The organism is Sphingomonas sp. Leaf231 (assembly GCF_001421995.1).
Classification (GTDB): Bacteria; Pseudomonadota; Alphaproteobacteria; order Sphingomonadales; family Sphingomonadaceae; genus Sphingomonas.
The window spans coordinates 446,352-503,607 of record NZ_LMLS01000002.1 but is presented as its reverse complement, the minus strand read 5'-3'; the positions used below and the strand labels follow the sequence as shown (position 1 = coordinate 503,607).

The 57,256-nt window shown below is 64.6% G+C and carries 50 protein-coding genes, 1 tRNA gene and 2 pseudogenes (2 of these 53 only partly in view); 18 read left to right on the top strand and 35 right to left on the bottom strand.

Going from position 1 to position 57,256, the window contains the following annotated elements; all coding sequences use genetic code 11:
- The 7 genes in view from ASE95_RS08610 to ASE95_RS08580 are tightly spaced (each overlapping or abutting the next) and all read right to left on the bottom strand, a layout consistent with a single transcriptional unit that may run on beyond the window.
- Positions 1-811, bottom strand: the 5' portion of a protein-coding gene (locus tag ASE95_RS08610) for a hypothetical protein (protein ID WP_056634516.1). The gene continues 110 nt to the left of window position 1, outside the view; only the first 811 of its 921 coding nucleotides appear in the window; its start codon is at positions 809-811; its stop codon lies beyond the left edge, outside the window.
- Complete coding sequence (gene queC, locus ASE95_RS08605; protein WP_056636023.1) at positions 808-1,524, bottom strand: 7-cyano-7-deazaguanine synthase QueC; 717 nt, start codon at positions 1,522-1,524, stop codon at positions 808-810. Before queC ends, ASE95_RS08610 begins: the two co-directional genes overlap by 4 nt.
- Entirely contained in the window at positions 1,524-1,889 is a 366-nt protein-coding gene (locus tag ASE95_RS08600; RefSeq protein ID WP_056634513.1) for a 6-carboxytetrahydropterin synthase, read from the bottom strand. Before ASE95_RS08600 ends, queC begins: the two co-directional genes overlap by 1 nt.
- A complete protein-coding gene (gene dbpB / locus ASE95_RS08595) occupies positions 1,886-2,956 on the bottom strand; it encodes a DGQHR domain-containing protein DpdB (protein WP_082450017.1) in 1,071 nt (356 codons plus the stop codon). Before dbpB (ASE95_RS08595) ends, ASE95_RS08600 begins: the two co-directional genes overlap by 4 nt.
- Positions 2,953-4,227 (bottom strand): tRNA-guanine transglycosylase DpdA, encoded by a 1,275-nt coding sequence (gene dpdA / locus ASE95_RS08590; RefSeq protein WP_056634507.1) that lies wholly within the window; start codon positions 4,225-4,227, stop codon positions 2,953-2,955. The genes dbpB (ASE95_RS08595) and dpdA overlap by 4 nt, the downstream gene beginning before the upstream one ends.
- Positions 4,224-5,330, bottom strand: a complete 1,107-nt coding sequence (dbpB, locus tag ASE95_RS08585) for a DGQHR domain-containing protein DpdB (RefSeq protein ID WP_056634504.1) — start codon at positions 5,328-5,330, stop codon at positions 4,224-4,226. Before dbpB (ASE95_RS08585) ends, dpdA begins: the two co-directional genes overlap by 4 nt.
- Entirely contained in the window at positions 5,327-6,274 is a 948-nt protein-coding gene (locus ASE95_RS08580; protein ID WP_156347939.1) for a hypothetical protein, read from the bottom strand. Before ASE95_RS08580 ends, dbpB (ASE95_RS08585) begins: the two co-directional genes overlap by 4 nt.
- A 300-nt stretch (positions 6,275-6,574) precedes the next feature.
- Between ASE95_RS08580 and istA the strand changes: the two are divergent.
- Both istA and istB read left to right on the top strand, forming a co-directional pair.
- Positions 6,575-8,086: pseudogene (gene istA, locus ASE95_RS08575) on the top strand (IS21 family transposase).
- A complete protein-coding gene (istB, locus tag ASE95_RS08570) occupies positions 8,073-8,801 on the top strand; it encodes an IS21-like element helper ATPase IstB (protein ID WP_056634497.1) in 729 nt (242 codons plus the stop codon). The pseudogene istA and the gene istB overlap by 14 nt, the downstream one beginning before the upstream one ends.
- Positions 8,802-9,281: 480 nt before the next feature.
- On the opposite strand, the gene ASE95_RS08565 is transcribed toward istB, so the two are convergent.
- From ASE95_RS08565 to ASE95_RS08550, 4 genes are all read right to left on the bottom strand, one after another.
- Positions 9,282-10,436 carry a PD-(D/E)XK nuclease family protein gene (locus tag ASE95_RS08565; protein ID WP_056634495.1) on the bottom strand — a complete coding sequence of 385 codons (1,155 nt, stop codon included), beginning with the start codon at positions 10,434-10,436 and terminating at the stop codon, positions 9,282-9,284.
- 10 nt (positions 10,437-10,446) lie between these two features.
- Complete coding sequence (locus tag ASE95_RS08560) at positions 10,447-12,876, bottom strand: UvrD-helicase domain-containing protein (protein WP_056634492.1); 2,430 nt, start codon at positions 12,874-12,876, stop codon at positions 10,447-10,449.
- Positions 12,877-13,331: 455 nt separating this feature from the next.
- Positions 13,332-14,003, bottom strand: coding sequence for a hypothetical protein (locus ASE95_RS08555; protein ID WP_056634489.1), 672 nt, complete (start codon positions 14,001-14,003; stop codon positions 13,332-13,334).
- 142 nt (positions 14,004-14,145) lie between these two features.
- On the bottom strand, positions 14,146-15,045 hold the full coding sequence (locus ASE95_RS08550; protein WP_056634486.1) for a DUF6615 family protein: 900 nt from the start codon (positions 15,043-15,045) through the stop codon (positions 14,146-14,148).
- A gap of 608 nt (positions 15,046-15,653) precedes the next feature.
- Here ASE95_RS08550 and ASE95_RS08545 point away from each other — a divergent pair.
- The 3 genes from ASE95_RS08545 to ASE95_RS08535 all read left to right on the top strand — a co-directional run bounded on the left by ASE95_RS08545 (position 15,654) and on the right by ASE95_RS08535 (position 17,336).
- Positions 15,654-15,992 carry a hypothetical protein gene (locus ASE95_RS08545; protein ID WP_056634483.1) on the top strand — a complete coding sequence of 113 codons (339 nt, stop codon included), beginning with the start codon at positions 15,654-15,656 and terminating at the stop codon, positions 15,990-15,992.
- Positions 15,993-16,078: 86 nt separating this feature from the next.
- Entirely contained in the window at positions 16,079-17,104 is a 1,026-nt protein-coding gene (locus tag ASE95_RS08540; RefSeq protein WP_056634480.1) for a tyrosine-type recombinase/integrase, read from the top strand.
- Positions 17,105-17,262: 158 nt separating this feature from the next.
- Positions 17,263-17,336, top strand: a tRNA-Gly gene (locus tag ASE95_RS08535).
- Positions 17,337-17,706: 370 nt separating this feature from the next.
- On the opposite strand, the pseudogene ASE95_RS08530 reads toward ASE95_RS08535, so the two are convergent.
- The 6 genes and pseudogenes from ASE95_RS08530 to ASE95_RS08515 form a co-directional block, all read right to left on the bottom strand.
- Positions 17,707-17,889 (bottom strand): annotated as a pseudogene (locus ASE95_RS08530) (IS3 family transposase); the annotation flags it as partial.
- A 178-nt stretch (positions 17,890-18,067) separates the two neighbouring features.
- Positions 18,068-18,232 carry a hypothetical protein gene (locus ASE95_RS17620; protein WP_156347938.1) on the bottom strand — a complete coding sequence of 55 codons (165 nt, stop codon included), beginning with the start codon at positions 18,230-18,232 and terminating at the stop codon, positions 18,068-18,070.
- Positions 18,232-18,354, bottom strand: a complete 123-nt coding sequence (locus ASE95_RS18435) for a hypothetical protein (RefSeq protein ID WP_268795818.1) — start codon at positions 18,352-18,354, stop codon at positions 18,232-18,234. The genes ASE95_RS17620 and ASE95_RS18435 overlap by 1 nt, the downstream gene beginning before the upstream one ends.
- 315 nt (positions 18,355-18,669) lie before the next feature.
- Positions 18,670-20,766 carry a malate synthase G gene (locus ASE95_RS08525; protein ID WP_056634478.1) on the bottom strand — a complete coding sequence of 699 codons (2,097 nt, stop codon included), beginning with the start codon at positions 20,764-20,766 and terminating at the stop codon, positions 18,670-18,672.
- A gap of 215 nt (positions 20,767-20,981) precedes the next feature.
- Complete coding sequence (locus ASE95_RS08520; RefSeq protein ID WP_056634475.1) at positions 20,982-23,579, bottom strand: PAS domain-containing protein; 2,598 nt, start codon at positions 23,577-23,579, stop codon at positions 20,982-20,984.
- Positions 23,580-23,734: 155 nt separating this feature from the next.
- Positions 23,735-25,660 (bottom strand): CocE/NonD family hydrolase, encoded by a 1,926-nt coding sequence (locus ASE95_RS08515; protein WP_056634472.1) that lies wholly within the window; start codon positions 25,658-25,660, stop codon positions 23,735-23,737.
- A gap of 237 nt (positions 25,661-25,897) precedes the next feature.
- On the opposite strand from ASE95_RS08515, the gene ASE95_RS08510 reads away from it, so the two are divergent.
- On the top strand, positions 25,898-26,419 hold the full coding sequence (locus ASE95_RS08510) for a glycine zipper 2TM domain-containing protein (RefSeq protein WP_056636020.1): 522 nt from the start codon (positions 25,898-25,900) through the stop codon (positions 26,417-26,419).
- A gap of 542 nt (positions 26,420-26,961) precedes the next feature.
- Positions 26,962-28,410 (top strand): oligosaccharide flippase family protein, encoded by a 1,449-nt coding sequence (locus tag ASE95_RS08505; protein ID WP_056634470.1) that lies wholly within the window; start codon positions 26,962-26,964, stop codon positions 28,408-28,410.
- Between the two features lie 9 nt (positions 28,411-28,419).
- Here ASE95_RS08505 and ASE95_RS08500 read toward each other — a convergent pair whose 3' ends face one another.
- The 3 genes from ASE95_RS08500 to ASE95_RS08490 all read right to left on the bottom strand — a co-directional run bounded on the left by ASE95_RS08500 (position 28,420) and on the right by ASE95_RS08490 (position 33,173).
- Complete coding sequence (locus tag ASE95_RS08500; protein WP_056634467.1) at positions 28,420-29,310, bottom strand: ATP-grasp fold amidoligase family protein; 891 nt, start codon at positions 29,308-29,310, stop codon at positions 28,420-28,422.
- 111 nt (positions 29,311-29,421) lie between these two features.
- Positions 29,422-30,414 (bottom strand): family 43 glycosylhydrolase, encoded by a 993-nt coding sequence (locus tag ASE95_RS08495; RefSeq protein ID WP_235528241.1) that lies wholly within the window; start codon positions 30,412-30,414, stop codon positions 29,422-29,424.
- Between the two features lie 23 nt (positions 30,415-30,437).
- Positions 30,438-33,173, bottom strand: coding sequence for a TonB-dependent receptor (locus ASE95_RS08490; protein ID WP_056634464.1), 2,736 nt, complete (start codon positions 33,171-33,173; stop codon positions 30,438-30,440).
- A gap of 157 nt (positions 33,174-33,330) precedes the next feature.
- Here ASE95_RS08490 and ASE95_RS08485 point away from each other — a divergent pair, with 157 nt between their 5' ends.
- On the top strand, positions 33,331-34,467 hold the full coding sequence (locus tag ASE95_RS08485; RefSeq protein ID WP_056634462.1) for a cellulase family glycosylhydrolase: 1,137 nt from the start codon (positions 33,331-33,333) through the stop codon (positions 34,465-34,467).
- Between the two features lie 22 nt (positions 34,468-34,489).
- Here the strand turns inward: ASE95_RS08485 and ASE95_RS08480 are convergent, their stop codons facing one another.
- The 11 genes from ASE95_RS08480 to panC all read right to left on the bottom strand — a co-directional run bounded on the left by ASE95_RS08480 (position 34,490) and on the right by panC (position 43,786).
- Complete coding sequence (locus ASE95_RS08480) at positions 34,490-34,957, bottom strand: DUF2243 domain-containing protein (protein ID WP_056634459.1); 468 nt, start codon at positions 34,955-34,957, stop codon at positions 34,490-34,492.
- Positions 34,958-34,967: 10 nt separating this feature from the next.
- On the bottom strand, positions 34,968-35,174 hold the full coding sequence (locus tag ASE95_RS08475; RefSeq protein ID WP_056634455.1) for a hypothetical protein: 207 nt from the start codon (positions 35,172-35,174) through the stop codon (positions 34,968-34,970).
- On the bottom strand, positions 35,171-35,776 hold the full coding sequence (locus ASE95_RS08470; protein ID WP_235528239.1) for a Crp/Fnr family transcriptional regulator: 606 nt from the start codon (positions 35,774-35,776) through the stop codon (positions 35,171-35,173). Before ASE95_RS08470 ends, ASE95_RS08475 begins: the two co-directional genes overlap by 4 nt.
- A gap of 217 nt (positions 35,777-35,993) precedes the next feature.
- A complete protein-coding gene (locus ASE95_RS08465) occupies positions 35,994-38,681 on the bottom strand; it encodes a PAS domain-containing hybrid sensor histidine kinase/response regulator (RefSeq protein WP_056634449.1) in 2,688 nt (895 codons plus the stop codon).
- 166 nt (positions 38,682-38,847) lie between these two features.
- Entirely contained in the window at positions 38,848-39,873 is a 1,026-nt protein-coding gene (gene queA, locus ASE95_RS08460) for a tRNA preQ1(34) S-adenosylmethionine ribosyltransferase-isomerase QueA (RefSeq protein ID WP_056634446.1), read from the bottom strand.
- On the bottom strand, positions 39,873-40,550 hold the full coding sequence (locus ASE95_RS08455) for a peptidylprolyl isomerase (RefSeq protein ID WP_056634444.1): 678 nt from the start codon (positions 40,548-40,550) through the stop codon (positions 39,873-39,875). The genes queA and ASE95_RS08455 overlap by 1 nt, the downstream gene beginning before the upstream one ends.
- Positions 40,551-40,781: 231 nt before the next feature.
- A complete protein-coding gene (gene coaD, locus ASE95_RS08450; RefSeq protein ID WP_082450074.1) occupies positions 40,782-41,282 on the bottom strand; it encodes a pantetheine-phosphate adenylyltransferase in 501 nt (166 codons plus the stop codon).
- Between the two features lie 14 nt (positions 41,283-41,296).
- Positions 41,297-42,205: a polyprenyl synthetase family protein gene (locus ASE95_RS08445; protein ID WP_056634438.1), complete on the bottom strand. Its 909-nt coding sequence runs from the start codon at positions 42,203-42,205 to the stop codon at positions 41,297-41,299.
- Entirely contained in the window at positions 42,202-42,441 is a 240-nt protein-coding gene (locus tag ASE95_RS08440) for an exodeoxyribonuclease VII small subunit (protein WP_056634435.1), read from the bottom strand. The genes ASE95_RS08445 and ASE95_RS08440 overlap by 4 nt, the downstream gene beginning before the upstream one ends.
- 102 nt (positions 42,442-42,543) lie before the next feature.
- Positions 42,544-42,834, bottom strand: coding sequence for a hypothetical protein (locus ASE95_RS08435; RefSeq protein WP_056634432.1), 291 nt, complete (start codon positions 42,832-42,834; stop codon positions 42,544-42,546).
- Between the two features lie 109 nt (positions 42,835-42,943).
- Complete coding sequence (gene panC, locus ASE95_RS08430; protein WP_056634429.1) at positions 42,944-43,786, bottom strand: pantoate--beta-alanine ligase; 843 nt, start codon at positions 43,784-43,786, stop codon at positions 42,944-42,946.
- A 74-nt stretch (positions 43,787-43,860) separates the two neighbouring features.
- Between panC and ASE95_RS08425 the strand changes: the two genes are divergently transcribed.
- Genes ASE95_RS08425 through pgmG form a run of 3 tightly spaced genes read left to right on the top strand, consistent with a single transcriptional unit; the run spans position 43,861 to position 46,305 of the window.
- Complete coding sequence (locus tag ASE95_RS08425; RefSeq protein ID WP_056634426.1) at positions 43,861-44,670, top strand: division plane positioning ATPase MipZ; 810 nt, start codon at positions 43,861-43,863, stop codon at positions 44,668-44,670.
- 1 nt (position 44,671) lies between these two features.
- The gene (locus ASE95_RS08420; protein WP_235528238.1) at positions 44,672-44,938 is read left to right on the top strand and encodes a J domain-containing protein; all 267 of its coding nucleotides are present in this window, start codon (positions 44,672-44,674) and stop codon (positions 44,936-44,938) included.
- Positions 44,935-46,305 carry a phosphoglucomutase/phosphomannomutase PgmG gene (gene pgmG / locus ASE95_RS08415; protein WP_056634423.1) on the top strand — a complete coding sequence of 457 codons (1,371 nt, stop codon included), beginning with the start codon at positions 44,935-44,937 and terminating at the stop codon, positions 46,303-46,305. The genes ASE95_RS08420 and pgmG overlap by 4 nt, the downstream gene beginning before the upstream one ends.
- Before the next feature lie 3 nt (positions 46,306-46,308).
- On the opposite strand, the gene ASE95_RS08410 is transcribed toward pgmG, so the two are convergent.
- Positions 46,309-47,049, bottom strand: coding sequence for a Crp/Fnr family transcriptional regulator (locus tag ASE95_RS08410; RefSeq protein WP_056634421.1), 741 nt, complete (start codon positions 47,047-47,049; stop codon positions 46,309-46,311).
- A gap of 137 nt (positions 47,050-47,186) precedes the next feature.
- Between ASE95_RS08410 and murA the strand changes: the two genes are divergently transcribed.
- Together murA and ASE95_RS08400 are read left to right on the top strand one after the other, a co-directional pair.
- Positions 47,187-48,470, top strand: coding sequence for a UDP-N-acetylglucosamine 1-carboxyvinyltransferase (gene murA / locus ASE95_RS08405; protein WP_056634418.1), 1,284 nt, complete (start codon positions 47,187-47,189; stop codon positions 48,468-48,470).
- A gap of 143 nt (positions 48,471-48,613) precedes the next feature.
- Positions 48,614-48,817 carry a hypothetical protein gene (locus ASE95_RS08400; protein ID WP_056634415.1) on the top strand — a complete coding sequence of 68 codons (204 nt, stop codon included), beginning with the start codon at positions 48,614-48,616 and terminating at the stop codon, positions 48,815-48,817.
- 387 nt (positions 48,818-49,204) lie between these two features.
- Here ASE95_RS08400 and ASE95_RS08395 read toward each other — a convergent pair whose 3' ends face one another.
- Both ASE95_RS08395 and ASE95_RS08390 read right to left on the bottom strand, forming a co-directional pair.
- Positions 49,205-50,431 carry a threonine synthase gene (locus tag ASE95_RS08395; RefSeq protein WP_056634412.1) on the bottom strand — a complete coding sequence of 409 codons (1,227 nt, stop codon included), beginning with the start codon at positions 50,429-50,431 and terminating at the stop codon, positions 49,205-49,207.
- Positions 50,432-50,499: 68 nt separating this feature from the next.
- Positions 50,500-51,795 (bottom strand): homoserine dehydrogenase, encoded by a 1,296-nt coding sequence (locus ASE95_RS08390; protein WP_056636011.1) that lies wholly within the window; start codon positions 51,793-51,795, stop codon positions 50,500-50,502.
- 686 nt (positions 51,796-52,481) lie between these two features.
- Here ASE95_RS08390 and ASE95_RS08385 point away from each other — a divergent pair.
- Positions 52,482-53,243, top strand: a complete 762-nt coding sequence (locus ASE95_RS08385; RefSeq protein ID WP_056634409.1) for a DUF6454 family protein — start codon at positions 52,482-52,484, stop codon at positions 53,241-53,243.
- A gap of 18 nt (positions 53,244-53,261) precedes the next feature.
- On the opposite strand, the gene ASE95_RS08380 is transcribed toward ASE95_RS08385, so the two are convergent.
- Positions 53,262-53,879: an FMN-binding negative transcriptional regulator gene (locus ASE95_RS08380; protein ID WP_056634407.1), complete on the bottom strand. Its 618-nt coding sequence runs from the start codon at positions 53,877-53,879 to the stop codon at positions 53,262-53,264.
- A 111-nt stretch (positions 53,880-53,990) separates the two neighbouring features.
- Here ASE95_RS08380 and ASE95_RS08375 point away from each other — a divergent pair, with 111 nt between their 5' ends.
- The 4 genes from ASE95_RS08375 to ASE95_RS08360 form a co-directional block, all read left to right on the top strand.
- Entirely contained in the window at positions 53,991-55,928 is a 1,938-nt protein-coding gene (locus tag ASE95_RS08375) for an OPT family oligopeptide transporter (protein WP_056634404.1), read from the top strand.
- The gene (locus tag ASE95_RS08370) at positions 55,925-56,392 is read left to right on the top strand and encodes an OsmC family protein (RefSeq protein ID WP_056636008.1); all 468 of its coding nucleotides are present in this window, start codon (positions 55,925-55,927) and stop codon (positions 56,390-56,392) included. The genes ASE95_RS08375 and ASE95_RS08370 overlap by 4 nt, the downstream gene beginning before the upstream one ends.
- Positions 56,393-56,521: 129 nt before the next feature.
- Positions 56,522-56,908, top strand: coding sequence for a hypothetical protein (locus ASE95_RS08365; protein WP_056634401.1), 387 nt, complete (start codon positions 56,522-56,524; stop codon positions 56,906-56,908).
- A gap of 46 nt (positions 56,909-56,954) precedes the next feature.
- Positions 56,955-57,256 carry the 5' end (the start) of a PepSY-associated TM helix domain-containing protein gene (locus ASE95_RS08360; protein WP_082450014.1) on the top strand. The gene runs 1,012 nt beyond the window's last position, so 302 of the gene's 1,314 nt are visible here — the first part of the coding sequence; its start codon is at positions 56,955-56,957; its stop codon lies beyond the right edge, outside the window.

Genomic DNA, 57,256 nt, shown 5'->3' with positions numbered 1-57,256 from the left:
CGGTGTAGTATTTTCCGCCGGGAACAAGATGGAGATGCATGGCATCGCCAGCGCCGCCGATGGGCACGCGGAAGTCGATCCAGCCAAACCGACCGCCGGCCCCCGCCGCTTCGATCACCTCCATGCCGACGCGCGAGGAGAAACGGGCGGCTAGAGCGCTCCAATAAGCGCGCCTTTCATCCTGGCCCGCACCATCGGGCGGGTAAACCGGGCGCTCCGCTTCCTGTGGCCATTGCTGCGCGATGTAGGTTTCGTAGAGTCGCGCCGTGGCTCCAGATTCACACTCACACGCCATCGGGATGACCGGCGTGTTGCGCGGGATATCGACAAAGGCGAGCATGCGGGGCGGATCTTCGGCCGCGGCCTCCAGATCTTGAAGCGAAAGCCTCTTACCATCGAAGGTCGAAGCCGTCCCATCAGCGTCGATGAACACGATCCGATCCGGATGATTGCTGAGATAGACCAGCGCGATCTCCTCAAGGCGGCGCCCGGCTGTGTCAACGCGCACCTCGGTGCGCTTCGTCGATGCCGTGTCCTTATCGGTTGTCTCGCGCTCGCCACTGATTTGTCCGCGCAATTTGAGGGCGCCGGTCAGGAACGAGAGCCCAAGATCGTAGCCAGCCTCGGCCTCGCCACCGAGGAGACGGCGCCGCGCCGTCTCGCTGACCTGGCCGACTTCGCGGCTCTGTACTTCATAAGAGGGACGGACGACCGCATCGAACAGGCGAGCTGTCAGCGCCTCATCGATGAACAAAGGCGCGTCGAGCAGCCATTGCAGCCGCTTCTGTGCCTTCTCATCACCTGTCGTCATGCCGAACAGCCTTCTGTAAAGACCCGCCAGCCATTGGCGCGCAGATCGCAAGCGGGACAAGAACCGCATCCATACCCCCATTCATGCCGATGCGCGCGGTCGCCGAGATAGCAGCTATGACTGTGCTCGCGGATGATGTCGACGAGGTCGCTCCCGCCGAGTTCAGCTGTAAGGCGCCAGGTCGATGCCTTGTCTATCCACATGAGCGGTGTCTGCACGACGAAGCGTTGATCCATGCCCAGATTTAGAGTGACTTGCAGCGCTTTCAGCGTGTCGTCGCGGCAGTCGGGATAGCCGGAATAGTCGGTCTCACACATTCCGCCGACTAGATGGCGAATGCCACGGCGATATCCGACTGCGGCAGCGAAAGTGAAAAAGATGAGATTCCGGCCTGGTACGAAGGTGTTGGGTAACCCTGCTGCCGTCATTCCAATTGCGATGTCCGAGGTCATCGCCGTGTCGCCGATGCGGCCGAAACCCTCAATGGGAATCATATGATCGTCGCCTAGACGACCCGACCAAACCGGACTGAGATCTGCCATCGCTTTCCGCAATGTGCTTCTGCAGTCGAGTTCGATCGCGTGGCGTTGACCGTAAGCAAAGCCGATCGTTTCGACGCGCTCGAAGCGCGCGAGCGCCCAGGCCAAGCAGGTCGCGGAATCCTGCCCACCCGACAATGAGACCAGAGCGCTTTCATCCACGGTCTTCGGCATCATTCGCCCCAATAGCTGCAGCTTTCGCCCGCGCTGTCCCGGTACACCGTCACCCGGACCAGTTGCGGGCAATCGGCCCGCAGCGAACGCCATATCCAACTGGCGAGATTTTCCATGGTCGCGGGTCCAAGGTCCGGAACCTCGTCAAGGAACCGATGGTCGAGCGCATCCCGCGCACTGGTAAGACGCTGCTCGATTGCCCCCAGATCAAGCACCATACCTGAAGTCGGATCGACCGTTCCCCGCAAAGTTACCTGTGCGCGATAGGAATGGCCATGGATGCGGCGCGATCCCTCAGCGACGATCTCGCGGATGAGGGTATGGGCCGCATCGAAACGGAAGTCCTTCGTGATCTCGTGGGTCATGACTCCGGGTCTCCCACCAAACGGAGTCCGCGCGGTCGCCGCACCAAACTGACGAGATGCGTCGCCAGTAGTTGGTAGTCAGCACCCGTGTTCTGCAGTGTGTGCCAGAGGCGTCGCTGGTCCGTGAACTGCCATTCGCCGCCGCGGAACGCGGTGCGACCGACCAGTGGCTGCAGGCCTGCGACAAAATCGTCCTTCGACCGGGCATCGCGATCGAACGCCAAGGCGTCCATCACATAGCCCATCGCAACAAGACCAACGCCATGGACCAATCGTGATGTTTTCGGTGTCTGGCCTTCCCAATCGTCGGCGAAGCACTCCTTCACTGCGGCGAAGAAGTTGGCTACCATCGCGTAACCAGGACCCAGCAATTGAGAAGTGTCGTCGCGCCACGCGGATAGAGCGCCATCCGAAAGCGACGCCATCAGCACGCGCTGGATGATCGTATCCTTGATGACGCCCGCTCGATTGGTGTGTTGCTTGATCATCCCCTTAAGCGGGGAGCCATCGCGATAGTTTAGCGCCTCGACAAGGAGGGCAGCCGCCGTGCGATCGGAAAGCCGTGGCGGTAACCCTTCGACGCCGGGCATGAGCTCGTAGATCAGGTCACGCGGCAGCGGGCGGGTCGAATTGATCAGTATGAATTGCTTGTGCAGTTCCGCGACCGATCGACAGAGAAACGCCGACACCAGCAGCGGGAAATTCTGGTTCTGCGCGCGGGTCGCAGCCGTCAGGCGCTGTTGGCCATCGACCACCCAGCCCGGCGGGGCATCAGCGGTGTCGACCACCAGCATGTCCTTCTTGATCGAGGCACCACCGCAAAAGCCGATTACGATCGCGTTCGGAAGGATCGGCGCCTCATCTTCGTTGAGATAGTCCTGAATCTCATGAATATGCGCTTGGATTTGGGGGCGCTGAAAGCCGACCAGCCTTCCGTCCTGGCGCCGGTCGGCGCGCTCGACACGCGCGATGGAAAGAATCTGCGCGGCTGTCGCTTGAAAGATTGCGACGGGCATTTCCGATGATTGCGCCAGTCGAATAACGGGCCCGAGCTTGATTGTATTCATAAGGCAACCTTGGACTGTGATTTGAGCAGTTCGTGAAAAACCGCGAGATTGTGAAAACCGCGACGCTTGTTGTGATTGGTGGAGCGGAAGATAAGTGCTTCGACGCCCAGTTCTCTGCAAACCCGGCATGTGCAACGCTCCCACGGACGTTCACCCAAAGACCTGAGATATATCGCCCGCAACTTGGCAAAGTCATTCAGATTTGACTTTTCGGAGCGCTTGTCCTTCCAAAGAATGATGCTGGCATAGTCGAGGATGCGATCAACCACCGTTTCAAGATCGCCATGCCCGGCAGCAAAACCGCGCGCGGCGGTCAGCGCGATATTTTCGAGCCGGATCAACTCTTCCTGCCCAACAGCCCGCGCGCGTGCCGATGCTCGGGCATGGCGGTCATCGGATGCCTGCGGAATGCGGATCGCTGTGTAGTGGCCCAATCGCTCACCATCGGTCTCGAAATAGTTCTGGCGGTCGTCTTTGAACGCGCGCAGCAACGGCGAGGTGGTGTCGAAACTAGTAACACCCATCCGGGCGAGCCGCGGCGCGTCCTCGACCTTTCCGAAGCCCAGTACATGGATGGCCACTCGCGACAGGCCGATCCGCTCGGTGATCGCATGCAGCGCGCGCTCGATATCGTCGGTCGGGGATCGCGCCATGCCGCCCAGCGCGAGACTGCGATAGCCCATCTTGACTAGGTTGGCGGCGGCATCGGCCATGCTTTGTGCCGACCATCCTTGAATGACACCGACGGGGGTGAAGGTCCGACCGAGCGCCAGGGACGTTTCGAGAAACTCCGAGGCCAGGGTCAATGTGATTTCCTGACGCCGCTTCGCTTCGTCCGAGGGTGAGCGGTCGTCTTCCTCGAAGTCGAAGATCAGATGATCGACCGAGCAACCATGGGTAAAACCGCCGTCGGCATAGAACCCCAGCGTATCGTCAACGCTGTAGAGCGGGAATTCCGCGTCGCGATAGCTGAATGCTCCGCAGTCACCCATGACGATACTGCCGGCATATTGCTCTTCGGGATAGCGCAGGAACACGCGCGCGCCTTCACGCCGAAATCGCATAGAGCGGGCGGCACCATATTTTCCCGATCGAAGATGGTCGCTGAACGCCGCGCGCGACAACAATATGCCGTCATAAGGCGCTCGCTCGAGATGTTCATGCGGATATTCGTCGTCGTCATGGACACGACGTTGTTTGAGGCTGCGTGTCCGCTCGAAATCGAACGACGGATCAACGGTATCGGCGGTGTCCGCGAAAAGAAATTTCATGCCGCCAGCCTCGGCTGATGCTCAAGGCGGATCAGATGGTCACGCAGCCGCCCAATGCTCTTGCTGGTGCACTCGATCGCATTCCAATCAAGGTCGAGCCCTTCCCATGTGCCGCTCGCCCACCGACAGTGCGGCGCGATCCGTTCGAGGGCAGCAAGCGCGGCGTCGCGTGGCGCGCGGGCCGCGTCGGGACGTGACAGAACCCGATCCATTAAATAACCCATGACCTCGATCCCCGCGGAATGCATGAGCCGGCTCTCCGAGGGCGGCCGGCCCCAAGCGTCCGGGAAAACCTCTTGGACTGCACTCCAGAACCCCGCGAGCAAGCCATACATCGCCGTAACGTCAGGCGCGCCGCCGCCATGGCCATAGGGACTTAGGGCGCCAAGGGGAGACCCGATCGAACGCTTGATCGATCGTAACAAAGCCTGGTCACTTACAATGCTCGGACCTTCCGCACCTGGGCGGCGAATGAGACCGAAAAAGGGCGAGTCACGGTTGGAGCTCAGCGCATCCACTAGCGCGCTTGGGATCTTGCGCGGGCCAAGATCTCTTGGAAGGATCGCGGAATCCATTGCAGGCAGCAGCGCATCGACGATGGCCTTGGGCAGAGGACGGGCTTTGTTGACGAGCACGAACTGCTCGCGATGAACCGCGATGTCGGTTGAAACGAACGCCACGATGGGCACCACGATTGCGGCGGCATTCGCCTTGGCCAATGCCAGCACGCGCTGCTGGCCATCAACGATCCAACCTGGCTTGGCGGGACTCAATGGGAGTCGAAGCGTTCCCACATCCCCGGCCTCCAGCATATTAGGCGGGCGTGATCCCCGCGCAGAGGTGAAACGGACATCTGGCGATAACGCGACCAAGATCGGATTGGGAAAGAGAACATCGCCGCCATCCAAATAGCGGGCGATGTCGGCGACATGGTTGCGTATCTCTCCGCGCTGATATCCTTCGAGCGCGCCTGCTCCATCGCGACCGATGCGGCTGATATCGGCGATGTCCGGCACGCGATCGCCCGGTACCGCGAACATGTAAAGGTCGTGGCCGCCTTGACGGGTGCGAAGGGCCCGAACGGTGATGACTTGCGATGTCATGCGATCAAAGCCTCAGCAATCCGTGCCGCTCGAGCGTCCGAACAGGCTATGCCGCATTGATCCCGCAGGCGGCGGACGAGGCGGGTTCGGCTGATTCTGGGCTCGACTTGGAGCCATGGCTTGATTTCGCGCGCGATGGCCGCATCCGACGTCTTTGTCCGCGCCGCGATATCGGGGGCCTTTCCACGCGCCATGGCAATGACAACTTCCTCCCGTTCTTGCTCAAGACAGAGGGGGGATGGCCGCTTTGTCAGCAATCGGGCGTGCGCCAGCAGTGCCCGGCCTGCGAAGTCGCCTCTTGTCCCCCGCGGCGACATCCGCTGGTCATAGGGCATAACGCACCGCACCAAAGCGCCGGGTACATATGAGGCCGCTCCTGCGCCGAACACGCGCACCCCATCAGGGCGCGCAGCCAGGCTATCAAGAAGCCGGCCAGCCATGCGCGCATAGTCTTTAGTCAGGGCCAATAGAATGATCGGCCGATGCTCGATGGCGGCAAGCGGGTCACTGCTATAGCGCCCAGAGGCAATACGATCCCACCAGCGTCGCGGATCGAAATCATGGACATGCTGCGCGATGCTCGCAGGGCCAGGGCCAACCGCGAGATTGTAGCTGGGAATCGCGCGGGCTCCATCCACATAACCGAGCCCGGCCGACAATATCCCGAGATCTGCGCTCAAGCAGGCCGCTGCCTCTTTGGCGTATTTGAAGGAGCGGCCGGTGTAGAGGTCCGCCGCTGCGATACCGGGTTCGGTGCCTGAAAGGGATATGAGCCACCGTTCGGCAATTTCGTCGATATGCCCGATAGGCAATTCTGCAACGAGCAACGATGCTTCGATCGCTTTGCGCGCGGAGCAACAGCCTATAACCAACGGCCGCTTCACCTCGACGCTCTTCGGCAAAATTGCATAACTATCGGCGTCGTTCTCACCAAAAACTGCCAAAGTATCTGCCTCAATTTTAAGCCCCGGCTACACGCAAAGTCGCCGTGTTACGCACGTAGCTGGCCTCTTAGGAGCGGTCAACCACGTGGTCTGCGATCACAAAGCCTGTAATATGGCGTGCAGTTTTTTCTCATCGTATCCGTACGCAACCGGCAATAACTGCGCCACATGGCGTTTAAATAGCTGTGGATCGGCGTGGAAAAAGGACCCCGGTAGCGGGGTGATCGGCGTCGAAAAAGGACCCCTCATCCCGGTGGTCTAGGCTGTCCGCTTGGCGGTGTGTCAGGCGGCGAGATCGGGATGTTGGTATTGGAGACGGTGTTGAGGATCCGGCGCGAGCACGCGGCGGGAAAAGCCATCAAGGCGATCATGCGAGACCTGCATTTATCTCGCAAAGTGGTGCGCAAGGCGATCCGGTCGCCGGAGGCGGACATGGGCTACCGGCGTGAGGTGCAGCCGCTGCCCAAGCTGGGGCCGTTCCAGGCGCGACTGAATGCGTTGCTCGATGAAGACGAGGCGCGGCCGCGGCGCGAGAAGCTGCGCATCACGCGTATCCACGATCTGCTGCTGCGCGAGGGGTTCGACGGCTCGTATGATGCGGTGCGCCGCTATGCGGCCCGCTGGCGGCAGGCACGTCGTCGGGACGTGATGAATGCACCAGCGTTCATCACGCTGCTGTTTCGGCCGGGCGAGGCCTATCAGTTCGACTGGAGCCACGAGGACGTCGAGATCGCGGGCAAGCCGATGCGTGTGAAGGTCGCCCATGTGCGGCTGTGCGCGTCGCGGGTGATATACGTGCGAGCCTATCCGCGTGAGACGCAAGAGATGCTGTTCGACGCGCATGCGCGGGCGTTCGCCTTCTTCGGGGGCGTGCCGACGCGCGGCATCTACGACAACATGAAGACGGCGGTGACGAGCGTGTTCACCGGCAAGGAGCGGGTCTTCAACCGGCGCTTCCTGGTCATGGCCAGCCACTACATGGTCGAACCGACAGCCTGCTCGCCAGCAGCCGGCTGGGAGAAAGGTCAGGTCGAGAACCAGGTGCAGACCGCACGTGGCCGGTTCTTCCAGCCGCGTCTGCGCTTTGCCAGCATCGAGGAGCTGAACGGCTGGCTTGAGGCGGAGTGCCGGCGCTGGGCGGACATGCACAAGCATCCCGAGCAGAAGGAACTGACGGTTGCTCAGGCATGGGCTGCCGAGCGTAGCGTGCTCCAGCCGGTCGTAGCGCCCTTCGATGGGTTCTATGAGAGCGAGCACGCGGTAAGCGGCACGTGCCTGATAAACTTCGACCGCAACCGCTACTCGGTCACGGCCAAGGTCGTGCGGCGTGCGGTCCAGGTCCGTGCGTATGCCGACCGCATCGTCGTGCGCTGCGACGGCGAGGTCGTTGCCGACCATCCCCGGTTCTTCGGTCGTGACCGGACCATCTACGACCCGTGGCACTATTTGCCTGTGCTGGTGACCAAGCCGGGCGCCCTGCGCAACGGTGCGCCGTTCTAGGGCTGGGAGCTGCCACCTGCGCTATCACGGCTGCGGCGCAAGCTCGGCGCCGGCGACGATGCCGACCGGCGCTTCGTACGGGTGCTGGCGGCGGTGCTCGACGACGGGCTGGAGGCAGTTGAAGCAGCCGTGCACGAGGCGTTGCTGGCCGGCGTCACCAGCGACGACGTCATTCTCAACATCCTGGCCCGCAGGCGAGAACCGCCACGACCGTTGACCATCGTCACGCCCGAAGACCTGGCGCTGCGTCATCCGCCGCGTGCCGACTGCGGTCGCTATGACAGCCTGCGAGGCCTTCATGCAGCGGCATGAGATGATGACGGCGATGGCGGGGCTTGGCCTCAAGGGCATGGCCGGCGCGTTCGACGAGGCGGTGACCACCGGCCTGCAGCGCAAGCGCACGACGATGGAGATCCTGACCGACCTGCTGCGTGCCGAGGCAACCCACCGCCATGCAGCGTCGGTCCGCTACCGGATGTCAGCCGCCAGGCTACCAGCGGTGAAGGATCTCGACGCCTTCGTCTTCGAGGACACCCCCATCAACGAAGGCCTGGTGCGCTCGCTGCACAGCGGCTCGTTCCTGGCGGGCCAGCGCAACGTCGTGCTGGTCGGTGGAACGGGCACCGGCAAGACACACCTGGCCAGCGCCATCACTGCCAACGTCGTGCGAGCTGGCGCCCGCGGACACTATTTCAACACGGTCGACCTGGTGAACCGGCTCGAGGAGGAGAACCGCCTCGGCAAGGCGGGCACGCTGGCGGCTCAGCTCTCCCGGCTCGACCTCGTGGTGCTCGACGAGCTGGGCTACCTGCCATTCGCCCGCTCGGGCGGTCAGCTGCTCTTCCATCTGGTCAGCAAACTCTACGAGCGCACTTCCGTCATCGTCACAACGAACCTGGCCTTTGGCGAATGGCCCACCGTCTTCGGCGACCCCAAGATGACCACCGCGCTGCTCGACCGCATTACCCACCACTGCGACATCGTCGAGACCGGCAACGACAGCTGGCGCTTCAAGCACCGCAGCTGACGCCCGGGACCACCGGCCAAAGACGCTTCGCGCTGGTTGCGCCTCCGGTCGGGCTACGCCCGCCCTACGCCGCAACCAGCGCGAACGGCACGCCCGCCATAACCGTCACGCTGCACGACGAAGGAGGTCCCTTTTGGACGCCGATTGACATAAATAGCGCTCGAAAGTGCGAATCAATAAGATGAGGGCGTCTTCGCCCGACGGCCAACCGCGATGTGGCTATATCCCCTTGTCGGAGCACACGTCTCAGTGAGGACCGAACCAATAGCACCTGCCCGCCGGCGCCCGCATGACACTGTAGAGGCGCGCGCGGACACTCCGGAGTCTGCATTCGCGATTTCAAACCAGTGTCGGCCTTGGAAACGTGCCTGCCGGCACTGGTGCATAGAATTTCTAAAAATACCCAAGCGATCGTTGTATAATAGCCGCGCTTGCTGAGCGGCTACAGTTTCGTCGAATAATTAGAGCTAGAAATATACCCTACGTGGCGTTGTAGTGCTCGCAGGAGACGCGGAAATCGCAAGCGACGCAGGTGTCGTCGTCATTGCTGTCCGCTGGCCAAGACTGCTTGATCTGCATGCTTTGTCGCTCGTGAGTGACACAGTCTTCGATCGCTCGGACGACGCCGTCAATCGCCGCCGTTGCTTCCATCATGCTCGCCTCAGTGACCGGAATGATGCGAATTGCCCGCTGCAACCTGAACGGTAGCGAGAGATTGGCCTGACTGCCGGGGGTCCATCCATTCACCTGATAATAATCCGGCGTTCCTGCCGTTGGGGCAATATCCGTCCACCTGTTGAGCATCTCGGTGCGTAGCATGGTCATTTCTTTCGACCCGGGCGCCAACTCACTCACATAAATCAGGATGCCTGCCGCGACGGGACGCGCGTCGGCCTGCTGGGAGCGGAGCCAAGCATAGGTCTGGACTTGCCATTCCCCCAGCTTCCAGTCGCCTCGCGGATCGTCATCGACCCGAGGGCGACGGGATCCCTTATAGTCGATGATAATCTCATACTCGCCGGCCAGGTGGGGGTTGGACGCCATGATGGCTTGCTTGATGGCGTTTTCGGATGGCTGTCCATCTAGCTGGGTATGACCCAGGACGTCGATTATGCCTTGGAGAACGTATCGCGCCGCACGCTCGGCCCGATGTGTTTCTGAGGCCGGCAGCGGCCGTGTCCCCAGCACCTTACGTTCGGCGACGTCGATCAGCGGGAAGAGATGAGGGCCGAGTTGATTGACTGCGGCTTCCGCGCGCTCATAGGCGGAGATGCGCGCATCAGCGCTTCGCGCAAATTTGCCTTGGTGTGCGAGCGCTTGCTCGATCGGCCAGCCGATCGCACGCAGGTCAAGCGCACCGGTGCCAGCAGGGGGCTCGCCCGGCATGTCGTTTTCCGTGATAGCCGTATAGGGCAACGGAAATTGGAGGCCTCCACGATCCTGCCAGAGCCTAAAAGTCCTCTCCATCATCCCGTGGATGAACTCGCCATACCACATCTGGACAGGTCGCGAGGGTGGCAGCGCAGAACCGTTGTAGTAGCGGTAACTGCGCTGGCAGCGCGAAAAGGAGAGGACGTCGCCGGTCAGGCTATAGTCGGGAACGATGCGGTCGGGCCGCTTGATCGGCAATTCCATGGCGACGCTCTCAAACGAAATGGATGGACGGCGGGGTTACGACCGGCGGATTGCGCCTGCCGGTCGGTTGAGGCGAGGAATCGCGCCACGCCCAACTCTCATCTTGCCGCCATCCCGCCGCCACGTTTTTGATGGTGGCGTTCCAGCGTAGCATCTTGTCGCATCCGACGAGCATGAGGACACGCTGAGGTCGACTAAACGCGACATAATAGAGGCGGATCAGGTCCTCAAAGCTCCGATCGAGCCCGCTGCGTGCTGTCCGGAGCGGACCGAGTTCTGCTGTGAAAGGCGCTAACGCATCTTCAATCTGTGCGGTCGCCGATGGCATATCAGGAAACCGCCTGAACCGGTTCTTCACGGCGTTGGTCGAAAAGTCTGCGCCAACATCTACGATCACCAATGGATATTCGAGCCCCTTGGCTTGGTGAATCGTCATCACATTGAGACGGTCCCGCGGGACATTCGGCATGATTTCTTCGTCCACCTCGATGACGTTCTCGGCGATTGGCGCGATTACGTCGCGAAGGATGGCAAGGATGCTACGTCGACCATGATCTATATCTACGTTCGGATCGATAGGCCGGACGAGCTTGCCGGAATATGCCGAGAAACCGGCCGCCTGACCCGCGGCACGCGACAGCGCCTCTAGATAGACCTGCCCCTCAGGGTCTTCCTCGAAGTGGGGAACCCAAGGGACGAGCCCGTAGAGCACGTCGAGAAAAGGCCAATCCCTGCTAGACCATTTCGGATTTGGATTGGGCCGAGCGAACACAAAGCGATTCCACTCATCGACTTCCTGTTGGAGCGTTCTACCATAAACCGGCGCTGGGCCTGAAGCGAGCAGCGCGCTGCCGGCCGCGACCCAGCGGCGGATGAAGAATTTGGCTTCGTTGGTGATCGTCATCGTCTCGAACAGATGTCCACCCGGGCGATTTGGTGGATCGATCGCCAGGATTGCCAAGCCCAAGAGCTGCTCGACCTGTTCGATATCTCGCAACGACCGCCCGCGCGGATTGAACATCGCCATGCCACTGCCAAGCAGGGCGTTCCGTAAATGATGGGTAAAACGCGGACTCGGTGGATTGCCGAAATAAGGACGCTGCATCTCGAGAACGCTGAAGCCGAGCAGCACGGCATCGCCCAGATCACCCCCATCTGCTGCGCGGCGCAGTAGATCTGGATACCGGCCATTGGGATCGCGATAACCTCCGCCTCGAAAGACGTCCGAGAGAAAGCCGCTAAGGTCGTTGGCAAGCGTCGGGGCATCCGGCCGGAACATCGCCAGCACAGGCATCTGCGATGCTGCGGCGTTGGCTCGGATCACTGGTTTTGGCGGTTGGATGCGGGCAGGCGTGAAATTCGGATCTTCTCGGATAAAGCTGTTGAAGAACTCCACGATCTCAGGCGTCGAACGATAATTCTCGACCAGATATAACGGGCCCTGCGGCACGATGCCTAGACGTGTACGGCACCGATCAACAAAAGAACGGAACAGTTCAATCGTTGCGCCGCGGAAGCGGTAGAGGCTCTGATCATCATCGCCGACGACTGTAAAGGAAGCCCTCGTTGCGAGGGCGAGTTCGAAATAGATCGCCTCTTGGAGCGCATTGGTGTCTTGATATTCATCGACCAGCACGACGGCCGTCCCGGCAAGCAACGTGGGTACGCGCCGGGCCTGGAGACGCGTCAGCATCGCTTCTTCCAAGCTGGAGAAGTCGAGCAGATTGTTGTCGCGAAGATAAGCGCGATAATCACCCGCAATGCCTGCAATGAGTCGTTGGGCCAGAGGCTGGTTCGCCGCCCCAAAAGCCGCGACGTCCACTCGGTCTTGAATGAAGCGCTCGACCAGCGGGACAAGCGCTCGGCCGGCTTCTCCGACGGTATCTGGCGGTGTCCCGTCAAAGGTGAAGGGTGCTAGATACGCCGCCATCTCGGCTTGGTTAGCGTTGAAAATGTGGCTCAGCCGCCCTCTGCGCTGCAGCAACACGTTTGCCGCAAAGGCTTCCATCGTTACGAGAGGCGGTTCGTCCGCGTGTCGGTCAGAGCCAAGCGCTTCCTGGCAAATGCTATCGAGGGTGCCGGCTACAACGCGGTTCACATCGAGGTGTCGAAGAGTAGCAGCATCCTCCGGATCAAGATTGGGCGTCGCGAGTGCTTGATCGACGAGAGCCTCTCCCCATTCGATCAGCCTGCTCCGGATTTCTCGAGCCGCCTTTTTCGTGAAGGTGGTGATGACGATGTTTTCAGGAGCAATGCGGTCGACGAGCATATGGCGGAGCGCCCGGAGAACGAGGACGGTTGTTTTTCCGCTTCCCGGTCCAGCGACGATCATCGTCGGTCGGCTCGGGTCCGCGTTGATGCAAACCTGCTGCTCATCATTAGGTCGTCGGGCGATCGCGGGCGTGCGCTCGACCAAATCCAGAAACTGTTCCAGTAACAACGCTACCCCCCGAATCAGGCGACCATCCCCACGGGGATAAAGTTAATGATCTGCCTTGCTGCGCGCTACGCCTTCCGACGCCTAAGGAGCGGACGGGGATGTATGATCAGCATGAAGCAACCGTTGTGCCCGCCAAACCGACAAGGGGCATCGTGACGGCCAGTGCGTCATTTGGGCGCACTGCACCCAATTTAGCCGTATCATCTTGCGCGGTTTAAAAGACGGCAGACTGGTGCCGATGGAAAATGCCCCGATGGCAGGCGGGATCGGGTTAGTTAGAACGACAGCTATCTTATCCCGCCCTTCCGAAACCCGTCTGGCTGCAATCGGCCAGTCTCGGCGACCGGGCGCCACCTGAACCAATGGCTGCCCTCGGGAAGCGAGTGAACGCCCTGAATGACCGGTTGTGGGTCTAGGCAGCTGCCGTGTTCGATGCCCGCCGTAGGCCGCAAGACTCACGTCGCCTCTGGTGGGAACTGCTGCGCGAGATCGAGATGTCTCGCCGCCAGCCTGAGCAGCAGGTCGGTGCCGCACATCATGTAACTGGCTCCGCGTAGATTGCCGTAGCTCTTGAGCGCGTGAGTTTCCGCGTGTCTATTAGGCGCCTGGCCCCGTGCGGCGGCATGAGCGGCGTCCTTGCAGGAGGCGAATAGCTGGTCGTCGATGAATTCGACCATCGACATTGCCTCGATTGGATCCTCCCTGATCATCGGCACGTCCTGGATCAGGCGAAGAAGCCCATCGACCGCGGCCTTCTGGCTTCTTTTGCCGACAAGTGTTCGCGCCACCGCCTCGAACTCCGGCATTAGAACGCGCACCACCGCAAGATAGCTACCCTGAGCGTAGGCAAAGCACGCTTCGGCCATCGCGGTGGCGGCCGACGCCGACAGGCGTTCGACGCGATAGTCTACGGTTCGTCGCCTGATCTCGTCCGCGACAGCGGCTTTGTTGGCGTCAAACCAAGCCTCTGCCATGCCAGCGACATCGGCACCGTCATCAAGGAGGGACATCTGAAAGTCGTCTGCCATCAGCGCTATGCCCGGCCATTCGACCTTGCAGAGTTCTCGGGCTGCCTCCTGCGAAACGGCTACGGGATCGATGATGACGGCGCTGCCTTTTTCCGGCATCAGGTCCCAAGGGCGTGGATAGTAGAAGGGCCAAAGTCCGGTTCCCTTCCGCGGACCTCTCCGACGCCGTAGATCAATCACCGTTCGCTCCCGTATTCCAGCTGCCCTGGAAGGCGACAAAATGTATTATCTTGTATGGAACTCACATCCGCTGAGGCGCCACCTCGCTGATATTCGGCGTACGCCGGTCCTTAGTGCGTCCGGAGATAAAGGTCACCGTCGGGTTTTTTAGGCGCTGGTCCACGCGGACCGCAGAACCATCCTGCAGGCGTGCGTCCGAACCTCGCTCCGGCATCAGGGTCAGGGGCTCCGATAACCTTCGCAGGATCTCCTCTCCAACGGGCTGGTCGGATAAGGAAGCGTCCCGCCGATTGTAGCGGTCCCTGAGGGCGGCCGAAACCCGTTCGGGCGTCGGGACGGTCGTGCCGGGGAGCCCGCCTCCAGGGCAGAGCAGCGCCTCTAGCCCGAAGAAGTGGCGTCGCAGAAGGGAGAGCCGTCCGTTGAACATTCCGGTCCTCGGCGTCGCCCCCGCGCCCGCGAGCTTCGATTCCAAGTCCGCCGCGACGTCGCTGGCATAGGCAAGGTTCGCGCCGCACACGGTAGGGACCAGACCCCTGAAGTGCGGGTCTCCCGCCACGCTTGCGTGATTGTAAAAGAGGTAGAGGGGAACCCAGGGCCAAGGTGTGTCGCGCAGAGTTCGGAACTGGTAGTCGGCGGTGACAGAAGGCCTGTGCAGCAGCTCTCCGTATGAGCGGTTCCTGTTCTGGACCACGGCGGCGTTGAGCCGCTTGGCCTGTATGCGCACCCAGAGGCTGCGGTCAGCTTCGACATTCCAGAACCGCAGATCAAGATCCGCACCCGTATCTTTTTCGATAGGATAGGAGATGACAAGCTCGGGACCGGCGAACGCGGCCAGCGCGGCAGTGACGATGTCGGTCATCGTCTCTTCGCGGAACCTGCCACGCTTCAGCTTGGCCTCGCGGTCGAGCAGGTTCCCGATCACCAGGGGCAGGCGCGTGGCGAGGTCGCACAGGGTGGCCATTCTTCAAGTCCGATATGATCGTCGCGGGTGGGGTATTTGGGCGCCTTTCGCTTCAAGAGGCAAGACCGGGTGGGATCACGACAGACGACGCTTTGAGGCTGGTCAAAGATCTATCAAGCCGGGTCGGCCACCCGGCTAAGCCGCCGGACCACTCCAACGATTGTCTAAATAAGCCGGCGTTGCGGATGGAGGATCGTCAGACTTAAGTGAATGAGTGACCGATTTCGGATAGCCCGGCTTGGGGCCTGAGCGTCCGGAACTGGGTCATCCATCCTTCCACCGGCCTCACGCGTAACGTGATCAAGTTAATGTAGATCAGTGCGATGGAGGCTCTTCCCTCCTCGCCTATTCCGGGCCAGGCTGATTTGTGAAGCACGGCCGTGGCCGCGCTTCGGTGCGGCGAGGCTCTCCGAATTACCGCTGGCAGGCCCTCGGTCAACGTCGTCACCTAGGCCGGGGGTCTGCCAGCGGCAGCTCGTGAGTGCGCTCCCGTGTTGGATCCTAAAGAACCCGCCGCACACCAGGCGTCAGCGCGCCGTGCGGAGGTGGACGAAACCCGGCCTAGTCCGACACCGTTCGTCCAACCGCTGCTCTCCTCGGTAGAGGAGATGAACCCCATCGGGTTGGGGTTCGAATGCCTCGCGACCATCGCGAGCCGTTCGGATCAGAACACCCGTTCGATCCGCCCCGGCAGGGGGAAGGATGAGGCCAATTTCGAGACCACCGGTTCTCGAAAGGAAAATGGCGTGCGCGTATCGCGCAAGAAGAGCCCGATCAGCGCGGTTGCGATCCGCCGCACGATCCGCGCGGCTATGAAAGCCGGTCTGCCCATCGGCAGGCTCGAGGTCGAAACCGATGGCACCATCCGCCTGAGCGTTGCGGAAACACCTCAGCCCGCTCCGACGACCCCGGAAGACATCTTCCGCGAATGGGAATCGCGCCTGTGATCAGGGGACTGCACTTCGTCCGAAAGCGTCTCGCGGACGGGAGCAGCCGTTGGCACGTCTATGCATGGCGCGGTGGTCCTCCCGTGATGTCGGCAGATGGAGCCCGACCGGACCTGACGACCGAGGCGCTGGAAAGTCTCGCCGCCGCGAGGAGGGATCGAGACGCAGCCCGCCAGCCGAACCCCACGACGCTACAGACGCTCATCGACAAGTGGCAGGCGAGCCCGGAATGGTCGCGACTGAGCGAGAATACCAAGAAAACCTGGGGCTCGATCGTCCGTACGATCGAGGGAAAATGGGGCAAGGTTCCACTCGCGATCTTCAACGATGAGCGGATGATCGAGAAAGTCGTCGACTGGCGCGATGCTCGTGCCGCCACGCCGCGGGCGGCGGATAACGGCGTCACCGTGCTACGAGCGCTGCTGAAGTACGGCATCCAGCGAGGTGCATTGCGGATCAACGTCGCCGAGAAAATTGGGAAGATCTACGTCAACGGGCAGCGTGCGGAGATCGTGTGGACGAAGGTTGACCTGCTCGCGTTCGAAAAGGCCGCAGGAGAAAAAGATCGATGCGTCTATTACGCCGTGCTGCTCTGCTCCGTGACCGGGCTTCGACGAGAAGATCTCGCGCGCCTAACATGGGCGTCGGTTGGCGAGTTCGCGATCGTCAAGAAGGCGAAGAAGACCAGCCGAGGCCGCCGTCACTTCGCGACGGTTCCGCGAATTCCAGAACTCGACGCGGTCCTCGCGAGGCTGAAGGACCATACGCGTGCGTCAGGTGTGGACACGGTGCTGGTCAACCCGAAGGGACGGCCGTGGAACCTCGATACGCTCACCAAGGAGGTTTCCCGTATCGCCAAGCTGGCAAGTATCTTTCATGTCGAGGTCGATCAGGCGGGCCAGTCAAACAGGCGGCACAAGCATCTGCACGATGCTCGCGGCACCTTCGCCACCTACCTCATGACCACGACGGACCTCACGGACGCTGAGATCGCCAGCATCATGGGCTGGTCCGAAACGGAGGTCGAGCGCATCCGCCGCATCTACGTCGACGATACCGCTCGTCAGATCGCCTTGGGCAAACGCATCGCCCGTGGCCTCATCGCGGATTGACCGCCTAGGTCGCGTTTCGCCCTCCGTTATCGAACGTCGGTATCGGCATACGTGTTGACGGCAGGATGACGCTCATGGCATTGGCTGGCGTCGCCGCTGTAAACCGGACTGTAAACCGGGATCCGGCAGCGGCCTTTTCAACGATAAGTCGTTGATATGCGGGTGTAGCTCAATGGTAGAGCAGAAGCTTCCCAAGCTTACGACGAGGGTTCGATTCCCTTCACCCGCTCCACACTTTTCCGACATTTCCTGACGATCGCCGCAAAACGGGCGCGGTGCGCGCGCGGTGACAAACCCACCGCTTTGCACGCGTCGCAATTTCGTCGCATCAAGCGGCGGCGGGCTGGTTGCGCCGAGCCGAGTCATCATCGAGCCAAACCGAACTCGTTTTAGGATTCCTATGAACACGGTCGTGATCCAAGCCCTACGGCTTAGCGAGGATTGCCATGCAGAACACATCACATGCGGTCATGGCACAGCGATCTGAGCCCGCTGACAGCCCGGATAATTTCCCGACGCCCCGATGGGCAACGAGGGCTCTCTTTGAGCACATCATTCCGGCGGACTATGGACGTGCCCCGCTTAAGTGGAGAGGCATTTGGTCAGCGTGACACGGTTCGTTCAAACTGCGCGGGGCTGATATAGTCGAGCGCGGAGTGGCGCCGGACCGGGTTGTAGAATCCGTCGATCTAGCGGGCAATGGCCTGCGCGGCCTGGTCGCGGGTGTAGAAGACCGTCCGCCAGACGAGTTCGGATTTGATGGTCTTGAAGAACGTCTCGACCATTGGTCCCCACCATTCGTACCGCTTCGTTCTCAAATTCCTTCGTGAACCGTCGCTGCTTCGTCATCGAGTTCGCCTTTCACCTCAGGGGAACTCTCCAATTTTCCAAAGCGTGTCCACTATGCCTTGTTTCAGATCACAGGTTAGATCACGTGCGCAGATGGGAAGTCGAGTCTTACCTTCAGTTGTTTATCTTCGATTTCGCGGCGGTTATCGTGAAAGCCCCCGGCACCAGCGCCTCGATCTGGTCGATGATCGCCGCGGTGGCGGCAAGCGCGAGTCCGAGGTTGGCCGGATCCGGGATTGCGTAGATGTCGCTGATTGACGCCTTGACGTGGCCGAGCATCAACTCGCCCTGTCGCCAGTTGCCTCGCCGATCCGCTTGCGCACCAGCGTCGCCATCGAGCGGCGGATCAGCTTGGCGCCCGCCTGCCCGCGGTCGGCTGGCAGCCCGATCGCCACGCGCATCTTCTCCCACGACGACCGCGGTGCGGCCGGCAGGTACCGGCCTCGACAGCTGGATCGGCGCGGCCTGGTTTCAAGCTGCCGTCCCCGGACCGAGGGGATCGCTGCTTTGCGCGCTGGCCTATACGTTCGCGTGCTGCTGGTTCGCGCATGCGCTCGACCGACGCAGCATACTTCTGAAGGTCTGATTACGGCAGAAGCGGACCCGGTCGCGGCGGCCGCCGGCTACCGCCGGTCGCCGTGTGATACGACCACACGGGACGATTGACGGCGCACTCCCGCCCCCTGCCAATACTTACGCCTCACGACCGACATAGGTCAGCGCTGTCTTTTCGCACGTCGTCGATATTCGTGGAGCAACGGTTCGGTGTAGCCGTTCGGCTGCGCCGCGCCTTCGAACACCAGCGCGCGGGCAGCCTGCATCGCCAGACCGGCCGGTTCCAGCGTGCGATAGGCGGGATCGGCGGCGTTCTGCGCATCGACCTTCATGGCCATGCGGGCGAAGGCGGCATCGACTTGCGCCGGGGTCGCTACGCCATGCAGCAACCAGTTCGCGATATGCTGCGAGGAGATGCGCAACGTCGCGCGATCCTCCATCAGTCCGACGTCATGAATATCCGGCACCTTGGAACAGCCGACCCCCTGATCGACCCAGCGCACGACATAGCCAAGGATACCCTGCACATTGTTGTCGATTTCGTCCGCGATGTCGGAGGGCGACCACTCTGGCCGCGCCGCGAGCGGGATGGTCAGCAATGAGTCGACCGGCGTCTCCCCTTCGGCGGCACGCGCCACCTGTTGCGCGGCGACGTCGATCAGGTGGTAATGGGTGGCGTGGAGCGTCGCGGCGGTTGGCGAAGGCACCCAGGCGGTGGTCGCGCCCGATCGCGGATGCGCGATCTTCTGGTCGAGCATGTCGCGCATCCGGTCGGGCGCGGCCCACATGCCCTTGCCGATCTGCGCGCGACCGGAAAAGCCGCAGGCCAGCCCGATCTGCACGTTGCGATCCTCATATGCCCGTATCCAGGCGGCGTTCTTCATCTCCGCCTTGCGCACCATCGCGCCGGCCTGCATCGCGGTATGGATCTCGTCGCCGGTACGATCGAGGAAGCCCGTGTTGATGAACACGATCCGTTGCTGCACCGCATGGATGCACGCGGCCAGATTGGCACCGGTGCGGCGCTCTTCGTCCATGACGCCGACCTTGATCGTGTACCGCGCCAGCCCGAGCAGGTCCTCAACCGCATCGAACAGGCGGCCGGTGAATGCGACCTCGTCCGGTCCATGCATCTTGGGCTTGACGATATAGATGGAGCCGGCGCGCGAATTGACGTGCTCGCCGTTGCGCCGCAGATCGTGGAGCGCGATCAGGCTGGTGACGATCGCGTCGAGAATGCCTTCCGGCGCATCCGCTCCATCGGGTAGCCTGACCGCCGGGGTAGTCATCAGATGCCCGACATTGCGCGCCAGCAACAGGCTTCTGCCGGGCAGCCGGAAAGCCGTGCCCGAAGCATCGAGATAGGTCCGATCGTCGTTCAGGCGACGGGTGATGGTGGCGCCGTTCTTCTCGAACGTCTCGCGAAGATCGCCGCGCATCAGGCCAAGCCAATTGGCGTACGCGGCGACCTTGTCGTCGGCGTCGACCGCCGCGACCGAATCCTCGAGGTCGCAGATGGTGGTGACCGCGGATTCCAGCACGATGTCCGCCAGCCCCGCCGGATCGTCCCGTCCGATCGGATGGGAACGATCGATCACCAACTCGATATGCAGGCCATGGTGACGCAGCAGCAAGTTATCACCGGCCCGCCCGACCAGCTGCGACGAATCGACAAGTTCGGGAGTGCCGCCCGCCCAATCGCGCCAGCTACCGTTCGACAGCGGCACCGCACGGTTCAGGAAAGCGTGGCCCCAGGCGATCACCTGCTCTCCGCGATCGGGGTCGTAGCCCGTCGTCGCGGGGCGTCCGGGAAGCGCGTCGGTCCCGTAAAGCGCATCGTACAGGCTGCCCCAGCGCGCATTGGCGGCGTTCAGCAGAAAACGGGCGTTGAGGATCGGCACGACCAACTGCGGCCCGGCGATTCGCGCGACCTCGTCGTCGACGTCGGCGGGCGAGATCGCGAACGGTGCAGGACGGGCGACGAGATAGCCGATATCGTGCAGGAATGTGCGGTATGCGTTCTGATCGACCGGCCGGCCGGCATGTGCGCGGTGCCATTCGTCGATGCGCGCCTGAAACGCGTCGCGAATAGCCAGCAGCGCGGCATTTTCGGGTGCGAAGCGCGCGTAGATGCCGGCGACGCCCTGCCAGAAATCATCGGGCGCGATGCCGGTACCAGGCAGGGCGTGCTGCTCGATGAAGGTGGCCAGAACCTCGGCGACGTGCAGGCCGGCACGCTGGATCATGGTGTCGGTCATCGGTCGTCTCCTTCTGCCAGCCGGCATAAACCCGTCTCACTCCCGCGGGTAGGCGTGAGTTCAACACGCTGTTTCTTCCAGGAAGAGAGTTGCCCTCTCCCAGGAAAAGAGTCGTGGCCGGCATCCTATCAGGCGCTGTCCGCCGCATCATGACGCACGAGCATTCCGCAGGCATGCGTGCCGGCCATCTCCCCGCCTGCGTTCACGGCGGGGCCTCACCTCTCGCCACGTGCCGAGACCGGAATGGAGATCATGCACCACACGCCGTCCGCCCCCAGCGTGTACGATGTTCGCGCACCAAGCTGATATGGCAGGGCGCGTTCAATCAGTTCGCGTCCCTGACCGGAACCCGCCGTGGTTGCCGAGGGGTCTTGTTCCGGCATCCGCACACCGCTTTCCCGCCAGTCGATGTGCAGCCACGGGCCGCTGCCGTCATTCGTCCGTTCGAGGCGCCACTCGATCGCCAGCCGCGCGCCGGGCTGCCCCAGCGCACCATATTTCACCGCGTTCGTCGCCAGTTCGTGCAACGCCATCGCCAGCGTCTGAACGGTCGACGAACGCAGCCGCACGCCTGGCGGTCCACGGCGGGTGACACGTGCGGCGTTGCCGTCCAGGGCGGCGAGTTCGGCATCGAGCACCGCGTCGAAGGTTACGCGATCCTCCTCGCTCAATTGCGACAAGAGCCCCTGCGCACGGGCGAGCGCCTGCAACCGGTCGCTCAGGCGACGGCGCACGTCGGGCAGATCGCGACTGGTACGTACGATATTGTCGACCAGCGATTGCACCACGCCGATCAGGTTGCGGGTGCGGTGCTGAAGCTCGGCGATCAACACCTGCTGGCGTTCGTCCCAGTTCCGTCGTGCAGTGACATCGATCATCGCCCCGACCATTCGCACCGGTCGGCCGTCGTCGTCATAGAAAAACCGTCCCCGGCCGGCATGCCAGTGCGGAGAACCATCGGGATGGATCACGCGATATTCGTGCGCATAGGCCGTGCGGTCCGCCATCGCCGCCTGTAGCAAGACTTCGGCCTGCCCGCGATCGTCGGGATGCAGGCGCGACAGCCACGCGGCGTAGCTGGGCTCAACCTCTCCCACCGCAAATCCCTGCAACATATAATGCTGATCCGACCAATGCACCTCGTCGGTGGCGATGTTCCAGTCCCACAGGCCGATACCACCGACCTCCACCGCGCTGCGTAACCGCTCCTCGCTACGCTCCAGCGCCTCGCGGGCGAGCCGGGACGCCGTTACGTCCGCCGCGATCCCGCCGATCATCGCGACGCGACCGTCGTCGTCACGGATGGGGAATTCGATGGTGCGCAACCAGCGTGTCTCGCCATCCGAGGCGCGGAGAATGCGATAGTCGACGCTGACGTGCTCTCCATCACGCACCTGCGCTACGGCACGTTCGACCGCGGGGCGGTCCTCGGGCAGAACCTGCTCGATCCAGCGATGGTAATGATCCCCCGCCAATGCCTCACGGCGGGTCAGCCCGTGGATGGTGGCGAACGCCGTCGTCAGATAACGCCACTGCAGCGAGGCGGCATCGCGGATCCAAAGGGCGTTCTGCGAAGCATCGCCAAACTGCCGCAGCAGTTCTTCACGGTCACGCACCGCCGCCACGGCGTGGCGTTGCTCCGTGACGTCGAACACCACCCCCTGGATCACCGTGGCCGACGCCGCATCGGCGCGGCCACGCCAGCGCAACCACCGCCCGGCGCCAGGCCCGGCGGCAATCTCCAGCTCGCCGTCGAACTCCTCGCCCGGCGTGATAAGCCGCCCGGCGACCCGCGCGACCGCCGCCGCGCTCGCTGGGGAAAGCAGGTCGGTGAAATCCTCGATCGGGCGGCCCTCGTCGCTGTGCGGGAGGCCACACAGGCCGAAGAAACGCGCGTCGCCACGGATCTGACGCGCCGCGAGGTCGACTCGCCATGCCGCGAGGCCTCCCCCATCGAGCGCGATCCGGCGCAGTTCCTCGCTGCGCCGCAGGACCTCGTCCGCGTTGCGCCGTGCCGTTACGTCAAGCGCAGCGCCGAACCATTCCGCGACCGTGCCATCGGCGGCGAGAAGCGGGACGGCGCGCGACAACACCCAGCCGATCGAACCGTCGGGACGCTGGATGCGATATTCCAGCTCGAACATGGTCGGGCCTGCGATGGCCGCCGTTGCCGCAGCGGCGACATCGGCACGGTCCTCCGGTGTGACATAGCGCTCGATCCAGTCGTCAATTGGTTCGGAAACGTCGTCGCACAGACCCTTTCCTTCCATGCTGAGCAACTGTCGCCAGTCCGCGCTCATCCGATACAGCTTGTGGTCGCCGGTTTCAGCCAGCACGCGCAGGCGCGCTTCGCTTTCCCGCATGCGCGTGGTCGCACGCCGATGCGACGTAACCTCGACCAGCGTCTGCAATGCAGCCGTCACCGCGCCGGCAGCGTCCCGGACCGGCGACCAGGCGATGTCGAACGTCCGCTGCTCGTACCGGCCCCCGGCATCGCGCAACGCCACCTCCAGCCCGGCGAGCGACAGCGACCCGCCGGCGCGCACCGTCGCCAGGCGCTGCGCGGCGTCATCATTGTAGACGTCGGGCCACCCCTCCGCCGCAGGTCGGCCGAGCAGATGGGGATGCCGGTCACGGGCGATATCGATATAAGCGTCGTTGTAGATCTGAAGGTACGCGTCGCCCCACAGCAGCGTCGCCGGCCCCGGTATCGCCAACATCGTCTCGACCGTCGACAGCAATTCGGGGGGCCAGCCCGACAGCGCGCCCAGGGCCGTGCTCGCCCAATCGAACGACCGGATTCGCTCAGCCATCTCGCTCGTGCCAAAAGGTCGCTTCATCTACGCGGCATACCCCGTTCGGCCCCGCATCATGCTGCGACGAAAGCTGCACACGATCAACAAAGCATGCCAATCGATTGCCGTATGTTAGCTTGTCGGATCGTGGTCGTCCGCCGATCGACCTCCGCCTACCGCTTAGCGATTTGCGGCTGTTCCACGGCGACGATCGGGAGCAGCACCGCACTGGCATGCACGCCGCCACGCTGGATCGTGACGGTCGCCTTGCGGTAATCGCCCGCCTTGGCGAAGAAGATGTTCTTCACGTACGTCTGCGGATTACGGTCATAGAGCGGGAACAGGCTGGACTGCACCTGCACCATCACGCGGTGCCCCGGCTGGAAGACATGGTTCACGGTCGGCAGCCGGAAGCGATAGCGTTGCACCTTGCCCGCCGGGATCGCGCTCGGCTTTTCGAAGCTGTCGCGATAACGGCCGCGAAAGATGTCGAGGCTGATCGGCAGCTGGTATCCACCCATTTTCGGGTCGGTGGCGTTTTCCGCAGGGAAGACGTCGATCACCTTCACGACGAAGTCGCCGTCGCTGCCTGTGGTGGCGGCATACAGGTCGGCGATGGGGGCGCCGGACACGCGCATCGGGGCGGTCAGCACCGGCGTGGTGTAGGTCATCACGTCGGGGCGACCATCGGCATGGCGCTGATCGCTGACCAGCCAGTCGCCCCAGCGTCCATCGCCGAAATTGACCGGGCGCGGCAGGTGCGGCACCGGCTTGGCGGGATCGGACACATAGGCATCGCCGCCGGGCGTGCCCTTGCCCGTCGCCAGTCCTCCGCCGGCCTGCAGATACATCGGCGTCAGCGACGCGGCGCATCCTTGCGCGCAGGCCAGCGGCCAGTCGGCGAAGCGATCCCAACGGTTTTCGCCGGTGTTGTAGATGGCGGCGGCGGGCAGGTTGGCCGGCGGTCCGTCCTTCAGATACTGGTCGAACAGTGGCAGCACCATCTGCTCGCGAAATTGCGCCGCGGTATCGCCGTTCCACTGGAACGGCCCGAGGCTGCGACCGTCGCGATTGATCTGGCTGTGCCGCCACGGCCCCATCACGAGGAAGTTGTTACCGACCTTCCCCTTGGCCTTCAGCGTCTCCCATGCGGTGATCGCACCGTACATGTCCTCCTGATCCCACAAACCCTGTTCCCACAACGTCGGAACGTTCGATGGATTGGCGGCGAGCAGCCGGTCGAGCGCCTGCCCCTGCCAGAAGCCGTCGTAGGACGGGTGCTGCGACATGCGCGTCCAGTACGGCAATTGATCGTAGCCGGACTTGCGCGCCCAGTCGCCGGCCGAGCCGACCTCGCGGAAGTTGTCGTAATCGTCCCAGCCGCCGGTCGGGGGCACGGTGCCGCCCGCCTTGTAGCCGGTCTGCCCGCCCAGCCACGCGATATTGGCCAGCCGGAACGCGCCATAGTGGAACCAGTCGTCGCCCATCCAGCCGTCGATCATCGGGCTTTCGGGCGCGGCGACCCTCAGCGCCGGGTGCGGATGGAGCAGCGCCATGGCGACGGTGAGACCTTCGTAGGACGAACCGATCATCCCGACCCGCCCGTTCGATTGCGGCAGGTTCGCCTTGTTCACCAGCCAGTCGATCGTGTCCCATGCATCGGTCACATGATCGACCTTGGTCGGGTTCAGCGCGCCAATCACGGGCCGGGTCACGACGTAATCACCCTCCGATCCATATTTCCCACGGATGTCCTGATAGACGCGGATGTAGCCGCCCTTCACGAAGATCTCGTCGGCGAGCGGCAGGGCGTTCAGCATCGTCGGGCTGTCGCTGCGGTTGGCGCGGGCGGACGCATTGTACGGCGTGCGCGTCAGCACGATCGGCGCGTTCGTCGCATTCTTCGACACGACGATGACGGTGTGCAGCTTCACTCCGTCACGCATCGGGATCATCACCTCGCGCTTGACGAAGTCGTCGGCGGCGGTGGGAAGCCGGAACGTCGCAGGAATGTCGCCGCTGGCCGGCGGCTGTTGCTGCGCACTGACCCCGGCACTGGCAAGGGCGATCAGCGGCAGCAGCAGGGCAAGACGGGGCATGGGGGAACTCCGGCAGGATGGTTGCCGTATCTCTGCGGCAGGATCGGCGTGACCGCAAGCACGGGCAAGGGCACCCGGCAGCGCGGCGCGGCGATACCGGCTTCGCCCAGACCGCATCGGGGCTGGCTTAACGCAGGATAACGGATGCATTCAGCGGCCACTCAACCGCGCCGCTCCATTGCGTGATCGTCGCAGCTGATTTCCGGTGCGGCGGTGATGCGTCACGGGAGCGAAAACATGCTGAGAAAGATGTCGGCCGGACTGGGATCGATGGCGTTGGCTTTGGTGGCCCTGACGCCCGTGGCGGCGCAGGCGCAGCGTTACGATCGGTCGGATTATTACGCACGCGACGATCGGGGCTATGACGACGACGGCTATCGTGACCACCGCCGCGCCTATCGTCAGGCGCATCGCGATGGCTGGAACGACGAACCCCGCTACGACGGATATGATCGCCGCGCATGGAGCGACCAGCGGCGTTACGCCGACGATCGCGGCGGATGGGACGACTCACGGGGATATGAGCGCGACGATCGCGGCGGATACTATCGTGATGCCCGCCGTTATCGCGACGGCAATCGCGGTTGCCAGAGCGGTACCACCGGCACGGTCATCGGCGCGATCGCCGGCGGGTTGCTGGGTCGAACGATCGACCGGGGCGGCGATCGCACGCTGGGTACGGTGCTGGGCGCGGGAGCCGGCGCATTGGCAGGCAACGCGGTCGAGCGTGCCGACAACTCCCCTTACTGCCGGCGATGATGCCGGCCGCGTTCCGGATCGATCACGATGCGGAACGCGCCATCTGGTCACCTCCTTTGCCATACCCGGTCGCCCTTCGCGGTCGGGTATGGTTGCGTTCGGGGAACGGCCGCCGAGCCTCTCCTTGCGAGCGCATCCGGGCATCGTAAGAACCGATCACGACGCACCGGGTCACCTCGCCGACATGCTGCCATGCAACATCGTCGCATTCTAATCACTTGCCGTTTGAACGATTTGATGCACAAGGCGCGCTTTCGGACGTTGCGGGATCAAGCACGATGCACTCGATAGCCAACGAGGTAGCCGGCACCTGCGTCGCGGCCGCTCAGGTGCGCACATGACGCACTGGCGGGCCGACCTGCTCGCAAACTGCGAGCGCGTCGGGATCAAGGGCGCACTGATCGGCCATGCCGCTTGATAGAAGATCATTAGCATCTGGCCACATGTGCCCGTGCAAATCCACGCATCCGAACCGACCTTCGGCGATGCGGATCGCCGACGCGCCAAATCTGCGCGCAGCGTATTACTGAAAGAGGAAGATCGTGGCGCGTCCAGCGGTTCTCAACACCCTCAGCCTTGCGATTTCCAGCGGGCTGAACTTCGTGTCCCTGCTGTTATGGGTGCGTTTGCTGCCACCCGCCGAGTTCGGGCAATACACTCTGATCACCACCACTGCATTGCTGGTCAACGCGATCCTGTTCGAATGGGCGCGGATCGTCGGTGCGCGAACGCTGTACTCACCGACATCGGCAACGCGCATCGACCCGGACCGCGCCGACGCCTTGTTCACGATCGTCGCGACCTTCATCCTGATGCTGGCGCTGGCGGTGACCGCGCTGTTCCTGTCGGGGCGGACGATCTTCGGACTGGCTCCGCACTGGCTGTGGGTGCTGTTGCTGTTTCTGGTCAGCGAAGTTGCGCTGACGATGCTGAACGTCGTCAGCCGCGCCCGCGGTGAGGCGTGGCATACGTTCGGTGTGATCGTCACCCGCTCGGCCCTGTCGCTGGCCATCGGCCTGGCGCTCGTGGTTGGCTACGATCAGGGACTTGCCGGCGTGCTGCTGGGTCTTGTGATCGGGCAGGCGATCGCGACGATCGGGGGGATCGCGACCGACGACGTGTGGCGGCGATTGCGGCTGCGCGTTAGCGATGCGGGCGAACACCGGATCATGGGCGACATGCTGAAACTGGGCGCGCCACTAATGCTCAGTTCGGGGCTTTCCTACGGCGTGGGCGTGCTGGATCGCTATCAGGTCGAACACATCCTCGGCACATCGAGCGTCGCTTATTACGCCGCGCCCGCCGATCTCCTGCAGAAGACGCTGGGTTTCGCGATGCTGGCGGTCAACATTACCATGTATCCGGCGATGGTCAGGGCGTACGAGGACGAGGGACCGGACAGGGCGCGCACCCTGCTGGAAGGAAATGCCATCCTCTATATGGCGATGTGTCTGCCCGTCGTCGTTGCCGCGACTGTACTCGCCGGACCGGTCAGCCACGTCTTGCTGGGCGCCGCACTGGCGGATCGCAGCGCACCGTTATTGCCGTTGGTCACCGCCGCCGCGTTGCTGCGGCTGCTGACGATCTACCATTTCCAGGTCGCCTTCCAGCTGACCCGCCACATGCGGCTGCTGATGATCGCCCCGGCGCTGGCGATCGCGACGTTCGTGCTGCTCGGCCCGCTGGCGCTGCACCGTTATGGATTGATCGGCATCGCGTGCGTCTCCCTGCTGGCGCAAGGAAGTGGCTATGTCGTCAGCGCATGGCTGGCGCGGCGCGTGTTCGGCATTCGGCTGGCCAGCCGCGACGCCGCGAAGGTGCTGGTCGCCAGCGGCGCGATGGCCGCCGCGCTGATCCCGTTCGCGGGCGTCACCGGCGTGGTGATGACGCTGGTCGCGCTGGCGACCGGGGGCGTCGTCTATGCCGGCGCGATCCTGCTGCTCCGGCTGGATCAGGTGCGTACGATCAAGGCGAAGTTCGCACGCACCTGATCCGGGCGATCACCCGGCGACCCGCAGCAAGTCCTGCCGGTCGTCGCGGCGCGTGCGCTGCGCGGCTTCCTTCCACCAGTCGCCGAACATGACGTCGGCCGAATCCGGCGAGAAACGCTCGAACCCGGCACCCGGTGCGAAGGTCATTTCGCCGAACATCGGGCCGGCTTCCAGATCGTAGAAGTCGATCCGCACGAAGGCAAAGCCCGTCGACAGCGTCTCCGCCAATTCGATCATCCGCGCGAAATGACGCGGGCGCGGCACGTCGCCATCAATCAGGTCGTGCGCCAGTTCGAAGGGCTGCAATTTCCAGTCGCGATCGTAGAAGGAACGCCGATGGTCGGTGAAGCGCCCACCATCGACCTGCACGACCTTCACCTCGCCATCGAAGCAGAAGAACTTATAGTCGTTCAGCTCTTCGCCAATCATCGGCTCGATCAGCAGCAACCGTTCGATCTCGTTATACCACCATTCGTGGAGGTACGGATACCAGTCGGTCGCCAGCCACTCCTTCGACGTCTCGCGAAGGGTCAGCCATTCGGCCGGATCGACCGCCCGGACGAAATGATTCCAGCCCGACGAATGGTTCGCCTTGACCACGAACGGCGTAGCGCACGGCGGCGTGGCGGGCAGCACCTTGCCGGTCCACAGCGTCGGGATCACCACGTCGCGCCCGACCCGCTCGGCCACCCACTCCTTCACCTGCACCTTGTCGGCGAGCAGCGGCAGCAACGGGTTGCGCGGTGCCAGCTTGAACGCCTGCACGTGTTCGTTGAAGGTCTTGGGATTATCGAGATCGGGCCACCGACCCAGCGCCTTGGCATATTGCACCTGCAACGACTGCTTGGGCGGCAGCGTACGATACAGCAGCCGCATGGCCGCGCGCAGCAAATTCGCCATCTTTCCTCTCCCCCGATTCACCGCCGGGGGTAGCTCCCCCGATCCACGGCGCCGCGGATGCGCGCGCGATAGACCCTTACGGTGCGAGTCAGAACCCGCTTTTTGAAGCTATTATTTACTGCCGTCGCGACCTGTCCCGTTTAAGGACAATGTCGGCGATGCGCTGCCTTCGGTCATGCGGACCGGCAGGATGCGGCCATCGCGGGCGTAACTCACCCGATCGATCGCCACCTGCCGTTCGCCACGGAACGGTGCCGTTCCGCGTGGCTGCTCCCACCGGTGATAGACGATCAGCCACCGGCCGTCCGGCGTGCGCACGAAGCTGTGATGCCCCGGCCCCTTGCGGCGCTTGTCGCTGGTCAGGATCGCACCGCGATACCGCCACGGACCCGTCGGTGACGCGGCGGTGGCGTAATGGACCGAATAATCCGGGCCGTCGAAACGACCGTGGCTGTAGGAGAGATAATAGAGGTTGCCACGCTTGTGCATGAACGCCCCCTCCGTAAAGTTCTTGGGCGTGGCGACCGGCACTTCGCGCGCCAGCCCGATCATGTCCGCCGTCAACTCCCACGCGCGCAGCTTCGCGCCCGCGCTGCCCCCCGCATAGAGGTACGCCTTGCCGTTGCGCGGATCGACATAGACCATCGGGTCAATCGCCTCGAAGCCGCGTCCGCCGGTGATGAGCGGCTGGCCGCTGTCGCGATACGGACCCTCGGGCCGGTCAGCGACCGCGACGCCGATCCGGCTGGGTGTCGGGTTCTGTGGGCCGACCGAGTAATAGAGATACCATTTGCCACCGCGCGTCGCGACGCCGGGTGCCCACAGGAAATGCTCCGACGCGCCGTCCGCGCCGATCCACGGGATCTGCTCACGTCGGATCAGCTCGCCGCGCGGCCGCCACGTCTTCAGATCGCGCGAGGAAAAGGCACCGAAGCGATCCGCCTCCCAACTGCCCGCCGGGCCGCCGGTCGGAAAAACCCACAGCTCGCCACCGATCATCATCGCATGCGGGTCGGCGCCCTGGAACTGCGGATTGTCGGCGAGTGCGGGAACCGCGGCGCCCGCGAATAGCAAGGCGGCGGCAAACGTTCGAAACATGGTCATCGACGGGCCTTAACGCGTTGCAATCAGAAGCGGAACCGCACGCCGAGCGAATAGCTCCGCTCGATATAGCGCACCTGGAACGGATAGGAGTCGCCCGCATCGTTGTACGTGCGCTCGTTCCGGACGGGCGTGCCGAGAACATTCAGCATGTCAAAGGCGATCGTGACGTTCGGCACCGGCGTGACCGTCGTCGAGAAATCCATCACGCCAAACGACTTCTGGTACAAGGGCGCCAGGAACCCGGCCTGCAGATCCTGATATTCGGTCGCGAAGCGCGAGCGCCAGTTATACGCCAGTCGTGCGGAGAACACCGGACGCTCGTACAACGCCACCAGATTGAACGAATGTTCGGATACGCCCGGAAACGGCTGCTGCCCCGCCAGACGGTTGCGGAACTCGGGCGCAAGCTCGGTCGAGGCGTCGAGATAGGTGTAATTGGCCTGCGCACCGAACCCGCGCGCCCATTCCGGCAGGCTGGCGATGTCGAGGAAGCCGGTGAACGCCACCTCCGCGCCCTGTACCCGACCGTCGCCGCCGTTGCTGGGCGCGTTGACGCGACGGTCAGGTTCGCCGGCGACGGTGATGTTGGTGGTGCTGCGGAAAATGAAATTGCTGACGTCCCGGCGGAACACCCCCGCGGTCAGCGAACCGGCACGCGCGTAATACCATTCCAGCGACAGGTCGTAGTTGTTCGAGCGCAGTGGATTCAGGTTGGGGTTGCCCGACGTGACCGGCACGAAGCAATTGACGGTGTCCACCCCCTCGGTCGAGCACGCCGTCGGCACGGTGCCGACGTTGCTCGACGGGTTGAGGTCGATGAAGTTCGGGCGGGTGCGCGTCTGCGTGAAGGCAAGCCGCAACTGCAGGTCGTTGGCGAGCGTCGCACGCAGATTGGCGTTGGGCAGATAGTCGGTATAGTTGTTCGTCTGCGCGACCGGCGTGAAGGTGCTGGTCGTGGCGTCGAATGAATTACCCAGCACCTGCGTGCGGGTGTTGATGACGCGCAGGCCAAGGTTGCCTTCGATCGGGACGCCGGCGTCAAAGGCATATTTGGCCTGGGCGTAGCCGGCCCACGACCGTTCGGAGGCGGTGAACGTTTCCTGATCGTTGAACGCCGGATCGCCGGACGTGAAGCCGGCGATCGCGCGCAGCGGATCGCGATTGTCGAACACGCTGTCGAACGTCGCGCCGGGGAAGACGGTGACCCGCTGGTCGTTGTCGAACCGGAAACCGCGCGTGATCGGCTGGATCGTGACGGGAAGATCGGGATAGCGCAGTTGGGTCTGAATCAGCCCGGCATAACGCTGGCCGTTGAAGCGGGCGGCGTCACGCGTGTTGAAGCGGACACCCGCCTGCAACTTGGGCAGGAAATCCAATCCGACGTCATATTCGGCGTCCAGCCGGGCTTGCCAGTCCTTGCCGGTGGCGCGGAAATTGGCGTCGAACAGTCCGCGCAATGCATAATTGTTCGGATCGGACGCATCGAAGTTCACGAAGTCGAACACGCCCCCACCCTGCCCGCGCGCGATGTCGAAATCGACGTTGCGCGTCGGCGAACTGGTGAAGGCGTAATCGATGTTCGCGCTATGCTGGGTATAGGTGCTGTCGGTGTAGGCGACGTCGCCGGTCAGCTTCAGTCGCCCCACGGTCCAGATCGCGCCGCCCGCCAGCTGGTAGGTATCAGTGCGCGCCTTCGTAAAGGCATCGTAGCCATCGGGGGTCGATGCGCCGCTGACGGTCATGCTTTGCACGGAGTTGCTGCCGTCGCGCAGCACCACGTTGCTGTATTGCGCACCATCACCGAACGTCGGCACGAACAGCCAATGGTTGCGATCCTCCGCCCGATAGCCCTGAAACAGGCCATCGATGTAGACTTCGAAATTGCTCGCCGGACGCCATTGCACTGCGGCGTTCACCGACGGACGCCAGCGATTGCCGCTGCCGTAGAAGATACCCTGCCCGTTCGGTCGGGTGAAGCCCTTCGCATCCGCCGGCGCACCGGGTTCGGGCGTAACGAAGCGATCGACCTCACGCGTGGCGTCCAGATAGTCGATGTTCGAGATCGCCGCGTTCACCAGCACGCCGATTTCACCGATCCCGGTGTCCCAGCGATTGGTGACCAGCAGGTTGCCGTTGTAATCCAGTCGCTGGCTCTGCTCCCAATGCACGCCGTTCAGCGAGCCGGACAGCTGGAAGCCGTCGAAGTCGAACGGCCGGCGCGACCGCACGTTCACCTGCCCGCCGATCCCGCCCTCGATCAGGTTGGCGGTAGAAGATTTATAGACCTCCAGCGCCTGCACCGCGCCGGCGGGAAAATCCTGGATCGCGACGAAGCGATTTTCGGCGGTGAAGATCTCGCGCCCGTTATAGGTGGTGGAGATATCGGGCAGCCCGCGGATCTGCACGCCTGCGGCTTCACCCGCAGCACGCGTCACCTGCACGCCGGTGACGCGCGCCAGCGCGGCGGAGGCGGTGACATCGGGCAGCTTGCCAATATCCTCCGCTACGATCGAGTCGACGATCCCTTCGGCGTTGCGCTTGATGCTCTGCGCCGATTCCAGGCTGCGCCGCAACCCGGTGACGACGATGTCTTCACCGGCGGTCGCGTCGTCCTGCATCGCATCGGCGGCGATCACGGGATTGGCGCTGGCGTCCGCAGCCGTCGTCGGCTTGGGTGCCTCCTGCGCGGTCTGCGCGGTCGCGTGCCCGGCGGCGAACAGCGCCAGCGTCGATACCGTCGCGGTCAGGGCCTTGTTCACGTCATCCTCCCATGCGCGATGCCGCGCTATAGCGCCCGCGCCTACACGCGCCGGAGCGCGGGGGGAATTCGCTTGTGTTAACGGATAGTTAAAAAGATTAGCATTTTATTCGCACGCGTCTCTCGGCATATTCCACGCTCGTGTTCGGGAGAGTGGAATGACGAAGCGGCTTCTGGTCCTGCTGGCAGCGACCACGGCGACCACCGCGATGCCCGTCGACGCACGTCCGCGCTGGACGGAGACGCAGGCCAACGCATGGTATCAGGCGCAGCCTTGGCTGGTGGGGGCCAATTACACGCCGGCCTCCGCGATCAACCAGCTGGAGATGTGGCAGTCCGCCACCTGGGATCCGCAGCGGATCGATCGGGAGCTTGGCTGGGCGGAGCGAACCGGCATGAACACGATGCGCGTCTTCCTGCACGATCAATTGTGGCAGCGAGACGCCCCCGGTTTCCGCCGCCGCATCGACGAGTTCCTGACCATCGCCGCGCGCCACCGGATCAAGCCGCTGTTCGTGCTGTTCGACAGCTGCTGGGATCCCGATCCCAGGCTGGGACCACAGCACCCGCCGATCCCCGGCGTCCACAATTCGGGCTGGGTGCAGGGACCGGGACTGCCCGGCTTGCGCGACAAGCGCCGCTACCCCGCATACAAGGCGTATGTGCAGGGCGTCATCGCCGCCTTCCGCGACGACGCACGTATCCTGGGTTGGGACGTCTGGAACGAACCCGACAACGGTGCCGACCAGTATAAGGGGCAGGAAGGCAAGGAGCCGCTGGTCCGCGCGCTGCTGGCGCAGGTATTCGTCTGGGCGCGCGACGCCGATCCGTCGCAACCGATCACCTCTGGTGTTTGGCAGCACGACGACTGGACGCCGACCGGTGGCAAGCTGACGCCGATGGAAACGCTGCAATTGCGCCAGTCCGACGTGATCTCGTTCCACGATTACAGCTGGCCCGAAACGTTCGAGGCGCGGGTCAGGCAGTTGCTGCCATACAACCGGCCGATCCTGTGCACCGAATATATGGCGCGCGGCAACGGCTCGACCTTCGACGGGTCCCTGCCGATCGGCAAGCGGTACAACGTCGCGATGATGAACTGGGGCTTCGTCGACGGAAAGACGCAGACTCGGCTGCCGTGGGATAGCTGGAAGAAGCCGTATGTGCTGGAGGAACCGACGATCTGGTTCCATGAGGTGTTTCGCGGTGACGGAACGCCTTATCGCCAGGCGGAGACCGACCTGATCCGGCGGCTGAGTACCGCGCCCAAGGGTGAGTTGCCGGCACAGCGGTGATCGCGCCCGTGCCGCCGCAGGATCAGTCCCGGGCCGTTCGCGCCATCAACCATCCGGTAGCAAACAACGCCACGCCCGATCCGAGGAAAACGTAATCCCAGATCGACCGCCCCCATCGTTCGTACACGTGGTGCAAGCCGAGGAGGTGGTGGTCGATCACCCCCTCCACCAGGTTGAAGAGGCCGAAACCCATCAGCGTCGCACCGAACAAGACCTTGCCAGACAACACCACATCCGGCCGCCGGACGGCACGCCACAGCAGCATGATGCCCGCTGCCGTCGCGATCCACACCGCGGCGTGAAACAGACCGTCCCACACCATGTTCACCTTGGCGCCGACCAGCGTGTCGGTGGAGATCCGCGCCGACAGCATGTTGTGGATCTGCAATATCTGATGAAAGACGATGCCGTCCACGAAGCCGCCCATCCCGATCCCGATCGTCAGGCCGGCGGTCACCAGTGGCTTCGTCGTTGGGTTCGGGTGATCCATCGGCCTCATCTCACGGCAGGTATCTGCGAATTGCGAGAACCGCGACGCACAACGCGGGAGCGGGGGCGAGCAGCGCCCCGATGTTGATCCAGAAATCGGCACCGAAGATCGCGGTCCGAACGGCCTCGCCGGTGCGACTGTGACACAGCGTGCATGCCCAGGCCGGATCGCTCGCCAACAGCGCAGGCAGGGCGACAAGGCAACCGAGCGGCCTCACGCGCTGTCACCGAGGTAGAGGTAGCGTGGGTCGAACTCGGCGACCTGCCTTAATCCGTCACGGTCCAGAATACGGACCCTTCCACCGTTGAACGTGGCAAGGCCGCCCTCGCGCAGGTCGCGCAGCACCCGATTGACCGACACTCCGGTCAGCCCCGTGCATTCCGCCACATCCGCCTGGGTAAGCGGCAGATCGTAACCGTCCCCTGTGACAAGCCCGACGATCCGCAACCGCTCGAAGAGTTCGCACAGCAACATCGCCACGCGGGCGCGGGCGGTGCGGCGGCCCAGCGACACTTCCCACTCGCGGTGGATCGCGGCGTCGAGGTTCGTGCTGAACCAATAGGTTCGCGCCAATCGTGCGAAGCGTTCGGTGATCGCCTGCAACGCGTCATGCGGCACCAGCGCGACACGGCACGGCGTCAGGCTCATGACATCATGGTCGAGATACTTGAGCGTGAAGCTGTGCAGATCCGCGAAGTCCCCGGCCACGTTCAGTTCGGTGATCTGGCGCTGTCCGTCGTGCAGATCCTTGTAGCGGCACAGAATGCCGTCCAGCAGCAACGTGCTGTGGTGCTGCACCACAAACGCCGGCACGATCATGCTGCCTCTCGGAAAGGAGCGCTCCTCCGATACCGCTGCGCGGATCGCCTGCTCCTCTTCTTGGGAAAGCGGACCGCGCGCACGTAGCCTAACGAAATGACGCTCGATCATGCGGCGGTAACGATTATCCGCGAATGTCGATGCCTCCCCTAACCTGAAGCAGCGGGAACACGTGCGCGCTTCCCGGGAGGTGCTCCGCACGAGGATAGCCGGTAGATCAGGCCCGCTTCACCAGAACCGCGGCAAGACTTGCCGCCAACTCCGCGCTTCGGAAGGGTTTCGTCAGCCGCGGCAATCCGGGAGTCACGTCCTCGACTTCGGAATAGCCCGAGACGATGAGCACCGGCAGCTCCGGCAACATCCGGCGCAATGCCACGGCAAGATCCACGCCGCTCATACCCGGCATCAGATGGTCCGTGACGAGCAGGTCGGGCGTGACGCCCTGCGCGACGAGGTCCAGAGCCGCCTCGCCCGACGACGCCTCCCGCACCTCATACCCGAATTCGGTCAGCATGTCCGCGGTGCTGGTCCGCACGATCTCTTCATCGTCGACGAGCAGGATCAGGCCACCGGCAATGCTATCGGGCAGAGGGACGGGAGAGGGATCGTCGATGCCCATCGCCGAGGCGCTGACCGGAAGCCATAATTCGACGTTGGTGCCGATGCGCTCCCGACTGTGGATGAACAGCGCCCCGCCGAGTTGCGCGGCCAGACCGTGCGCCATGGATAGACCGAGGCCAGTGCCCTTGCCGACACCCTTGGTCGAAAAGAACGGCTCCACCGCCCGGGCCAGCGTCGCCGCATCCATGCCGATGCCGGTGTCCGCCACGGACAGCCGAACGTAATGCCCCCGACCGAGTCCATCGCGCGGGGTGCGGACGCTGTCGCGCGTCGCCGTGATCCTCAGGGTTCCGCCATGCGGCATGGCGTCGCGCGCATTCACGCCGAGGTTGAGCAGCGCCATTTCGAGCTGGTTTGCATCGGCCTTGGCATGGGGCAGATCGTCGGCCACTTCCACCAGCACACGAACCTGCGGCCCCGTCGTGCTGGCGAGCAGATCCGCCATCCCCTCCACCAGCGCACCGATATCGACCGCGGCGGGCTGCAGCGGCTGGCGCCGCGCGAACGCGAGCAACCGCTGCACCAGCGCCCGCGCGCGGTCGGCCGAGTGGATCGCGCCCTCGATAAGCCGCTGCTCGCGTTCGTTGCCCAGTCTCTTTCGTTGCAGCAGGTCCAGCGAGCCCATGATGGGCGTCAGCAGATTGTTGAAATCGTGCGCCACGCCCCCGGTCAGCTGGCCGATCGCCTCCATCTTCTGGCTTTGGCGCAGCGATTCCTGTGCAAGCGCCAGTTCGAGGGCCGCTTCCTTCGCGAGCGTCACGTCGCGGCCGACCGCGTAGAACACCTCCCCCTCCGGGACGAGCGTCCACGAGATCCAGCGCCACGATCCGTCCGCGTGGGCGATCCGGTCCTCGAACCCTTCCACCGTCTCGCCGCGACGCAGCCGCTCCATCGCCCCTACCACCGCCTGGTGATCGTCGGGGTGAACCTGCTCGCGGAACGACAGGGCCAGCAGCGTCTCGGTATCGCGGCCGAGCGTCGTTTGCCAGGCCGGGTTGATCGCCTTCAGAAAGCCGTCGAACCCCATGATGCCGAGCAGGTCCCGGCTCATCTCCCATACCCGGTTGCGCTCTGCCGTACGCTCCGCGACTTCCTGCTCCAGCAGTTCATTGAGTTGCTGCAACCGTATTTCGGCCGCCTTCCGCGCAGTGATGTCGATCGCGGTGCCGATCACGCGAAAGCAGGCTCCGTGCGCATCGAATAGCCCGCGTCCCTTTGCGGCGACCCAACGGACGACACCGTCCTCCCGCCCGACCGTCCGATATTCGACGTCGTACAATGCCCGACGGTCGGGATCGCTCGCCGACTCATATGCGGCGCGTGTCCGCTCCCGATCGTCCGGGTGCACGCCATTGTGAAAATCGTCGAGTGTGACGGGAACGTCCGGCGAGATACCGAACATCGCCTTGACCCTTGGCGGCCAGAACATGCTGCCGCTGATGTGGTCGACGTCCCACTCGCCGATCTCCGCCACATCCAGGGCGAGGCGCAGTTGCTCCTCGCTCAGCGCCAGCCGCTCCTCCGCCTCGCGGCGTTCGTCGATATCGATGACCGAACCGACATAGCCGAGGTACTCACCGTCATCGCCAAATCTCGGGCTGGCGGCGTCGATAGCCCATCGATACGCCCCGGACGCGTGCTTGAGGCGGTATTCGATCCTGAAGGACGACCGGAGTGCGTTCGCGGATACGAACATGTCCTCGGCACGCTGCCGGTCATCGGGATGTGTCGCTTCGAGCCAGCCATAACCCTGCGCCTCGGCGTCGGTCTGACCGGTGAATTCATACCATTGGCGGTTCAGATACGTACAAAAGCCGGAAGGGTCGGTGACCCACATCATGACCGGCGCATGGTCCGCCATGTTGCGAAAACGGCTTTCGCTTTCCTTCAACGCGGCATCCCGCGCCTTCTCCTCCGTCAGATCCCGCACTTCGATGATCGTGCCCACAGGTTCGCCATCGTCGCCCGCGATCGGCGAGGCGGTGAAAGCCACCGGATAGAAATGCCCGTCCTTGTGGACGAAGACCTCCTCTCCCTGCATGCGCTCACATTCCGGGAAGGCGCGATCGATCGGGCATTCCGCCAGGGCATAGGATCGACCATCGGGGTGCTGATGATGGACCACGTCGTGCAAAGGCCGGTCCAGAACCTCATCCAGCCGATAGCCGGTCAGCGCCTCCGCCGCCTCGTTCATGAAGATGCATTGCTGCCGGTCGTCCATCAGGAAGATGGCCATCCGGGAGTTGGCGACGATGGCATTCAGACGGCGTTCGATGGAGTTCACTGGTCTTCGCCCCCCCCATCCTACCTAGAACGCTCCGATCTATGCCAGTCAATCGGACGTAATCTACCAAGCGATGATTGATTCGTATCAGCTTTGTCGCACGTCTGCGCAAAGTTAGCGAGCACTTGCCATAGTGCGTCAGGCGAGCAGGGTGGCGCGGGGATGCTCAGGGAATCAGGAGGCTGGCATCGCCGTAGGAGTAGAAGCGATAGTCGTTCTCGACGGCGTAAGCGTAGGCCGCCTGCATTCTGTCGAGGCCCATCAACGCCGATACCAGCATGAACAGGGTCGACCGGGGCAGATGAAAGTTGGTCATCAGCCCATCGATACCGCGAAAGCGGTAGCCGGGGGTGATGAAGATCGACGTGTCGCCCTCGAACGGCTGGACCTGCCCATCGGCATCCGTCGCGCTTTCGACCAGCCGTAGCGAGGTGGTGCCTACCGCGATTACGCGCCCGCCGCCCGCCCGCACCGCGTTGAGGCGCGCGGCGGTTGTGGCGTCGATGCGACCCCATTCCGCATGCATCCGATGGTCGGCGGTATCCTCGGCCTTGACCGGCAGGAAAGTACCCGCCCCGACATGCAGCGTCAGCGTCGCATGGTCGATGCGTCCGTGTTGAAGCGCGGCGAGAAGCGCGGGCGTGAAGTGCAGGGCGGCGGTCGGCGCGGCGACCGCACCGGGTTCGGCGGCGAACATCGTCTGGTAATCGGCGGCATCGCGCGCGTCGGTGTCGCGCTTGCCCGCGATGTACGGCGGCAACGGCATGCGACCGGCACGCTCCAGCAGAAGCTCGACCGGTTCGTCGCCGGCGAAGGCCAGCGCCCAGCTGCCATCCTCCTCCCGATCGTGCGCGGTGGCGGTGACCTCGTGGCCGAAGTCGATCGCGTCACCCTCGCGCAGACGTCGACCGTTGCGTACGAAGGCGCGCCAGCGACGTGGTCCCTCGCGCTTGTGCAGCGTCGCACCGATCCGCGCCGTTCCGCGTGTTCCCTCCAGCTGTGCCGGAATCACGCGCGTGTCGTTGAACACCAGCAGGTCACCGGCGCGCAGTTGGGACGGCAAATCCGCAACGATGCGGTCGGCAAGTCCCTCCGGCGTCACCACCAGCATCCGCGCGGCGTCGCGGGGCGTCGCGGGGCGCAGCGCGATCCGTTCTGGCGGAAGCGCGAAATCGAACAGATCGACGTGCATCAGCGGCGGTTGGCGGATTTCCGCGGCGCGGCAGCCGGCTTCGTTTCGGGCAGCGTCGGCAGCGTCGGCAACGTTGCAGGCAAAGTCGGCGGCGCGGCGACCGGAAGCGGCTGATAAGCTGGAGGATTGTCCGACGCGATATAGGCGTGGACAATCCGTGACGGGTTCTGCGGCGGCTCACCCTTCTCGATGGCATCGACATAGTTCATGCCGGCGATCACGCGACCGAAAACGGTATATTTCTTGTCGAGCTGGAAGCGCGGTTGCAGCACGATGTAAAACTGGCTGTTCGCGCTGTCCTCCTTCTCGGCGCGGGCCGCCGCCACTGCGCCGCGGACGTGTGGCATATAGTTGAACTCGGCGGGCAAGTCGGGAAGCTGGCTACCGCCGGTGCCGTCGCCCTTGGGATCGCCACCCTGCGCCATGAACCCATCGATCACACGGTGGAACAGCAAGCCGTCGTAGAAACGCTGGCGAGTCAGCGTCTTGATCCGCTCGACCATCTTCGGCGCGACGTCGGGACGCAGCGCGATCTCGACGCGGCCACCCGTCGAGAGATCGAGCAGCCAGATGTTGGTCTTGTCAGACAACGGCGGAGCGGGGAGACGCTCCTGCGCGGCGGCAGGAACGGACACGATCGCGGCAAGCGCGGCGGCGATAAGGGCGAACGGGCGCATCGGGTCTTTCGGGTGAAATCGGGTTGCCCTGCCCTAGACTAAAAGCGACCTTGCGCCAAACTGAACGCGAGCGCCGGGACGCCAAGGTCTTGAGCCGTGCGGGAATGCGGAAGGGAACGGGCCGGCGATGTCTCGTCAAGGCCGCACTCCAGCCGAAGCGGATCATCGCTCCCAGGCAACGACGCGGTCGCGCTCGACTACTCACGCCCGCGGACGCAATCCGGTTGGAACCTAGCCGCCGCGCCGACCATCGCGCTCGACGCGCGCCACGACATCCCTGCATACCGCAGCGGGCACGAACTTGGCGATGTTGCCGCCGAAGATCGCGATCTCCTTCACCAGGCGCGAGGCAATCGGTTGCAGACAGACATCGGCCATCAGGAAGACCGTCTCGATCCGGTCGTTCAGCTGCTGGTTCATGCCCGCCATCTGATATTCGTATTCGAAATCGGCAACCGCGCGCAGGCCGCGGACGATCATGCTCGCCCCCTCGCGCTCGGCGAAGTCCATCAACAGCGAGTCGAACGATACGACGCAAATGTCACCTTTCGTGGCGGCGACCTCGCGCTCAACCATCGCCATCCGTTCATCGAGCGTGAACATCGGCGACTTACCGGGATTGGTGGTGACGCCGATGACGAGCCGGTCGACCAGCTTCGCGCCCCGGCGGATGATGTCCATATGGCCCAGCGTCACCGGATCGAAGGTGCCGGGGTAGACGCCGATACGCATGGGTAGCTCCATCCTCAGCCGCGCCGTTCGATGACGAAGCGGGCGATCGAACGGAGCAGGTCCGCCTCAGGGCCGTAGCTGCGCAGGTGATCGATCGCCTGGTCGACCAGCATCTGCGATTGCTGCCGCGCCCGATCGACGCCGAGCAGCGAGACGAACGTCTCCTTGCCCTGTTCGCCGTCCTTGCGCAGCCTCTTGCCCGCCAGCGCCTCGTCTCCCTCGACGTCGAGCAGATCGTCGACGATCTGGAACGCGAGACCGAGATCGTGCGCATAGCCGCGCAGATGGCGACGCCCCTCCGGCGCGACGCGGCCGAGGATCGCCCCGCCCTCCACCGCCGCACCGATCAGCGCGCCGGTCTTCATCTGCTGCAGCCGGGTGACGGTGTTCAGGTCGAAACGGGTGCCATCGGCCTTCAGGTCCATGGCCTGTCCCCCCGCCATGCCCGACGGGCCCGAGGCCCGCGCGAGATCGGCGATCAGTTCGGCGCGGACGAAGGGATCTGCATGCGTCGCCGGGTCCGCCAGCACCTCGAATGCCAGCGCATGAAGACAATCGCCGGCAAGGATCGCCGTCGCCTCGTCGAATACCTTGTGAACGGTGGGCTTGCCATGCCGCAGGTCATCGTCATCCATCGCCGGCAAATCGTCGTGGATCAGCGAATAGACGTGGATCGCCTCCAGCGCGACCGCCACCCGCGCCGCAGCATCGCGCGCGACATCGAACAGCCGTGCGGTCGCGAACACCAGCAACGGGCGCAACCGCTTGCCACCACCGATCGTGGCATGGCGCATCGCGCGGTACAGATCCGCGCGAGGATCAGCAGGGATCGGGAGCAGCGCATCGAAACGCCGATCCATCTCCGCCGACACTTCACGAAGTGCCGCCTTCAACTGCGGTGAGGCGGTGGCGGCGATCGTCATGCAGCGGCGAACGGCTCGACCGCGGCGGCGCGACCGTCGGCGCCGGTCCGGATCGCCTCGATCCGCGCCTGCGCGGCGTCAAGACGATCGGCGCAGCGCTGCCTGAGCATGCTGCCCCGCTCGTACAGGCGGATCGCCTCTTCCAGGGGCGTATCGCCGGATTCGAGCCGAGCGACGATCTCCTCGAGCTCGCGCAGGCCGGCTTCGAAGGACGGCGTCTCGGTCGAATTCTCCATGACCGGGCTATGCGCCGGGCAGGCGCGGCGGGTCAAGAAGATGCCGCAGCACAGACGACTAGCGGACGATACCTTGTCCCGCGTCGTCGCCGCGACGAACGATCAGGCAGCGCGGCGCTGCATTCCACCCAGCAGATCACGCGCGGCGCGCTGCGCAGTGGCGATCTCGCGCGCGGTCATATCCTCCGCGATCTCGGTGCGGGCACCAGCCGCCGCCACGTTGCCGCGCGCCGCCGACAGGTTGAACCATTTATGGGCTTCGATCAGGTCCAGCGCGACGCCGGTCGTCCCTGTCGAAAAGGCCACGCCCAGATCATAGGCGGCGTCGGCATCGCCACGGGTCGCATCGGCAGTGCGGCGCGCCAGTAGCGCGATATCGAACTCGGTTACCATCGGATCACCCCTCCATCCTTCAATGTGGATTGAGGTGTGCACCGATTCGGCTCACCAAATGGTTAAAGCCGAAATCATCAAAATCTTTGCCAATGAGCCAGTTGCTCGATCATGCGGGATCGACGGCGAGGTTGTCGATAAGCCGTGTGTTGCCGAGCCGCGCCGCGGCCAGCAATTGCCGCCGCCGGCCAGGTGCCGGATCGCTTTCCAGCGTCTCCGCGTCGACCAATGCGACATAATCGACGGCGAATCCCGCTGCGGTCAGCGTGGTCGTGGCATCGGCCAGCGCCTTGGCCGCGTCGCCGCCCGCCAGTACCGCGCGCGCCGCAATGCCCAGCGCGCGCGGCAGCGCCACCGCCTTCTGCCGCTCGTCCGGAAGCAGGTAGACGTTGCGCGAGGACAGCGCGAGGCCGTCGTCCTCACGCTGCGTCGGCACGCCGGTGATCCCGATATCGAAATCGAGGTCCGCGACCATGCGGCGGATCACCGCCAGCTGCTGGAAATCCTTTTCGCCGAAATACGCGCGGGTCGGGCGAACCTGATTGAACAATTTCGCCACCACTGTTGCCACGCCATCGAAATGACCGGGGCGCGCCGCACCGTCCCAGCCGTCGCTGACCCCGGCCACGGAGACGTTGGTGGCGAAATCCGCCGGGTACATCTGCTCGACCGGGGGCAGCCACAACAGGTCGCAACCGGCGTCGGCCAGCATCGCGATGTCGCTGGTTTCCTTGCGAGGATAGCGCGACAGATCCTCGTTCGCGCCGAATTGTTTCGGGTTGACGAAGATCGAGGCGACCACGGTGGTGCCGGGCCGCCGTGCCGCCTCGACAAGCGCGACGTGCCCGGCGTGCAGCGCGCCCATGGTCGGCACCAGCGCCACTTCCCGGCCATCGGCGCGCGCCGCGACGAGCGCCGCGCGCAGGCCGGCGAGATCACGATACACTTCCACCCGTTACCCCTCGAATTGCGCGGGCGGGGGTTCTATGGTCGCGACAGGACGCAATCAATCGAGGATGCGACGAATTGTCCGAAACGGGGACGGAAGCGCAACACGGTCGCACGCATGTGATCGTGTTCGCCAACGAAAAAGGTGGAACGGGCAAGTCGACGACGGCGGTTCACGTCGCGATCGGGTTGGCGGCCAAGGGTGCGCGCGTGGCGTGCATCGATCTGGATCATCGCCAGCGCACGCTGGGGCGCTATCTCGACAATCGCGAGGCGACGGTGAAGCGGGCCGGGATCGATCTGGTACTGCCGGTCCATGCGACCGGCGACGGCCGTGCCGATGGTACGTTCGGGGCGATGTATCGCGAATTCACCGATGGTTACGACTTCCTGGTGATCGACACGCCCGGGCGTGACGACCCCGCGGCGCGTATCGCCGCCGCGCTGGCCGATACGCTGGTAACGCCGATGAACGACAGCTTCGTCGACTTCGATCTGATCGGGCAGGTCGATCCGGAGACCTACAAGGTCGTGCGCCCCAGTTTCTATTCGGAGCTGATCTGGGACGCGCGCAAGGCGCGTGCGCGGGAGGATGGGACGACGATCGACTGGGTCGTGCTGCGCAACCGCCTGCAATATCTGGAGGCGCGCAACATGCGTCGCGTGTCGGAGGCGCTGGATCAACTGGCGCGGCGGGTCGGGTTCCGCATCATCCCCGGCCTGGGCGAACGCGTGATCTATCGCGAGCTTTTCCCCAAGGGACTGACCCTGCTCGACGCCAAGGAGTTCGGGGGCATGGGGCTGAGCCACGTCGCCGCACGGCAGGAGCTGCGCGAGATGATGGCGGCGCTGGCGCTTCCCGAGATCGCCGTGACGAAGGCCGCCTGAGATGGCGATGAAGTGGATCGTCGCCGCACTGATCGTGTGGGGCGTGTGGATGCTGCTGCGCAAGCCCGCGAAAAAGCCACCGACTCCGCTGGGCGAGGCGCGTCGCGTTCTCGGCGTGGGCACACGCGCCGACGCGGTTGAGATCCGCGCCGCGCACCGCCGCCTGATGAGCGAACTGCACCCCGATCGCGGCGGATCGGAACAGCGCGCGCGCCGCGTCAACGCTGCGCGCGATACGTTGCTCGCCGCGTTGAAAGAGGTGCGATGACGCACGTCATCTCGCCGGAAATCCTGCGCGCCTACGATATCCGCGGACGGGTCGGCGACACGCTGACCGAGGCGGATGCCCATGCGGTCGGGCGTGGGTTCGCCACGCGCGTGCGGCGCGCGGGGGGACGACGTATCGCGGTCGGATATGACGGGCGGACGCACTCGCCGATGCTGGAGGCCGCGCTGGTCGCAGGGCTGGTGGCGTCGGGCGTCGACGTGGTGCGCATCGGGCTCGGCCCGTCGCCGATGCTTTATTATGCTGCCGCGACCCTAGAGGTGGATGGCGGCGTGCAGGTAACCGGCAGCCATAATCCCGCCGAGGACAATGGCTTCAAGCTGGTGATGCACGGGAACAGCTTCTGCGGGCCGGACGTGCGCGATCTGGCGCGGCTCGCTGCTACCGGCGACTGGGAGGAAGGCGCGGGCACCGTCACCGACGCCGACGTGCTCGACCTGTATGTCGGGCGGCTGCTCGCCGGCTATGCCGGGGGAACGTACCGGATCGGCTGGGACGCCGGGAACGGTGCCGCCGGCCCGGCGATCAGGGCGTTGACCGCGCAGCTTCCGGGCGAACATCATCTGCTGTTCTGCGACATCGACGGCACCTTCCCCAACCACCATCCCGATCCGACGGTGGAGGCCAATCTGGCGCACCTGCAGGCGTTGGTCGCGGATAAGAAGCTCGATTTCGGACTTGCCTTCGACGGCGACGGCGACCGCATCGGCGCAGTCGACGCGCAGGGACGCGCTTTGTGGGGTGACGAGATCCTGTCCATATTGGTCGAACCGCTGCTCGCCGAACTACCCGGCAGCACGATCGTCGCCGATGTGAAGTCGAGCGACGCGCTGTTCGAGCGGATCGCCGCGCTGGGTGGACAATCCGTGATGTGGCGAACCGGGCACAGCGAGATCAAGACGAAGATGAAGGAGGTCGGCGCCCCGCTGGCGGGTGAGCTGTCCGGCCACATCTTCTTCGGTCATGAATATTACGGCTTCGACGACGCGCTGTACGCCGCCGTGCGGCTGATCCGGGCGGTGCATCTGTCGGGCCGATCGCTGACCGAGGTGCGTGGCGAAACCTCGGCGCGGATCGCCACGCCCGAGTGGCGCGTCACCGTTCCCGAAGCGCGAAAGACCGTGGTGGTGGAAGAAGTCGCGGCGCGCCTGTCGGATGCCGGCGCAAGCGTCGTCGTTACCGACGGAGTGCGGGTTTCCACCGGCGACGGCTGGTGGCTGCTGCGTGCGTCGAACACGCAGGCCGCGTTGACCCTGCGAGCGGAGGGTCGCGACGCCGCCGCGCTGGAGCGGCTGGTCGCCTCGATCAATGCGCAACTGGCCGCGAGCGGCGTGCAGCGGCAACGCTGAGCGTTATTCCCGCTGCAATTCGGGCAGCCATGACAGATCGACGCCGGCGCGCCGGTCCACATGGCCGGCGGCACGGCGCAATCCGACTTCATCGAGAATCGTGAAGCGCCCGCCGTTTCGCGCGATCAGGCGCATGTCCTCCAGCTGACGCAGCATCCGGTTGACGTGCACCGACGTCAGTCCGATGGCGTCGCCGATCTCTTCCTGCGTCAGCCCGGGAATGAAGCTGTCGGCGATCGCCGCATCGCCGCGCCCCATGCGGTCACGGATCTCCAGCAGCACGGAGGCTACCCGCGCCCGCGCGGACGTCTTGGCGATCGCGGACAGACGGTCCGCCATCGCCGTCGATTCCGCCTGCTCCAATGCGGCAAGCGCCAGACCCAGGCGCGGATGGCGCAACGCCGCCTCGGCCAGCAGGATTCGGTCGATCGGCGCTACCACGCTATCGGTTATCGCTACCAGCGTCTGCTGCGCCTGACCGTAAGCCAGTACGTCGGTGCCCAGCAGATCGCCCGGAAACAGAAATCGCAGAATTTGCCGGCTGCCGTCATCCAGAAGGACGTAGCCCATCATCATCCCGCTTTTCAGCGTGAAGAGTTCGCCCGAGCGTTCGTTCTGCCGCACCAGCGTCGCCCCCCGACGAAGCGGCCGCTCGCGCTCGCTCAGGTAGGCCAAGGCGGTGCGCTCGATCGCGGAAAGGGGAAGAACATCGCCGACCCGATCGGCGAAACTAAGCGCTGGCACGCAATGGTGATCCTCAATGTCGCAAGATCGTTACGCGGGCGTGGGGCGGCCGCGCATTAAAACCGATCAACAAGTGTCGGGCATGTGCATGTCACGCTCGCTTGGCGACGGCGCGCTGCTTCGATAGAGCCTGCCGGATGGACCGTATTCTCATCCGCGGCGGCAACCGCCTGAACGGCAAGCTGCCCGTATCCGGCGCTAAAAACGCCGCTTTGACCCTGATGCCGTGCGCGTTGCTGACCGACGAGCCCCTGACGCTCCGCAACCTGCCACGCCTCGCCGACGTCGATGGTTTTGGCCATCTTCTTAACCAACTGGGCGCATCGACGCGAATCGAGGGCAGCCGCCCCGAAGAATTCGGCCGGGTGATGACGATCCGGGCGGGGCAACTGACCTCGACCGAAGCCCCGTACGACATCGTTCGCAAGATGCGCGCATCGATCCTCGTGCTCGGTCCGATCCTGGCACGGGCGGGTGAGGCGCGGGTTTCGCTGCCCGGCGGCTGCGCGATCGGCAATCGCCCGATCGATCTGCATCTGAAGGCGCTCGAGGCGATCGGCGCGCAGCTGGAGATGAGCGCGGGATACGTCACCGCCACGGCCCCCGGCGGCAGGCTGGCGGGGGGGCGCTACGCTTTCCCGGTGGTCTCGGTCGGGGCGACCGAAAATGTCGTGATGGCGGCGGTGACCGCCCGGGGATCGAGCCGGATCGAGAATGCCGCGCGCGAGCCCGAGATCGTCGACCTGTGTCGTTGCCTGATCGCGATGGGTGCGCGCATCGATGGCGTCGGCACCGACACGCTGGAGATCGAGGGCGTCGCCGACCTGCACGGCGCGACCTATTCGGTAATGCCGGACCGGATCGAGGCGGGCAGCTATGCCTGCGCCGTGGCGGTGACCGGCGGGGCGGTTGAGTTGACCGGCGTAACGCCCGCCGACATGGGCGCGACGCTGGACGCTTTGCGCGCGGCGGGCGTCGGGATCGAGGAACGGCGGGATTCGATCCTCGTCACGTCGGACGCGCAGTTGAAGCCATTGTCGCTGTCGACTGCCCCCTACCCCGGCTTCGCCACCGACATGCAGGCGCAATTCATGGCGATGCTGTGCAAGGCGCCAGGCACCAGCACACTGACGGAGACGATCTTCGAAAATCGCTACATGCACGTGCCCGAACTGGCTCGGATGGGTGCGGACATTCAGGTGCGCGGCCGCACCGCCGAGGTGAACGGTGTCGAGCGGCTGGTCGGCGCGCCGGTGATGGCGACCGACCTGCGCGCATCGATGAGCCTCATCATCGCCGGCCTGGTCGCCGAGGGTGAAACGTCGGTGTCGCGCGTCTACCATCTGGATCGCGGGTACGAGCGGCTCGAAGAGAAACTGTCGGCGGTCGGCGCGGATATCGAGCGCGACGGCGGCGGCTGACGCTCGCTTCGCCGGACGCCATTAACGTTTCGTCAACCATTCCTGGCCAAGTTGTTTCGGGGGCGTTGACGGACCGGCCCGCACCGGGTCCTGTTGCGGCCCTGCGGCGGCACGAGTCGTTCGCACGCCCGAGGGGGTGAACGATGAACGCGATGACCGGCGGTTCGCCGCTCGAGACAATCCTGTGGACCGCGCGCAGTGCCGGTGCGACGCTCATCATCTCGCGTGGGAACGATCCGGCGACGATCCGTCAACTGCTCGACGAAGGCCTTATCCGCGAGCGGCTCGGCCACCTCGTGCTGACGATCAAGGGTATCCAGCGACGTAGGGCATGCGCGCCCGGCTGAAGATCGAGGCACGCGGCGGACGTGACGCCGCGGGCGTAGCAAGCCCGGCCAGACCATCGCTGCCTACAACGCACATGCCGTCGAACTTATCGTCCGTGTCGACCCATGCGCCGACCGCCACACCTGTTCGTCGTCGCAACGATCCAGCAAGTACCGTCCTGCTGAACCAACGCCGCACCGTCATCTTCTTCGGGTTGGCCGACTGGTGCCGCGCGAAGGCAGAACATCGGCGACCACCTGCGTGAGCGACGCCGTGGTCGAACGGCGTGGTTCGGACCGCTTTTCGCCGCCTACTCGCTCTGACACATTACAAGCCACCGGCGTCTGCGCCAAAAGCTGAATCGCGATCATGCTGTCGACCGCGCGGCGGGGCGAAGGCGAGGAGATTCACAGCATGTCGAAATCGATAACGGTGTGCCGATCCAGTCGCTGTTCCGCCGTCGGCAGCGGGTATTTCAGCCCCGTCGCACAGTTGAACAGCACGACCTCCTCGTCCTCATCGACCTCACCGTCGCGCAACGCCTGGCGGTATGCAGCGAGCGTGGCCCCGCCCTCGGGACAAAGCAGCAGGCCATCGCGTCGGGCGCAATCGTCGACTGCGGCCAGGATGGCGGGATCGCCCACCGCCAGCGCCTTGCCGCCGCTCTGACGCACCGCACGCAGGATCAGGAAGTCGCCGACCGCGCGCGGCACGCGGATGCCGGCGGCGACGGTATGCGCATCCTCCCAGCGTTCGGCATGTTCCTCGCCCGCCTCGAATGCGCGGACGATCGGCGCGCATCCGGCTGCCTGCACCGCGTACATGCGCGGGCGCTCGGCGCCGATCCAGCCGAGCCTCTCCAGTTCGTCGAACGCCTTCCACATGCCAATCAGCCCGGTCCCGCCTCCGGTGGGATAGAAGATCGCGTGCGGCAATCGCCAGCCCAGCTGCGCGGCCAGCTCCAGTCCCATCGTCTTCTTGCCCTCGATCCGGTACGGCTCCTTCAGCGTGGAGAAGTCGAACCAGCGTCCCTCTGCGGCTCCCTTCGCGACGATCGCCCCACAATCGTCGATCAGCCCGTTGACGCGCCACACGCGCGCACCTTGGGCGGCGATCTCACGCACGTTCACCTCCGGGGTGTCCTCGGGACAGAAGACGATCGTCTCGATCCCGGCCCGGCTGGCGTAGGCGGCGAGCGCTGCGCCGGCATTGCCGTTGGTCGGCATCGCAATCCGCGTGACGCCAAGCTCCTTGGCCATCGCCAGCGCCATGACCAGCCCGCGCGCCTTGAAGCTGCCGGTCGGCAAGCGCCCTTCGTCCTTGACCAGCACGCGTGTGCCGCCACTGCTCGCCGGAATCGGGATCAGTGGCGTCTCGATCTCGCCCAGGCTGACGATGTTGCCGGTGTGGCGCACCGGCAGCAACTCGCGCCACCGCCACAGATCGGTTTGGCGCGCACCGAGCGTTTCGCGCGAGACGGCCGTCCGAATGCCGGCGAGATCGTAGCGCACGAGCAGCGGCCGTCCGGCGCGCGACAGGTTGTGCAGCGTATCGGCCTCGTAATGCTCGCCGGTGAGCGAGCATTCGAGATGGGTGACGAAAGTCGGCCGGTGGGCGGTGAGATTGTCGTTCATGCCCCCGGGTTTAGCGGTCCGTCCATTGGCCGTCATCCCCGCCCGCGCGGCGGCGACGGAACACCCGCTTACCCCAGGATGTGCATCCACATCGGCTCACCTGTCAGGCTCTGCGATCCGCGCAACCGCTCCAGTGCGGCGGCGACGCAGCGTTCCGGGCCATCGTGCGTGACGATCGCGACCAGCACGCTGCCATCCGCATTCGCACCGCGCTGGATCAGGCTTTCGATCGAGACGCCGGCATCGCGCATCGCTGCGGCGATCTCCGCGAGCACGCCGACCCGGTCCGCCACTGCGAAGCGCAGATATGCACGCCCGCGCCGTTCGCCACTGTCCGCGGCCACCATCGTCGCCAGCGAATCCGCAGGCATGGCGTACGGCGGTCCGTATTCGCCGCGCGCGATGTCGATCAGGTCTGCGACGACCGCGCTGGCGGTCGGCCCCTCGCCCGCGCCTGCGCCCTGGAACAACAGCCGGCCGACGAAATTGCCCTCCGCGACGACCGCGTTGGTCGCGCCGGTGACATGCGCCAGCGGATGATCGTTGGGGACCAGATGCGCGTGAACGCGCTGGAACAAGCCGCGCGATCCGGGGGCGTCCGCCTCCGCCACGCCGACCAGCCGCACCCGGTAACCAAGCGCCGCCGCCTCGGCGATATCGGCGGCAAGCAGATGACGGATGCCGCTGATCCCCACGTCACCGAAGGCGGGCGCGGTGCCGAACGCGATGCTGGCCAGGATCGACAGCTTGTGCGCGGCATCCACCCCGTCGATGTCGAACGACGGGTCCGATTCGGCGAAGCCCAGCGCCTGCGCCTCGGCCAGCACCTCGGCGAAGTCGCGGCCTTCGGCTTCCATCTTCGACAGGATGAAATTGCAGGTGCCGTTGAGGATACCATAGACGCGGGCGATGGCATTCGCCGCCGCGCCTTCGCGCAGTCCCTTGATGACCGGAATACCGCCGGCCACCGCCGCCTCGAACTTCAGCGGCACTCCCGCAGTCTCGGCGGCGCGGGCCAGTTCCAGTCCGTGATGCGCGAGCATCGCCTTGTTGGCGGTGACGAAGCCCTTGCCCGCCGCCAGGGTCCGCCGCGCCAACGCCAACGCCGGCCCATCCGAGCCGCCGATCAACTCGACCACGACATCGGCCTCCGCTTCGGCCATCGCCGCGGTATCGTCGATCCATGCGAATCGCGACAGATCGACGCCTCGGTCCTTGGCACGATCGCGTGCGGAAACCGCGACGACCTCGATCGGGCGGCCGGCACGGCGGGTAATCAGCTCACGATTTTCATCGAGCACGCGGATCACCCCGCCACCGACCGTACCCAGCCCCGCCAGTGCCACCCGCAACGCCTGCACCATGCCCGCCTCCTTGTTCAATGGTGGGGCTGCTAGGCAATTGCGCACCTTGTGTCGAGCCGATCACCGTGGCGACGATTGCAATAGCTGCAAGCGAGATTGGCTTTATTGCACTTGCGAAGAATCGTGGTGCGCTGCAAAAGGAGTGTGCCTTTCAGGCATCCTCTCCTAAAAACTTTCAAGGCCGGGCATTGCCCGGCTTTTTTTTGGTCACGACTCCGGCTAGGCATCGATTCGCCGCACCGATAGAGCGCGGACCGACAGGAAAAAACAGGACAGGATGCGCCGGTCGAACCGGCAGCGATGAAGGGGGGATGGGTCACAGACCGTCCCCCCAGGCCAATCCCGATCCACGATCCAGGTGTCCAGCATGACGACCGCGTTGACCGCCGCCGTTCCAGGCAGACGGCAAGCGCTTGTGATCGCGCGACGATCGAGATCTGCGGCCCCGCCACACGAAAAAGCGTGGCCTGGTCGCCCGCAACACTGCGTCCCCCCCCCGCACGCATCGGTGTACGCCCCGGCGACCGCATGTGCCACGCCGCGCCATCACACGATCGACATCGAGCGCTCATCAAACCGCAACGTGACTGGCACGGGGCTGACACGGACGTGCGGCATAGGCGCAGCCACGGAAGATGGCGGGGGCGAACCGGATGGACCGACGAACGATGCGATCGGGATTGACGATGCCGCTCCTGCTGTTGTGGAGCCTGTCCGTCGCGGCTGCACCCGAACCGTTTGCACATGAGGTTGAGGGGGCCCGCTTTCGCGCCGCGATGCCGATCGACGGGGAGCTGTTCCACGTTCAGGGACTGGAACTGCAAGGCCCGCGGATGTGGTTGACGTCGATCGATCGACGCACGCGGCGCGGCTATCTCCACCAGATCGAGCGCAAAACCGGAAAGGTCGTGCGTCGCATCGAAGTGACCGATGGCGTCCGTTATCATCCCGGCGGCATCTCGATCGAGGGGCGATCCCTCTGGGTGCCGGTGGCCGAATTGCGCGCGAACAGTTCGGCGGTGCTGATCGAGATCGACACTGACACATTGCGTGTTCGCCGCCGGATCCCGGTGGCCGACCACCTTGGCTGCGTCGCGGTCGCGGGGCGATGGCTGGTCGCCGGCAACTGGGACAGTCGATCGCTCTACGTGATCGACCTCAGCGATCCGGCGCACATGCGCGTCGTTCCGAACACGTCGGGCACGCGGTATCAGGATATGAAGTTCGTCCACGGGCAATTGGTCGCGGGCGGGCCGCGGGCGTGGGGCGACGGCGCGGTCGACTGGCTCGACTGGCCTCGGCTGACTCTCGATCGCTCTCAGCGGGCGGGCGGATACACTGCGGAGGGAATGGCGGTGGAGGGTGGCGATCTTTATTTCGCGCCCGAAGACGGGCCGGGTCGCGTATTCCGCTTCAGACTGGGCGAACGCGGGCCCACAGCGGCCTGAACGGCGGGCTGCCGGAAATCAGTCGCCGGGGATCAGGTCCGCCATGTCGTCGCGTCCGGCGTCCCGCAACCCATGGGCAACGCCCACGCGATCATCGCAAGTCCGGTTCTGGCTCAACTTCCATTTGCCTTGAAGACGGTCGATCGGGATTTCCAGCCCGACGATGCCGTCGAGCTGCGCACGAATGAATGGTCCGGGCGCGTCGATGGTCGCCCATGGCTCTGCACGAAACCCCTCCTGCGTGTCGGTAAGCGCGTCGACCTGCGTCCGGAGCCACTCCGCATCGTCGATCAGACTCGGTATCCCGCGCGCCTGCACCATCACGTAATTCCACGTCGGCACCACCTTGCCGTGCACGCTTTTGCCCGGGTACCATGACGGACTGACATAGGCGTGCGGCCCGTGAAAGACGACCAGCGCGGGTGTCGCTTGTCGAAGATCGGCGAGTTGCCCGTTCGCTTTCGCCAGATGTGCGCGCAACGTGTCGCCGCCGGGCGTCTCGACCAGAACGAACGGCAAGACGTTCGCGCTTATGCCATTCGCGCCGGTAGTGATGAGCGTGGCGAGCGGGTGGGCACGCATCGCCGCGCGAAGGACAGCCGGATCATCTTCGCGGAAGGCGGGCGGGCAGTACATCCCCCCCAACGTAGCGGCTGGAACGCCAATCCGCCATCACCCGGCCCCCTACCCGCGCCACTTGCCCCGCGACCCTGTCACATCAGCCGTACTTGTGCCAGACAGCCGCTCATGACCGTCCCGCCTCCCCGCTCGCCCGTCGAACTCACGTTGCGCGGTGTGCTGCTTGGCGGGATCATCACCCTGCTGTTCACCGCCGCCAACGTTTATCTCGGGCTGAAGATCGGACTAACCTTCGCCACGTCGATCCCGGCGGCCGTGATCTCGATGGCGGTGCTGCGGGCGTTCCGCGACTCCTCGATCCTCGAAAACAACATCGTCCAGACCGTCGCCTCGGCGGCGGGAACGCTGGCGGCGATCATCTTCGTGCTGCCCGGTCTGGTCATGATCGGCTGGTGGCAGGGCTTTCCCTTCGTCACCACCGCCGCGATCACCGCGACCGGCGGCATATTGGGCGTGATGTTCTCGGTCCCGTTACGCCGCGCGCTCGTGGTCGACACAATGCTGCCCTATCCCGAGGGACGTGCCGCCGCCGAGGTGCTGAAGGTGGGCGAGGAAAGCCGGCACGGCGGTGCGGAGAGTGCCAAAGGGCTGTCGGCGATCATCGCCAGCACGCTGGCCGCCGCAGGCTTCTCGATCCTGACACAGACGCGGATCATCGCTGGCGAGGCGGCGCACTATTTCCGCGTCGGTGGCGGGGCGACCGGGGTCAGCGCCGGCCTGTCGTTCGCGCTACTCGGTGCCGGGCATCTGATCGGATTATCGGCGGGGATGGCGATCCTGCTGGGCGTGGCCGTGGGCTGGTGGGTGGTGCTGCCGATCCTGACCGCGGCCGCACCACAGGCCGGCGATGTCGCCAGCTGGGCCAGCGATGTGTTCCGCAGCGATGTGCGGTTCTTCGGTGCCGGGGTGATCGGCGTTGCCGCGATCTGGACGCTCCTGCGCATTGCCGGCCCGGTGGTCGGCGGGTTGCGCGCGGCGCTGTCGGCGAAACGCGGCGTGGAGATGGCGGCGGAGGACCGCGACCTGCCGATCGGCGTCGTCGCGGCGGTCAGCGTGGCGATGCTCGTCCCGGTCGCGTGGCTGCTCCACTCGGTCATTGCCGGAGGGCCATTGGCGGCGCGCGAATGGACGTTGGTAGCGGGCAGCCTGATCTTCGTCGCGGTCATCGGCCTCGTGATCGCGGCGGTGTGCGGGTACATGGCGGGGCTGATCGGCGCATCGAACTCGCCGGTGTCGGGCATCGGCATATTGTCGGTGATCGCCGCCGCGACGTTGCTGGTCGCGCTGTTCGGACGCGGCGGGCCGGCCGAGCAGACGCAGGCGCTGGTCGCCTATGCGCTGATCGTCACCGGGATCGTCTTCGGCGTTGCGACGATCTCCAACGACAATCTTCAGGACTTGAAGACCGGCCAGCTGGTCGGCGCAACGCCGTGGAAGCAGCAGGTGGCGCTGGTGATCGGCGTCTGCTTCGGATCGGTGGTGGTGCCGCCGGTCATGCAGCTGCTCTATACGTCGTTCGGCTTCGCCGGGATGCCGGGCGCGGGGCCGAACGCGCTGGCCGCGCCACAAGCGGCGCTGATCTCCGCGCTGGCGCAGGGGGTGCTGGGCGGCAATCTGAACTGGACGATGATCGGCTGGGGCGCGCTGGCGGGGGTCGCGGCGATCGTGCTGGACGAGGCGCTGGGCCGCGCCGGACGCCTGCGCCTGCCCCCGCTGGGCGTCGGACTGGGTATCTATCTGCCGATGAGCGCGACGCTGACCGTCGTGGTCGGGGCCGTGATCGGGCATTGGTACGACAAGGCCGCCGACCGCCATGCCGACGCCGAAAGCCGGAAGCGGCTGGGCGTGTTGACCGCGACCGGCATGATCGTCGGCGAAAGCCTGTGGAACGTCGCGTTCGCCGGCATCGTCTACGAAAGCGGTAGCGAAGCCCCGCTCGCGCTGGTCGACGGGTTCGAAGGGGCGGCGCTGTTGCTGGGGATACTGGTGTTCGCCGGCGTGACATGGTGGCTGTACCGACGCACGCGGCGGTTGCACGCGGCATGACACGGATCGCGCTCCGCTGGACCGGCGATCGCGGTGTGGGCACCGCCGATTACACGGCTTACGGACGCGAGCACGAGATCACGGCGCCGGAGAAAACGCCGATCGCGGGCTCTTCCGATCCGCGCTTTCGCGGTGATCCGGTCCGCTGGAACCCCGAAGAGTTGTTGCTGGGCGCGATCAGCGCGTGCCATCAATTATGGTATCTGCCCCTGTGTGCCGACGCCGGGATCGTCGTGACCGACTATCGCGACGAAGCCGAAGCGGCCCTGACGCTGGATGCCGCGGGTGAAGGCCGGATTACCGCGGCGACGCTTCGTCCCGTGGTGACGATCGTCGCAGGCGACGCCGCGCTGGCGGAGTCGCTGCACGACGCGGCGCAACGGCGCTGCTTCATCGCGCGATCGGTCGCCTTTCCGGTGCGACATGAAGCAGTTATCCTGACCAATCCGGTATGTTCGCGTTAACCATCCCGCGATAGACTGCCGGCCATGGCTTCCCTCTTCCCTCACGGCGAGCGCAGCGAACCTATCGAGGGTCGGGACACGACGCTGCCGATCGCTACGCGGCGCTGGCGATGACGGGGCGTTAGCCAGATGCATCGTCTCCGCGCCCGTCCGCAGCTGCTCGCACTCTTCGCTGCGCTGGCGCTGGCGGTCCGCCTGCTGGTGCCAGCCGGCTTTATGCCGCAGGTGGCGCATGGTCGGGTCGCGATCGTCGCCTGTCCCGGCGTCGTCGCGATGCAGGCCCACGGTCACGGCCTGACCCATGATGCCCCGGATCACGACGGCTTCGAGCAACCATGCCCGTTTGCCGCCGTAACCATCGCTGCGGCGATCGTGGCGATCGCCGTGCTGTTTGCCATGGCGATCGCACCGTCGGCGTCGCACGTGCCGCGCCCATCCGCAACTTGCCGGACGCGCGCGTCAGTCCGCTGGCGTCCCCCGCTGCGTGCGCCCCCGACGATCCTCCCGGTCCGCTGAAAACGTACCCCGGTCCGCGCGCGGGCCGAGTCGAGGATTGTCGTTCATGTCCCCTTCCCGTCCCGCCGCGCTCGCGGCCGAGCTCCAGCGCGCGGTGTGGCGCTGGCACTTCTTCGCCGGATTGCTGGTGCTGCCGTTCCTGTTATGGCTGGCGGTCACCGGTGCATTGTACCTCTACAAGCCCGAGATCGAGCGGCAGGTCTATGCCGACTGGATCCACATCGCGCCGGCGCGTGCGACGTTGCCGCTGGACATGCTGGCCACGCGCGTCGGCGCGGCCACCGGCGGCACGGTGACGCAGGTGCAGAAGCCCGCCGCGCTGGATGAAAGCTGGCGTGTCACGGTGCA

What these genes read in the sequence shown, in the direction of transcription:
- murA (WP_056634418.1), top strand. Translation starts at nt 47,187, where the DNA reads ATGGACCGTATTCTCATCCGCGGCGGCAACCGCCTGAACGGCAAGCTG.
- dbpB (WP_082450017.1), bottom strand. Translation starts at nt 2,956, where the DNA reads ATGAATACAATCAAGCTCGGGCCCGTTATTCGACTGGCGCAATCATCG.
- ASE95_RS08455 (WP_056634444.1), bottom strand. Translation starts at nt 40,550, where the DNA reads ATGCGCCCGTTCGCCCTTATCGCCGCCGCGCTTGCCGCGATCGTGTCC.
- ASE95_RS08420 (WP_235528238.1), top strand. Translation starts at nt 44,672, where the DNA reads ATGGCGATGAAGTGGATCGTCGCCGCACTGATCGTGTGGGGCGTGTGG.
- ASE95_RS08565 (WP_056634495.1), bottom strand. Translation starts at nt 10,436, where the DNA reads ATGGAATTGCCGATCAAGCGGCCCGACCGCATCGTTCCCGACTATAGC.
- ASE95_RS08440 (WP_056634435.1), bottom strand. Translation starts at nt 42,441, where the DNA reads ATGGAGAATTCGACCGAGACGCCGTCCTTCGAAGCCGGCCTGCGCGAG.
- ASE95_RS08520 (WP_056634475.1), bottom strand. Translation starts at nt 23,579, where the DNA reads ATGGCTGAGCGAATCCGGTCGTTCGATTGGGCGAGCACGGCCCTGGGC.
- dpdA (WP_056634507.1), bottom strand. Translation starts at nt 4,227, where the DNA reads ATGAAATTTCTTTTCGCGGACACCGCCGATACCGTTGATCCGTCGTTC.
- ASE95_RS08495 (WP_235528241.1), bottom strand. Translation starts at nt 30,414, where the DNA reads ATGACCATGTTTCGAACGTTTGCCGCCGCCTTGCTATTCGCGGGCGCC.
- ASE95_RS08485 (WP_056634462.1), top strand. Translation starts at nt 33,331, where the DNA reads ATGACGAAGCGGCTTCTGGTCCTGCTGGCAGCGACCACGGCGACCACC.
- ASE95_RS17620 (WP_156347938.1), bottom strand. Translation starts at nt 18,232, where the DNA reads ATGCTCGGCCACGTCAAGGCGTCAATCAGCGACATCTACGCAATCCCG.
- ASE95_RS08380 (WP_056634407.1), bottom strand. Translation starts at nt 53,879, where the DNA reads ATGTACTGCCCGCCCGCCTTCCGCGAAGATGATCCGGCTGTCCTTCGC.
- ASE95_RS08445 (WP_056634438.1), bottom strand. Translation starts at nt 42,205, where the DNA reads ATGACGATCGCCGCCACCGCCTCACCGCAGTTGAAGGCGGCACTTCGT.
- ASE95_RS08400 (WP_056634415.1), top strand. Translation starts at nt 48,614, where the DNA reads ATGAACGCGATGACCGGCGGTTCGCCGCTCGAGACAATCCTGTGGACC.
- ASE95_RS08550 (WP_056634486.1), bottom strand. Translation starts at nt 15,045, where the DNA reads ATGGCCACCCTGTGCGACCTCGCCACGCGCCTGCCCCTGGTGATCGGG.
- ASE95_RS08480 (WP_056634459.1), bottom strand. Translation starts at nt 34,957, where the DNA reads ATGGATCACCCGAACCCAACGACGAAGCCACTGGTGACCGCCGGCCTG.
- dbpB (WP_056634504.1), bottom strand. Translation starts at nt 5,330, where the DNA reads ATGACATCGCAAGTCATCACCGTTCGGGCCCTTCGCACCCGTCAAGGC.
- istB (WP_056634497.1), top strand. Translation starts at nt 8,073, where the DNA reads ATGCAGCGGCATGAGATGATGACGGCGATGGCGGGGCTTGGCCTCAAG.
- ASE95_RS08515 (WP_056634472.1), bottom strand. Translation starts at nt 25,660, where the DNA reads ATGCCCCGTCTTGCCCTGCTGCTGCCGCTGATCGCCCTTGCCAGTGCC.
- ASE95_RS08370 (WP_056636008.1), top strand. Translation starts at nt 55,925, where the DNA reads ATGACACGGATCGCGCTCCGCTGGACCGGCGATCGCGGTGTGGGCACC.
- ASE95_RS08435 (WP_056634432.1), bottom strand. Translation starts at nt 42,834, where the DNA reads ATGGTAACCGAGTTCGATATCGCGCTACTGGCGCGCCGCACTGCCGAT.
- ASE95_RS08470 (WP_235528239.1), bottom strand. Translation starts at nt 35,776, where the DNA reads ATGATCGTGCCGGCGTTTGTGGTGCAGCACCACAGCACGTTGCTGCTG.
- ASE95_RS08365 (WP_056634401.1), top strand. Translation starts at nt 56,522, where the DNA reads ATGCATCGTCTCCGCGCCCGTCCGCAGCTGCTCGCACTCTTCGCTGCG.
- ASE95_RS08540 (WP_056634480.1), top strand. Translation starts at nt 16,079, where the DNA reads ATGTCGGCAGATGGAGCCCGACCGGACCTGACGACCGAGGCGCTGGAA.
- ASE95_RS08385 (WP_056634409.1), top strand. Translation starts at nt 52,482, where the DNA reads ATGCCGCTCCTGCTGTTGTGGAGCCTGTCCGTCGCGGCTGCACCCGAA.
- ASE95_RS08500 (WP_056634467.1), bottom strand. Translation starts at nt 29,310, where the DNA reads ATGGCGAATTTGCTGCGCGCGGCCATGCGGCTGCTGTATCGTACGCTG.
- ASE95_RS18435 (WP_268795818.1), bottom strand. Translation starts at nt 18,354, where the DNA reads ATGCGCGTGGCGATCGGGCTGCCAGCCGACCGCGGGCAGGCGGGCGCC.
- ASE95_RS08395 (WP_056634412.1), bottom strand. Translation starts at nt 50,431, where the DNA reads ATGAACGACAATCTCACCGCCCACCGGCCGACTTTCGTCACCCATCTC.
- coaD (WP_082450074.1), bottom strand. Translation starts at nt 41,282, where the DNA reads ATGCGTATCGGCGTCTACCCCGGCACCTTCGATCCGGTGACGCTGGGC.
- ASE95_RS08555 (WP_056634489.1), bottom strand. Translation starts at nt 14,003, where the DNA reads ATGCCGGAAAAAGGCAGCGCCGTCATCATCGATCCCGTAGCCGTTTCG.
- ASE95_RS08510 (WP_056636020.1), top strand. Translation starts at nt 25,898, where the DNA reads ATGCTGAGAAAGATGTCGGCCGGACTGGGATCGATGGCGTTGGCTTTG.
- ASE95_RS08600 (WP_056634513.1), bottom strand. Translation starts at nt 1,889, where the DNA reads ATGACCCACGAGATCACGAAGGACTTCCGTTTCGATGCGGCCCATACC.
- queC (WP_056636023.1), bottom strand. Translation starts at nt 1,524, where the DNA reads ATGCCGAAGACCGTGGATGAAAGCGCTCTGGTCTCATTGTCGGGTGGG.
- queA (WP_056634446.1), bottom strand. Translation starts at nt 39,873, where the DNA reads ATGCACGTCGATCTGTTCGATTTCGCGCTTCCGCCAGAACGGATCGCG.
- ASE95_RS08545 (WP_056634483.1), top strand. Translation starts at nt 15,654, where the DNA reads ATGAACCCCATCGGGTTGGGGTTCGAATGCCTCGCGACCATCGCGAGC.
- pgmG (WP_056634423.1), top strand. Translation starts at nt 44,935, where the DNA reads ATGACGCACGTCATCTCGCCGGAAATCCTGCGCGCCTACGATATCCGC.
- ASE95_RS08525 (WP_056634478.1), bottom strand. Translation starts at nt 20,766, where the DNA reads ATGACCGACACCATGATCCAGCGTGCCGGCCTGCACGTCGCCGAGGTT.
- ASE95_RS08390 (WP_056636011.1), bottom strand. Translation starts at nt 51,795, where the DNA reads ATGGTGCAGGCGTTGCGGGTGGCACTGGCGGGGCTGGGTACGGTCGGT.
- ASE95_RS08375 (WP_056634404.1), top strand. Translation starts at nt 53,991, where the DNA reads ATGACCGTCCCGCCTCCCCGCTCGCCCGTCGAACTCACGTTGCGCGGT.